This is a genomic window from Pseudoalteromonas sp. AS71 (assembly GCF_038900275.1).
Lineage (GTDB): Bacteria > Pseudomonadota > Gammaproteobacteria > Enterobacterales > Alteromonadaceae > Pseudoalteromonas.
The window spans coordinates 1-57,671 of the sequence record NZ_JBBMQZ010000017.1 but is presented as its reverse complement, the minus strand read 5'-3'; the positions used below and the strand labels follow the sequence as shown (position 1 = coordinate 57,671).

Here is a 57,671-nt window from a genome sequence, read left to right as displayed (position 1 = left end):
CAATTTGTTTATCAGGTTTCAATTCCTAACTGTGAGAGCATGGCACAAGTTTTTGTAGGACAGCGTAAAGACCCGTTTGTAGTTAACCTAGGTAAAACATTTGATTTAGTTAACTATGTACCTGTAGAAGGTGATAGCGCCCCTGGTGCTGGTGACGGCGGTGGTTTTCCAGGTGGTATAACGCAATCAGCTGATAATGACGACCTTGCAGATAAAAACGTAACATCAATCGCTATCGAAATACCTAAAAGCTGTATTGTCGGTGAAGGTAACGGCGTAATAGGTTCGTGGACAACAGCAAGCTTACCGCAAGCACGTGTATTAAACCCCAATGCTAAATTTGCTAATAATGCGGTAAACGGTGGTGCATTAACTCAGGTTTCACGCCTAGGTAGCCCGCTTGTAAATGAGCTTGTAATTGGCATTAAAGACAAGGACACATTTTCTACTGCGCACCCTAAAGACGATGCACAATTTTTAGATTATGTATCTCACCCAGCACTACCAGAGTTATTAAATATTTTGTTTAAAGATGCTGTTAATACCACTCTTGGCGCAAACTTAGAAACTTTGGCACCCACTAACTTCCCGCGTACTGATTTAATCACTGCATTTTTAACGGGTTTTGCAGGCGTTAATCAACAAGCAACGGTCACACCTTCAGAAATGCTGCGTTTAAACACAGCCATTGCAGCAACAGCACAAGCTGATCAATCTGCATTTGGTGTAGCTGGCAATGACTTAGCTGGTTTCCCAAATGGTCGTCGCCCGGGTGATGATGTAGTTGATATTGCACTGCGCGTTGTGATGGGTCGCTTATGTCACCCTATTCCTGTAAATGGCGAAGACACTGACTTAGGTCTTTGTACACCAGAGGATGCTAATACGGGTACAGTTCCATTTACTGATGGCGCACCTATTGATGCAACAATGATGGACTCAACATTCCCATACCTTGCAACACCTATTGCAGGATCTAAATAAGGAGTTAACTGATGCGTAATTTAAAAACTACCCATATTTGTGTTCTCCTCAGTGCATTAACATTGTGTGCATGTAGTAGCGATGACGATAAAAAACAACCTACACCGGTTGTAAACACCGCACCTACAGCAAGCGATGCAATGCTAACAACACAAACTGAAATAAGCATTACCGATATGCTTAACGCAAGCGATAATGATGGCGACTCACTTACTTACTCGTTAACAAGCGAGCCAATGCTCGGTACTGTTAATGTTGACAGTGATGGTAACTTTACTTATACACCTAATAAAGAAGCAACAGGTTCAGATAGCTTTATGTTTGGTGTAAGTGATGGCGTTAATTCGCAAGTTACTGCAACAGTAAGTATTACAATTGAGGCGCTGCAAGTTGACTTTGCTCAATTTGCAACCGATGCATTTAATCAAGCGCCAAATGCAGAGCCGTTAACTGTTAATGGTCGGGTGTTTACAAACACTGATACCGATGTTGATGGATTAATTTCTACAAGCGGTAACTAACCAAGTCATTAAGCTGACAGGCCACGGATGGCTTTTTTCAAAGGATATTTATAATGCATTTATCAGTACTTAAACCCCTCACTATTATTGCTATTTGCTTAACCTCTTTCGCGGTGAGTGCGGCTCCTTATACTCCAAAAGATGACGCAGTTATTGCCTCAAGCAATTCAACATTTAGTGCCTCTCTCTCTGTTGACGAAATAAATACTTTAGTGACTAATAGCCAATATGCAGGCCAAACAGAGCGCTTACAAGGGCTACTTAAAACCCGCTTAGCTCAGTTATATAACCAAACACCCACGTCTCAAATTGGTTACTTATATGCTCGTGTTTTACAAAAAGAGCACCTTTTTGACGAAGCAATTAACGTTGCCAACAACGTTTTGATTACCGAACCAAAGCACAGTAATAGCCATTTGTTGCTGGCCAATATATTGATGACCCAAGGTGAATTTACAAAAGCAAAACAACACTGTGTTGCCTTGATTGGTCAAGTAAGCACCATTACTGCTAGCACTTGTGTGCTAGACGTACAAAGCCAGCATGAAAGTGTTTTAGACAGCTACCAAACATTAGTTAAAATTATAAACAATAACCAAACTAGTTTAGCTACAAACCATGTTTTAAGTGAAATGAGCTACCGTCTAAGTAACTACAAGCAAGCTTTGTCTCACTTACAAAGCGTAGATTTAGTTCAAGCTCCTGTGAGCCTCATTGTGTTATGGGCCGATATTCAAATTGCGCTAAATCAACCTCAACAAGTATTAAATACATTAAGCGTACTGCTTCCAGATAAAAGTAATTTAGAAGATGCTATTTTGCTAAGGCTTTCAATCGCAGAAAAAAAACTAAATAAACGCGATAAAAAATGGCAAAATACAATGGCGAAAAGAGTTACACTTAGAGAGCTTCGTAAAGATTCTTTTCATGCGAGTGACTTAGCTAAATATTACCTTGATGTACAACCAAATCGTGAAAAAGCACTTTACTGGGCTCATATTAATTGGCAACAGGCTAAAATGAGCACCGATGAGCAATTACTTATTAAAGCAAAAGCGATGCAACGAGATACACTATGAAAACGCCTTATCTATTTATACTCACTTTAATGCTGTGTATTTTCTCAACTTACAGCTTTTCCCATCAACTAAGTACAAGTTATATAACCCTAAATAGCAAGAACGATAACGACACCAACAAAAGCCAATACACGGGTACCTGGCAAGTTAACATCGCCGACTTAGAGCACGCAGTGCCTCTAGATTTAGATAAAGACGGGCAAATTTCGTGGGCAGAAATAAAAGCAAAACGCAGCTCAATTAATAACTTCGTTACAGAAAGTTTAAATATCACGCAAAACGCGCAAGCATGCCCATTAAAAAGTGAAGGTATCTATCAGCTAGATAACCATTTTAACCAGCCTTATTTGGTTATTCCGCTGCTGTTTAACTGCAATGATAGTGAAACAATCTCTCTTTCGTATTCTGCTTTTTTTAAAACCGATGCTAATCATAAATCTATCGTAAATATAAACGGTGTATCTCGTGTATTTAATATCAACGAGGCTCAGCAAACATTTAGCTTTGAAAAATCCAGTTATTTAAGCACGTTCAATCAATACGTTTATCAAGGTGTTTTACATATTTGGATAGGTATTGATCATATTTTATTTTTAATCGCCCTATTACTTACCTGTGTTTTAAAACGTAGTAACAAAACATGGCAAGGTATTAGCTCTAAAAAACACATTATTAAACACACAGCATGGATAGTAACCGCGTTTACGCTTGCGCACTCTATTACGCTTACAGCAACAGCTATGAACTTAGTCTCGCCAAATAGTCGCTGGGTAGAGCTTGGAATTGCTATATCGGTTTTATTTGCAGCATTAAATAATGTTTGGCCGTTGGTACTTCGTTTAGGGTGGCTTACTTTTGCTTTTGGTTTACTGCACGGCATGGGATTTGCGAGCGTACTTGGTGAGCTTGGCTTGTCGAGTGACTATCAGTTATTGAGCATTTTAGCATTTAATTTAGGGGTCGAAATTGGTCAGCTCAGTATATTACTGGTTGCGCTGCCAATACTCATTTATGTACGAAACTACACCTGGTATAAAAAGTGGTTAATGCCAATGGGCTCCGTTGCCATCGCAATCATTGCACTTCAGTGGTCAATCGAGCGCTTTTAAATAGCCCAAATAAAAAAGCTAGCCAAAATATTGGCTAGCTTACTTTTTAGTTTATCTATTTTGCGCTTTACTATGCTTTATCAAATGGCATTAGTAATGTTTTCATCGCAGGGCGAAGCGCTATTAACACTGTTTTTTCGGTTAGCTCAGGGTAGAGTAACTTTCTAAGTAATAACCCTGCCATCATCGAAAAAATAACATTAATTCGGCTTTCAAGTTCAAGCTCATCAATGTCTTTGAGCGCACTTCGCTCGCTTGTTAAAAGCTGTCTCATGCGCCCGCGTGCTTGAGTATCCATATCACGTAGCAATGAAGCTACTTTAACATTTCGACCTGCTTCAGCCATCATATCTAAGTCAACTACACATGCCCCTGTGTCCATGTGCCTTTGCACACCAATGTTTAAGCCATCTAAAAGAGCTGCTAAAACATCACCAGGGTGATCTTCAAACTGTTGGAAGATAGAAAACATTTCTTCCATGTCTTTTTCAATAATGCTTTCTATAATTGCTTCTTTACTTTCAAAGTAATTATAAATATGGCCTGCACTCATCCCTGCCGTTTTAGATATTTCAGCCATGCCTGCACCGTGGTAACCTTTTCGGCGAAAACACTCTGCAGCAGCTGTTAGTATTTGTTCGCGCCTAGCTTGCGCTATAGCGGGATCTGTTTGCCTTTTTGCTTTAGGCTTCATGTTCAACTCCACTACCAAGTCATAAACTCAGTAAAGCAAGAGCTATAAATAGTCTCGCTATATAAATATGTAATGCGGCTTTAAAAGCCGCAAATATTATTTCTCATCCTGAGCTGTTTCACTGGTTACGTTCCATCCGCCACCAAGCGCTTTGTACAAATTAATTTGGCTTGCAAGATATGCTTGCTGACCTGAAATTAACTGTTGCTGCGCGCCGTACCACGTACGCTGAGCATCAAGTACTTGCAAGTAGCTATCTGCGCCTTTTTCGTAACGCATTTTTGATAAATCAAACGTGATTTGTCGGCTACTTATAAGCATATCAAGCGCACTTAATTGCTCTTGGTAACCTTCTCTATCAGCAAGTGCATCGGCAACTTCGCGAAACGCATTTTGAATTTTTTGCTGGTACGTTGCCACCGCAATTGCTTGATCGGCTTTTGCCACATCAAGATTTGCTTGGTTACGTCCCATATTAAAAATAGGTAAGCTAATTGTCGGCACAAAACTCCATGTCCCTGAGCCTGAATCAAATAAGCCACTTAAGTCACTTGAAGCAGTGCCGGCATTGGCCGTTAAGCTAATGCTTGGATAAAACGCCGCACGTGCAATGCCAATATTGGCATTTGCAGCAAGCATTAAATGCTCAGCGGCTTTAATATCAGGGCGTTGCGATAGCAGATCAGACGGTAAACCAACTGGCACTTCTGGCATGCTGATCAAATTAGTTAGGTCTTTGTTAGGCAGCAAATCGGCTGAAACAGATTTCCCTACTAATAAATCTAGGGCACTTTTATCACGCTTTAACAAACGCTTATATGTTGCTATATCTACTTTTGCTGTAGCTACTGTGCTTTTAAGCTGCTCAAGGGTAATTGAAGACGTAGCCCCCAAATCAAAGCTTTTTTGCGTAAGCGATAATGACTCTTGCTGAGAGGTGAGCGTTTCTTTTGCCAGCTCTAGCAGTTGTAAGTCCGTCGCGTAACTAAGCCACGCATTTGCAAGCTCAGAAATTAAAGACACCTGCGTACTGTATTGACTAAGCTCTGTAGAGTATAAATTTTGGAGTGCTTGCGCTGATTGGTTGCGCACTTTGCCCCAAATATCTAACTCGTAAGAGGTAATACCTACTGTTGCACTGTACTGCGAGCTAATAGCTTCATCGCCAGTACCCGACAAATCAGCCGGTAAACGCTGGCGCGTACCAGAAGCATTTAAATCAAGTGACGGATACAAAGCAGAATCTTCGATTTGATACAAACCACGAACGCGCTGCACATTAAGCACTGCAATTTGCATATCTTTATTATGCTCAAGGCTTTGCGTAATTAACGTTTGTAATTTTTCGTCATTAAAAAAAAGCTGCCAATTTAATTGCTGCGCAGCGCTTTGCTCAGTACCTGATGCATAAGCATCAGATACTGGTAGAGCAAGGTCTTTTTGCTCTGGTGCAAGTTGGCAACCACTTAGTACAAATAAAGCAATGGCACTTAGGCTGAATGTTTTAATGCTCATTCTGCACTCTCCTTCGTTGTCTCGTTAGTTTTGCCTGGGAATACACGGCGAACTAACACAAAGAATAACGGTACAAACACAACAACTAATATTGATGATGCAAGTGTGCCACCAATAATCGAAATACCTAGCGCATTTTGGGCGCCAGATCCCGCACTTGAGGCAATCGCCAGTGGAATTACACCACAAATAAATGCCATTGAAGTCATGAGTATTGGTCGTAAACGTAAACGAACAGCAGCAACTGCTGCATCAACTAATCCCAGCCCTTCATCCATTTTATGAATAGCAAACTCTACAATTAATATCGCATTTTTAGACGCTAAACCTATGGTGGTCAACAAGCCCACCTGTAAGTAAATATCGTTAGATAAGCCACCGCCAAGTGCCGCCATAATTGCACCAAATATACCCAATGGCACAATCATCATTACCGCAAACGGTACCGACCAACTTTCATAAAGTGCGGCTAAACATAAAAATACAAATAATAATGACAACCCATATAGTAATGGAGCTTGACCACTACTAGAGCGCTCTTGGAATGAAATTCCGGTCCATTCAGACGAAATACCATTAGGTAATTGTTTTACTAAGCGTTCCATTTCATCCATTGCTTGGCCGGTACTGTAACCTGGTGCTGCACTACCTTGAATTTCCATTGCAGAAAAACCATTGTAACGCTCTAAGCGTGGCGAGCCGTATGTCCAATAAGCGCTAGCGAACGCTGAAAATGGCACCATATCGCCACTATCATTGCGCACATACCACTTATTTAGATCCTCTGGCACCATGCGCGATTGTGCATCACCTTGCATATACACTTTTTTAACTCGACCACGGTCAATAAAGTCATTCACATAACTACTACCCCACGCAGTGGCAAGCGTACTGTTTATATCACCTTGTGAAACACCAAGCGCTTCAGCTTTTGCCAAATCTGTATCAAGTTGTAGTTCTGGCATATCTTCTTGTCCATTTGGACGTACGCCCGCTAAAATTGGACTTTGGCTTGCTAAACCTAACAACTGATTTCGTGCAGCTAACAGTGCGTCGTGACCTAAGCCTACACGGTCTTGTAAAAATATATTAAAACCATTTGCAGTACCAAGCTCAACAATTGCAGGCGGCGGAAACGCAAACACAAACGCCTCTTTTATCGTTGAGAAGTATCCCATTGCTTTACCAGCCACACCTTGGACAGATAACTCATCACGCTGACGTTCATCCCAATGTTTGAGGTTAACAAAACCAATTGCAGCATTTTGACCTGAACCTGCAAAACTAAACCCTGTTACAGTAAAAATACCGTTAACAGCCTCAGATTGCTCATTTAGGTAATGGTTCTCCATTTTTTTAACAACTTCTAAAGTTTGTTGTGTTGTAGAACCTGCTGGCAATGAAACTTGGTTAAACAAAATACCTTGGTCTTCGTCTGGTAAGAATGCTGTTGGTAAGTGCGAAAACACATAAACCATACCACCCACTATCACAGCGTATATAAGTAAGTAACGCTTAGAGTGATTGATCATACGGCTTACAAAGCCTTGTGCCCCGCGATTCGTTTTATCAAAGCCTCGGTTAAATCCAGAGAAAAACTTGCCAATAAACGAGCTATCGTCGTGAACATGACTTGGTTTTAATAACGTAGCACACAGTGCTGGTGTCAAAATAAGTGCAACCAATACCGAAAGACCCATCGCCGATACCAGTGTAATAGAGAACTGACGATAAATAATACCGGTAGAGCCACTAAAGAATGCCATTGGGATAAATACCGCAGAAAGCACCATGGCAATGCCTACCAGTGCACCTTTAATTTCATCCATAGATTTACGCGTAGCTTCGAGCGCGGAGAGTTTTTCCTCGGTCATTAAGCGCTCTACGTTTTCTACAACAACGATTGCGTCATCTACCAATAAGCCTATCGCAAGTACCATCGCAAACATTGTTAGCGTATTTATTGAATAGCCAAAGGTATATAAAATACCAAACGTACCAAGTAAAACCACAGGTACCGCAATGGTTGGAATAAGTGTTGCCCTAAAGTTTTGTAGGAACAAATACATAACTACAAAAACAAGTACAACCGCTTCAATTAAGGTGTGAATAACCTTTTCAATAGATAACGATACAAATGGTGTTGTGTCGTAAGGTACAACCGCATCTAACCCTTCAGGAAAAAACGGTTTTAGCTCTTCAATTGCTTTTTTAACGCCTTCAGCTGTATCAAGTGCATTAGCGCCACTGGCTAATTTAATACCTAAGCCTGATGCCGGTTGTCCATCGTAACGAGCAACAACGCGGTAGCTTTCGCCGCCAAGCTCTACTCTAGCAACGTCCTCTAGACGTACAAAGGAGCCATCTGGATTGGTTTTAACTAATATTTGTTCAAATTGCTCTGGCGTTTGTAATCGACTTTGCGCCGTTACTGTTGCATTAAGTTGCTGACCATCAACGGCTGGCATACCACCGAGTTGGCCTGCAGATACTTGTGCATTTTGCGCACTAATTGATGCACTAATATCAGCGGGTGTAAGCTTATAGTTTTGTAACTTTGCAGGGTCTAACCAAATACGCATCGCGTACTGAGAACCAAACAGCTGCACTTCACCTACGCCTTCTACGCGCGATACAATATCTTGCACATTTGATGAAACGTAATCACCAATATCAATATTGGTCATGCTGCCATCTTTAGACACAAAAGCATAAACCATTAAAAAGTTACGCGCTGATTTTGCAACTACAACACCCTGCCTTTGTACGGGCTCTGGTAAAAGTGGAGTCGCTGTTGCTAGTTTATTTTGCACTTGAACCTGAGCAATATCAGGGTCTGTTTCAGCACTAAACGAAAGTGTAAGCGTAGCAGAGCCACTCGACTCAGACGTAGATGACATATAAAGCAAGCCATCAAGGCCTTTCATTTTTTGCTCAATAACTTGCGTTACCGTATCTTCAAGTGTACGTGCAGATGCACCAGGGTACGTTGCAGTAATACTCACTGCAGGTGGTGCAATTGAAGGATACTGCGAAATAGGTAAACTCCTAATCGCCAAAATACCTGCAAGCATCACTACAATAGCGAGTACCCAAGCAAATATCGGTCTATCGATAAAAAATCGTGACATTAAAACTCTCCGTTATTGCGCTTGATCGGCTTTAGCAGACGATTGAATTTCAGATGGATTCACTGGTGCACCAGGGCGGATTTTTTGTAAACCTTCAACTATTAACTTGTCGCCATCACTTAGGCCATCGGTAACAAGCCAGTCAGAACCTATTGTGCGGTCTACCTTTAATACGCGGCTTTCAACTGTATTGTCTTTGCTCACAACCATTGCTGTTGGTTCGCCTTTTGAATTACGGCTAACGCCACGTTGCGGAACTAAAATAGCACCCGCCTTAACACCTTCTACTATAGAGGCACGGGCATACATGCCTGGTAGTAATAATTTTTCTGGGTTCGAAAATTTAGCACGTAACGTTACTGAGCCAGTACTTGGATCAACCGTCACTTCAGAGAACTGCAACGTACCTTTATGAGGATAAACAGAGCCATCTTCCATAATAAGTTCAACATCAGTTTGACTCGTTGAGTCAACCGTTAGTGCACCTGATGATATTGCTTTTTTAAGTTGGGTAAGCTCATTACTTGATTGTGTTAAATCGATATAAATTGGATCTAACTGAGTCACAGTAGCAAGTGCAGTACTTTGGTTAGCACTCACTAGTGCACCTACAGTTACGCTTGATTTACTAATTTGACCACTAATTGGTGACGACACATGGCTGTAATTAAGGTTAATTTGCGCTGACTTTAATTGTGCTTTAGCTGTTAATAATTCAGCGTTTGCTTGCTTGTAAGCAGCATCGGCTTCGTCAAAATCTTGTTGGCTCACGGCTTTGATTTTTAATAATTCACTATAACGCGATGCTTTTGATTTAGAGCTAGCAATGCTTGCCTCTGCACGTGCTACGCTTGCTTCACTTGCTGCTAAGTCGGCTTCAAATGTCGCAGGATCTATTTGATACAGAGCCTGGCCTTGTTTAACCTCTTTACCTTCTACAAATAAACGAGATTGAACAATACCACTTACTTGTGGGCGAATTTCAGCAATTTGAAATGCGCTGATACGACCAGGAAGTTCTTTTTTGAGAGTAAGCGCTTGGCTTTTTACTGTAAGTACACCCACTGGTACAGCTTTAGGAGCTGAAGCTTGTGATTGCTCAGTTGCTTGGTCACAACCAGTTAAAGCAACAGAACCGACGAGGGCTGACAATACAAATAAAGCGATGCGGGAACGCTGCATGTTAAATACCTTTTAGTTTAGAGTGAACGATCATTCTAAATTAAAATGCGCTGATAATGAATCTTAATTAGGAGAAATTTACACAAACTTACACTCCCCAGTACAATATACGTCTTAGGTTGCATTTAATGTTAATTAGATGAAAATAGAATCAAGACTGTATGAAAATAAAACAACTTAACATCTTGAAATAATATCTCATTTTAGAAACTAAGTTTTTAATAGGCAGAAAAAAGCCAAGCAAATACAGCCTGGCTATTTATATAAAGGACTAGTGTCCTATCTAGTTTTTTAAAGGGTATTAGCGCTCTGTGGGTTAATAACCCTTGAAACTAACAACTGCTCTACCCTAATCCCTTCTACGTCAACTACTTCAAACTTAAAGCCTGAAAAAGTAAAATGTTCCGCACGTTTAGGTATACGCTTCATATTATAAATTAAAAAGCCAGCGACCGTTTCATAGTGCATCTGGTCAGGAAATTCTTCTATATCAAGTACTTTTGCTAAATCGGTAATTGGGGTTAAACCATCTACAAGCCATGAATTTTTATCGCGTTCTATGATTAGTTCGTCGCCTTGGTGAGTGATTAAATCACCCATAAACCCTTTCATTAAGTCTTTAACGGTAACAATACCCACCGAAAGTGCATATTCGTTTACTACAACAGCAAACGGCTTCGCTGCACTTTTAAACGCGTTTAAAGCTTCAGATAAACTTAATGTTTCGGGTAAGTAAAAAACATCTTTATCAATCAGATCATCGTTTATATTGGCGGCTTCGCCTTTTAGTACTTGTCGTAAAATATCTTTAGATTCAACAGAGCCATGCAACTTATCTAAATTTCCTGACACCACTAAAAAATGATTATGAGGATGGTCAATAATTTTAGTCGCAATATCATGGCTAGATTCATTTAAATCAAAATAGACAATTTGGTCGCGTGGAGTCATAACGCTTGATAAAAATCGCGCTTCTAGGTCAAACACATTGCCAATGAGTTCATACTCTTGCTTTTGCAAACTACCATAAGCAGCACCTGCTTCCATCATGGCAACAATGTCTTCTGTTGTTACATTGTCTTCTCGCTCAGCGGGCACTTTAAACAAACGCAGCACAAAGTTAGTGACGCCATTAAAAAACATCACCAGTGGAGTTAATGCAAAGGTAACCCAGCGCATTATTGTAACCACTCTAACAGCGACCGCTTCTGGCATGATCATCGCTAACCGCTTTGGCATTAAATCGGCGAACAATATAAACAAAGATGTAATAGTAAAAAACGAGAATAAAAAGCTAATTTTTTCTAAATGCGCACCTTGGTAAAATAATACCAACACACTTTCAACATAAGGCGATAAAGCCTGCTCACCCACAATACCACCCAATATAGCTATCGCATTGAGCGCTATTTGGATCATGGCAAAAAAAGCCCCTGGATTTTCTTGTAGCTTTAGTACCGCTGCTGCCTTTATATTCCCTTCATCTGCCATTACTCGCAGTTTTATTTTACGCGACGCTGCAATTGCTATTTCTGACATAGCAAACAACGCACTGATCAAGATCAATAAGCTAATCCCGATTAAATCACCCATTTAATGCTCCAAAAGTTAGGCTTTTTTAAACAAAAAGCAGCTGGATTATAATCTGTTTTTTAAACGCAGCAATTTAAATTTACTAAATATATTTAAACCATTAATTTTCAATTGGTTGAGAGGTAAAAAAGGAGATTTAAAGTACTGAAAATTTGCTGAAGGCGACTTTTAATTGAGTAATTAAGGCAGGATCCATATTTATATTACAAGCAAAAAATAATGGAGACTGAGCTGTATTTAGACTAAGTACAGGCTCAAGTAGTTCTAGCTTAGTTTCTGTTTTAACTCGGTAGTTAAATTGCTTTTTATTAAGGACAACAAAATCAAGAATATTGTGACGGGTACTGATAAGTTTGTCTATTTTATCTAGGCTATCGATGAGTAACAAGTTTCTGCTTTCGCTAAATCCTCGCTCAAGCAAATAGTGATGACTAAAATTATCACGCAGTACCGCTATTTTATATTTTTTAGCATCATTGAGAGTATTTAACTTTATACTTCTAGACTTAAGAGCATAAATCGCTGAGTCAAAGCTTTCAAGTTCCCCTACCCACTTAAACTTACTTTCTCTATTAGGTAATCGAACAATCGAAAATATACAGGTGTTTTTATCGCGTAGCGCCGCGTTGTAGGATATGGCCCAACTATGGGCAAACATAGTGTAATTTATACCTGTACCTTCTAGCGCTTTATGAACTTTATCAACAGAACGACCAACGAGTTTATTATCTTCATTGAGATACTGAAAGTCCGGAAATACTTCCGTTACTATTGTGATTTCAGTTGCATCAACTTTTATACAGCTAATGAACAACAAAAAGATCAATAATTTCATTCAGCAAGGCCTCAACTAACTCATTATAAGTATTTAATAAATATAGCTGAGGCTTTATGAACTGCTAGTTTTTAGTAGTGTAATGCACATTTATAAGCTGATAGTACTAGTCTTTATAGCTTCTACAGCTTACTTGTTCATTGCACTAATTAAGAATGCTGAAATTTTAGCGCCTTCTCTAAGCGTTGTTTCCGAGCTTGATTGTCCAACTAAAGAGCTGTCGGTAAATGGCGCTATTTCCATCATATCAGCACCCGTAATCGGGAACTCATCCGCAATGGCTGATAAAATATCAAGCGCATGCTGAGGCGTTAAACCATTATGCTCTGGCGTACCGGTGGCAGATGCAAACTCTGCATCAAGCGCATCAATATCAAAGCTTACGTATACTTCATCAACGTTATCGGCTTTTAGCTGTGCGATAGCGTCGGCAGCAACCGCTGCTGCGCCACGCTCAATGATTTCATGTGCCCAATGTTGCTTAACGCCAAAGGTACTTTCCCAGTGCGCTTTAGGCTTGCCACTTGAGCGTATACCAAATTGTATTAAATGATGCGGCGCCGGTAAAAACTCTAATATATGTGTACACCACGAGCCAAAACATAAATCAATACCTAAGCGCTCAACAAGTAAATCGGTATGCGCGTCAAAATGAATAATAGCAGTACGCCTACCTTGCTCACGTTTCGCTTTTAAGTACGCTTTGGTGAGTGGGTAACTAATTGAGTGATCGCCACCAATACCAAATATCCCTTTATCTTTAAACGTTGCGTAAAAACTGTCGCATACATCCTCTGTGATTGATAACGGACTAACGTAATAGTCATTATCTTCATTACCGTATAGGGCTTTTTGGCAATTAGAAATGGTTGCATCATTTAGGTATTTATCATGAAGTAAATGAGGGATTACACGTACATCACCTAAATCAAACGAATGACACTGCGGTTGCTGGTCAATTAATGCTGAGCGCACAAACAGTGGCCCCCAGTTTGCACCGCGTAAAATACCACCGCCACAGTCTGAGCTAATACCTAACATAACCGCTTTATGTGGAGAATTTGGTAATTCATCTAAAGACTCACGCCATAAGTTATCAACGTTTTCAGTTTGCCCGTATAGCTTATTACGCAGCGCAGCTTTACGCTCTTTTGCAGTATTTACTGTATATACGCCATCACCCGGTGCGCACAAACAGTGCTCAACTTTGTTTTTAAATGCTTCAAATTGTGTGCTCATAATAAACTCCTTCGATTTTTATTCTGTACGTAGCTAATTACTTTTGATTAGTTATGCAAAATCACCAAAAGTGCCTAAACTTCAAATAAATCCCACTTTGCTAAATAACTCTGTGCCTAATATAAATAAACACGTTAGCTTTTACGTGCTTAACAAAAACCTAAGACATTGAATTTATTTAATATTAATGAATATTTACCATGAACTATTTAATTGTAGTTACGCGCTTGTGTGATACTTATTATGTCTGCTTGAACATGTCAACAGCACAATAAGCCTACGTATATAAGCACTTGATTGAATATTCATAGTTGATGAATAAATCAAATTAATCCTTAAAATTATTAAGACTTAATTGGAGAAGTTAAGGTAAAACGGACAATCGTCCTGTACTTGATAAACGTTTCTAGCAATGATGCTAGATTGACAACAAATTATTATAAAAGGCTTAGTTATGGAAAAGGTATTTCACTTAGGACTATGTATTGACGATCTTAAAGGTGCAAAACTTGCGATTGTACCGGGTGACCCAGATCGTGCTGCACGTATTTCACAATTCCTAGACAACCCAACCTGCCTTGCTCAAACTCGCGAGTTTCATGTTTACTTAGGTCAATTAAACGGCCATTCTGTGGTTGTTTGTTCTACGGGTATTGGTGGCCCATCTACGTCGATTGCAGTAGAAGAATTAGCACAACTTGGCGTGCGTAAGTTTTTACGTATTGGTACAACAGGTGCGATTCAGCCACATATTAACGAAGGCGAAATTTTAATTAGCCAAGCGTCTGTACGTTTAGACGGTGCAAGCCAGCATTTTGCTCCGCTTAGCTACCCTGCGGTGTCAGACTTTTATGCAACACAAGCTATGGTACAAGCATGTAAAAACTTAAATATCGATTTCCATATTGGTATTACTGCATCAAGCGATACATTTTACCCAGGACAAGAGCGTTACGATACGCATTCTGGTTACGTTCCTAAATCACTACAAGGTAGCTGCGAAGAATGGCAAAAACTGGGCGTGATGAACTACGAAATGGAATCAGCTACGTTATTTACTATGTGTGCTGCCCTTGGTTTACAAGCTGCCTGTGTAGCAGGCGTACTTGTTAATCGTACTCGCCAAGAAATACCAAATGTTGACCATGGTGAAATTGAACGTAAATCTGTGGCGGTTGTATTAGAAGCGGCTAAAGTATTGCTTGATTAATATAAGTTCTATTAATTAATGGGCTATTATAACGATAAGAAAATGGCTCAGTAACAAGGCAAAAATTATGAAGTATAGTTGTCTTATATGAATAATTTTTAACGCAGTTAGTGAGTTATTTAATTCGATAGAATGGCACATTTTAATAAAGCACAGCTCTGGCTGTGCTTTATTGTTTTTGAAAGGTTATTTTAGCTGTGCACTAATTACTTCTATTGCCGGCAGGTTGTTAAAACTTGCAAGTACAGCACGTGCTACACCCGCTTGGTTTTCATGGCCTGCGGTTTCTAAAAGTGTAATTGATTTTACCGTACTTTCGTTAAAGCTAAGCCCTGCGATAAATAATTGACTAAGTGCACTTTGCAGTGGCGACAAGCTTGGGCTGTACGCTGCGTTTTCTGCGTAACTTCCGTAAAAATCACCATTTTCAAATGTACTAATTTTTACTGCACTAAAGTTTTTACTATAGGGTACGTATGCTTTTAATGCTGTACTTGCTAGCTTCTCATCTAGTTGAGCATTTACGAATACTTGCTGGTGAGGCTCTGGATTGAACAAGCTAAACGCATTGCCTAAATCAGTCGGCCCGAACGAATGAGGCAATAACTCTGCTAATTTAAAGTGTTGCTCTGGCAATAAAATATCAAACTCTTTAGCATCAGCGAGTTCGTTCATAAACTGGCGACAATACCCACACGGTGCATCGCTAATCGCTATTTTAACTATTTTTTTAGCACCGTTTAACCAGGCGTTATTTATAGCCGATTGCTCTGCATGAACCACTAAACTCAACGCTTGATGATCAAACTCTACATTTGCACCAAAGTAAAAGTTTACCTCATCGTTTTCATCAAGTGCTTTAACTATTGCACCTACATGAAAATCTGATATCGGCGCAACCGCATACTCCGAAGCTAAAGGCACTAAACCTTGTAATAATGCATCATCAGACACATTTAGCTGTGCACATAACTGTTTAATATTATTAGAATTTAATATGCCGCGCTGTGATTTTAATTGACTACGTAATGACGCTGTTTGCGCTACGCTTAATGTGATGTGCGAATTTGTAAGTGCTGTATCTTGCTGTACAGTAAAAGTTGCTGAAGCCATAACATTTTTTAATTATTCAATGGCTAAGTAGTTTAAAAGTTTAGGATGCGAAATACCAGCCTATTCAACGCAAAAAAAGGGAGCACATCGCGTGCTCCCTTTAATTTTAATTGGTATACCTAACAAAATATTAGCCGGTATTACGCATACCAGCTGCAATACCTGTCATTGTGATCATTAATGCATTATCAATGTCACCTTCGCTGTGTTTTTCCTGTGAGCGAGCACGGCGTAAAAGCTCAACTTGCAATAAGTTAAGTGGATCGGTGTACGGGTTACGTAAACTAATCGACTCTTTAATCCAAGGCTGTTCGGCTAATAAGCTTTTTTGTGGGCTAAGTGATTGCACTAAGCTAATGGCTTCTTGAAGCTCTTTACGAAGTGTTACACCCAGTGGTTTGTACATATCTTCCACCAGCGCATTATCATAATGCTCACTCAACCAACAATCGGCTTTACTAAATACCATTTCTAGCATTTCTAGGCGAGATCTAAAGAACGGCCACTGTAAGCTCATTTCGTTTAGAGTTTCTGCGCCGTATTTATTAAGCGCAGCTTTTAAGCCAGTTAACGCACCTAACCATGCTGGAAGCATTAAACGGTTTTGGCTCCAAGCAAAAATCCATGGAATAGCACGCAGGCTTTCAACACCGCCATTAGGATTACGTTTTGCAGGGCGAGAGCCAAGCGGTAGCTTAGACAGTTCAAGCTCAGGTGTTGCCATTCTAAAGTAAGGTACAAAGTTTTCATCATGGCGAACTACATTACGGTAGTGCTCACACGACTCCTCACTTATTAGCTTCATTACTTCGCGCCATTCTGGCTTTGGCTCCGGTGGCGGTAGTAAGTTACTTTGTAGAACTGCGCCTGCGTAAATATTTAAGCTTTGCAGTGCTACATCGGGTAAACCAAATTTAAAGCGAATCATCTCGCCTTGCTCGGTTACACGTAAACCACCTTTTAAAGAGCCTGGCGGTTGTGAATGCAGCGCTTGTGCAGCGGGTGCACCACCACGACCTACTGTACCACCACGTCCGTGGAATAAAACAAGCTCAATACCACGTGCATCAGCAAGTTGTACTAGTTTATCCATTGCTTCGTACTGCGCCCAACCTGCTGCCATCATGCCGGCATCTTTAGCTGAATCAGAGTAACCAATCATTACGTTTTGGGTGTTTTTAATGTGCCCGCGATACCAAACATTATCAAGCAATGTGGTAATTACATCACTGCCTGCGTTTAAATCGTCAAGTGTTTCAAAAAGCGGTGCTACTGGTAAATCAAAGCTGCAGCCGCTTTCTTTTAGCAATAGTTGTACCGCTAAAATATCTGACGCTGTGCGCGCCATCGAAATAATATACAAACCAAATGTAGCTTCGTCTTGCTTGGCAATCACATCAAAGGTATCAAGTACTTCTTGTACATCAGGACTTGGTTGCCAATGTTTTGGAATTAGCGGTCTGCGCGAGTTAAGCTCTGCAAGTAAAAATGCTTGTTTGTCTTGCTCTTGCCATTGGTTATAGTCGCCTAAACCTAAGTAACGCGTTAGCTCAGAAAACACATCGCCGTGGCGAGACGAATCTTGGCGCACATCAAGTTTAGCTAAACGCAAACCAAAGCTATTTATACGATGCAGTAAATCAAGTAATAAGCCATCCGCAACTACTTTCATATTACACTTTAATAACGATCGATAGCACACTTCAACCGGGTGTTTAAGCTGATTAATATCAGTAATTAAGTCTTGTGAATCGCTGCGCTTATTTTTAATTTTAGCACCTAAGTGCGCCACTGTTTCAGCAACTTGATTTTTAAGCTTTTTGATTACCGCTCTGTATGGTTCAAACTCTTGCCCTGCAAGCTCAATAAGCTCATCACTGGCATCTGACATAGATAATTCAGCGCACAACGTTTTTAAATCTTGAATGTATAAGTTAAGTGCCATCCAACGACCATGATCGAGCACCTCTTTTGTTACCTGCGATGTTACAAATGGATTACCATCACGGTCTCCACCCATCCACGATGTAAACTCAATTGGGCAGTAATCTATCGGTAACTCTAAACTGAGTTGGTCTTTAACATTGGCTGAAAATTCACGTAAAAAACGCGGTACCGCATGCCAAAGGCTATTTTCTATTACGGCATAGCCCCATTTAGCTTCATCAACAGGTGTTGGACGAGAGCGACGAATATCGTCGGTATGCCACGCTTGGCTAATCAGCTGTTCAATACGATTTAAAATATTGTCACGCTCTTGCACTAAGTTATCTTTTCGCTCTAATGATGCAAGGCAGTCACTTAGTTCAACGTGTTTGTTAATAATAGTACGGCGCGTAACCTCGGTTGGGTGAGCGGTCAATACTAAATTTATGTGGAGTTTTGAGAGTGTTTCGGCCAAATGATTACTGTCTAGCTGGCCTTGTTCTGCTTTTGTAGCTAACGTTTTTAATGTTTGAGTGAGAGGGTTTTGTTGACCAAGGCCAACGTCATTAAAACGCGAAACGGTATGAAATTGCTCTGCTACATTAGCAAGGTTTAAAAAATGATTAAATGAACGGGCAACCGGCAAAAGCTCTTCATCACTAAGCGCATGTAAAACGTCTATTAGCGCTTGTCTGTCGTCTTCATTACCACTGCGAGATGATTTAGATAAAGCCCGAATTTCTTCTACTTTATCTAAAATAGCTTGGCCTTGAGCATCCTTAATAGTTTGTCCTAGTAATTGCCCAAGTAAATTTACATTACCTCGCAAGGCGGCATATTGTTCACTCATTTCTCATTCTCCTTTGTTTCGTAGGACACTATTAATATCATCATGAAGAGAAATTTAATAGATCCATTTGCAATGTCTTGTCGTAAAAAAGTATATATAAAATAATCACAAAGCGATTACATGATCATTTTTTACGATGGAAACTGCCCTCTTTGCAGCACCGAAATGCAGCAACTAAAACACGCAGACTCTAAAAATCTAATTACGCTTGAAGATCTTAACGCGAGCGACTTTAGTGAACGCTACCCGTATATTGATAAAGACAAAGCAATGAACTACCTGCAAGCCCAAAAGCAATCAGGTGAAATGATTTACGGGCTTGATGTAACGTACGAGGCATGGAAAATAGTGGGTAAACACGGCTGGTTGAAAATTTTTCGCTTGCCAATTATTCGCTTTTTCGCTGACTGTGGATATGTGTTATTTGCAAAATACAGACATTCCCTTAGTAAAATTTTAATGCCAAACACAACGTGTTCTAATGGGCAATGCAGTTTAAAAAATAAGGGTAGCAAATGAAAACCATTGTTTTATTTGGCGCTAGTAGTGCGATTGCAAAAGCGTATGTTGAGCACTTAGATAACCATGCATCACAATTTAAAGTTCTGTGTGTCAGCTCAAGTGAATGCAGCAGCGCCCCTACAAACACTGAACACTTTAGCACCGACTACAGCGCTCAAAGCTTGGCTATTTTTACCCAGCACTTAAAAGACACTCAAGCTGAGTTACATCAAGTTATAATATTCAATGGTAAACTTCATAACACTCAGCACATGCCCGAAAAAAAGTTAGAAGATTTAAACGCTGATTATTTTAACGAGTTACTAAATTCTAATACACTCACGCCGTTACTTTGTTTACAGAGCATATTGCCTCTATTAACCCACAAAACGCAGTGTACTATTACAGCATTAAGTGCGCGCGTAGGTAGCATAAACGACAATGAATTAGGTGGCTGGTATACTTATCGCGCATCTAAAGCGGCGCTTAACATGCTATTTAAAACGGCGGCTATTGAACTTGCTCGTCGTGCTAAAAACACCAAACTCATTTTGTTTCATCCAGGCACTACCGATACCGAACTCTCAAAGCCTTTTCAAAAAAACGTACCTGCAGGTAAGTTATTTACGCCTGAATTTGTAGCTGGGCAACTTTTTGAATTAACAAACAACAACCCTGATTTAAAACTAAACGGTGAACCTGCTTATTTAGACTGGCAAGGTTCAACCATACCGTGGTAAGGATTTTTAATGCATTTTACTAAAGCGCGAATAGACGCACTTGAAAAACATACCCGTACTCACTTAATCAACTCTCTTTCGGGTTTTAAAAGCGCTAACTTAATTGGTACACAAGACTTACTTGGCAATACTAACTTGTCGATTGTCAGCTCCGTTATTCACCTTGGGGCTAACCCACCGTTAGTCGCAATGATAATGCGTCCTCATAGTGTGCCGCGTCATACGTTTGAAAATATTTTACAAACGGGCACTTACACCATTAATCAAGTGAATAAGTCGATTTATAAACAAGCTCATCAAACCTCAGCCCGTTACGATAAAGACGAATCTGAGTTTGATGCTACAGGCTTAACGCCTGAATACTTAAACGACTTTGCAGCCCCTTTTGTAAAAGAAAGCCGCTTAAAGTACTCGGTTAAATTTGTAGAAAACCAACATTTAGCCATCAATGGAACTGAGCTCGTTATTGGCGAAATTATGGATGTTTTTGTTGATAAAGCCGCGCTGCAAAGCGACGGTTTCCTAGATTTACAAGCAATAGAAACAGTGGCAGTAACTGGGCTTGATAGCTACCACACAAGTAATAAACTCACGCGTTTACCTTACGCTAAAAAATAATATGACCTTTTAAGAGGCTATAAACTACTAGCCTCTTATCGCATAACATTGAATTTTACCTTGGTATTAATCACACTAGTTAAAAATCCAAGGAGAAAAACATGACTACCATCGGTATTGGTACACAATCTAGCGAGCAAGCGTTGGCAAGCTTAAGCAATATGACGCACACGCTAACCCCTATTGCAGCTGACGAACATTTAGAGCGCATAGCCAAGGCGCAAGCGTATATGCTAGCTAACAACATAGATGCAATTTATTTAAACGCTGGCACCAACCTAACCTACTTTACAGGTATGAAATGGTACGCGAGCGAGCGCATGGTTGGCGCGATATTACCCGCCCTTGGTGAAGTACAATACATTGCGCCTTATTTCGAAATTGGTTCACTAAACGGGTTTAAAGTAATAGAGGGACCTATTCATGGGTGGCAAGAGCACGAAAATCCTTATGCACTTTTTGTTGAAGTACTAAAAAAGTTAAACATTAATGAAAACGCAACCATTGGCATTGATGAAAGCGCACAGTTTTTTATATTCGACGGCATTAATAAAGCGCAAACGGGTTTAACCCTCATAAACGCCCAACCTGTAACGGCGCATTGTCGTATGCATAAGTCAGTTCATGAGCTTAGCTTAATGCAGCGCGCGATGGACATGACCTTAGCGGTACATCAAGCCACAGCAAGCATGCTTTATGAGGGAATAACCACCACCGAAGTAGAAGCCTTTATCAAGCAAGCACACCAAAAAGTAGGTGCACCGGGTAACTATTTTTGTATTGTTTTATTTGGTGTTGCAACGTCTTTCCCGCACGGTGTCAAAGACGCCCAAGTACTTAAAAAAGGCGATATGGTATTAATTGATACCGGCTGTAAAGTACACGATTACCTATCGGATATAACCCGTACCTATGTATTTGGTGAACCAACAATGCGCCAACGCATGTTTTGGGATCATGAAAAAGCAGCGCAAATGGCGGCGTTTAATGCAGCTAAAATTGGCGCTACCTGCGAAAACGTAGATGAGGGCGCACGTACTTATTTAGCGGCGCAAGGGTTAGGCCCGCAGTACCAAACACCGGGTTGCCCGCATCGAACGGGCCACGGTATTGGGCTAGACATTCACGAATGGCCATACTTAGTTGGCGGTGATAAAACCCAACTTGCCCCAGGCATGTGCTTTAGTAACGAGCCAATGTTAGTTATACCCAATGAATTTGGCGTGCGCCTAGAAGATCATTTTTACATGACCGACAACGGCCCTCATTGGTTTACTGAGCCTAGCCATAGTATTGACGACCCATTTGGGCTTAACGCCTAAAGATTAGTACCTTCTAAAAGAGCAGCTGTATAGCTGCTCTTTTTAGTTTATACCAACCTGCTTAACTAAGTGATCTATTTTGAGGAAGGAAAACCTTGTCGATAGTAAGGCAAAAATTTCGTTATTTAGTTGTTCTAAATGAGAAATTTTTAACGCAGCTAGCGTCAGGTTTGGCCACTCAAAATGATTAAGTGTTACTGCACGTTGGTATTTAGGATTGATAAAGCTAAATTAATCCCAATATCCTTTTTTATACTTAGTTATAAGCAATCCTCAAAAGGATAAATATGAAAAACTTTAAAATTGATATCGTTTCAGACGTAATGTGCCCTTGGTGTGTAGTGGGTTATAAAAACCTAGAAACTGCACTAGAGCAACTCAAAGACGAAATGAGCGCAGATATTACGTGGCATCCTTTTGAACTAAATCCAGATATGCCAATTGAAGGTCAAGACTTAAACGAACATTTAATGCAAAAGTACAACCTAAGTGAAGAGCAAGGCGACGAAAATCGTAAAAACATGTTCGAAGCGGGACAACGTGCTGGGTTTACGTTTAATTTTGATGGCAAACGCATCATGATCAACAGCTTTGATTTGCATCGTTTATTAATGTGGGCACGTGAAGAAGGTAAGCAAACACAGTTAAAACTCGCCTTTTTTGAAGCGCACTTCACTGATTTAAAATACTTAAATCAAGAAGAAGCACTGCTCGACGTTGTTGAAAAAGTAGGTCTTGATAAAGAAACTGCGCGCGGCATTCTACATTCAGACAAATACGTTCAAGACGTACGCCAAGAGCAAGACAACTTTAAACAGATGGGTATTACTTCTGTCCCTACATTTATCATAAACGATAAATATGCACTTACTGGCGGACAACCAAGCGACTCGTTTATTCAGGCACTAAAACAAATTAGTGAAGAAGAGGCTAAGCAAGACGCTTAGTTAGCTAGCAAAATTAAAGGCTGCAATATGCAGCCTCGTAGCCAAACAATGCTAATTTAAGCATTTTCAAACTCTTTATAAATTAGCCACTTTGGCAGGTAAGGGGTGTCGGGCACTTGCCAACCATGTTTATCATAGGCAAGGCTAGCCACTGCGCTTATCAGCAAGGCTACATCACCTTTCCACGTAACCGCCCCCTCCGGTGGGTCGTTATAGAATGTGTAATGTAATTCAATAGCTTTATGGATTGCCTGTTGGTAATGAGCGGCATCGTTTGATAACACCGCTACCCACACATCCAAATAAGGTAAGAATAGCTGGTTCACGTAAGGCGCTCTAAATTCATCAACATGCTCAGGGCCTGATTTTTCCATTACCTCGCGTAATAACACTGTTTGGTCTGCGTCTTGTACAAATATATTTCGCACAAACTTGAGGAGTGCGAAGTCAAAGGCATCAGGGTACTCAAGCCAATCTTCTTCGCACCGGCAGATTAACTCAACCGCATCAGCATCTCTTAAGCAAAGCGCTAAACTCAATTGCAATAACCAATTATCAACCATTATAGAGCGATGCTCAGCACGACCCTCTAAGCGAAACACGTGCTCTTTTAAGGTAAAAATATGGCGCTGCCCGGGGTTTGACACTAAATTATAGTGCGCATGTAATAAATCTAGGCCAAAGCGCATAATAGGCACGCCCTCAAGCCCTTTCTCTGCATTTTGTGCATGAAAGCTTAGACTTATACAATCCATTGCGTCAGAGTTTAACCGTGCCTGCGGCTCCTCATAAATCGCGGGCTCTAGCTCGAGATAACGCTGCCACCTATTGTTATAAGTATCTAAATGAATTTGATAGGCATTTTGCAAATTCACTAATTTATAGTGGTCATTGTGGTACTTTAAATGGCTCATAACCTGATATTTCCAATGGTGTAATTTGTCACGTCAAACGTTGGCTTTAAGCTACTGCCAGTTTGAAACTTCTGTTGTACTTTACGAAATTCAATGTTACCAGAATAACTATCAAATGCTTGCAAAGTGTTGCCCAAGGCTTGTGTAAATAGGGTGGTCAGGTCTTTCTTTTTGACACTATTTTACTTACACGAGAATAGTGCAATTGAAAATAGTCACCAATCTCTTTCAAAGTGTCTTGTCCTGAAATCTGTTTACACATTTCAGGACAAGACAAGTTTAAAACTAAATAAGACTGCACATTTTAGCCCTATTGGTTCTCAACTGTAATATGCACATATTCGCCGCTGTAGTTGATTAAGCAATCCTTACTAGCGCAGTAATAGAGCGCCCCTGACTTGAGTATTTCCTCCTCAGTATTTTTAATTATTAACGCGCAGCGATGCGTATTTTCGAAAGTCTTAATCGATATTTCTAAAAAGCCTATGAGGGATTTATTATTTATTGTTACCTGCTCTGTTATTAAGTTTATTTTAATAACCCTAGCCAATCGAAAATATTTATAAACTATATACAAACTGGCTAAGCAGCTAATTGGCAGTATTATCTCCCCTAACGCTAAAACGAGCCCTGCTAATATAGCGATAGCTCCTATCCCTACACCTTTAGATTTTATTAACGTGACTGTATTTTTCATAATAATAGGTAGTTGATATTGCTTATGGTTAATTTCTAATATAGGAACATATCTACTATTTGTTCCTTTGCCACAATTAACATTACACGAATAGATTTTTACACTGGCATTATAAGTGCATTATTAGCAAAGAAAATTATTACATGCTCTGTGAGATAATTTTGTGCGAATGATAGGTAAAAATTACATTTATTTAGACCCTTTTTTCAAAGCGACCAACAATGTTGAAACCTACATTTGTACTGTCTGCACAAATAAATTAACTATTTAAAGTAAGGAGTACACATGGCTAAGTCAGCAACATTATATAGAATGGCAACCGATGAACATATATGTCCGTTTGGACTCAAATCAAAAGATTTACTTAAGCGAAAGGGCTATAAGGTAGATGATAAGCCGCTGACTTCGCGCGAAGAAACCGATGCATTTCAACAAAAGCACAATGTTGATACCACACCACAAACATTTATCGATAACGAACGCATTGGCGGGTATGACGACCTGCGCACTTACTTTAATAAATCGGAGCCTGGCCAACAAGGTACTACTTATACTCCCGTAACGGCCATTTTTGCTGTTACCTTATTGCTTGCCTTTGCATTTAGCTACTCGACTGGCTTTGCACTTTTTTCTATGCATACAGTTATGCTGTTTGTCGCGTTAACAATGGGCGTACTGGCTATTCAAAAATTACGCGACTTATACAGCTTTAGTAATTCTTTTATAACCTATGATTTATTTGCGATGAAAGTAGTGAGATATGCTTATGTGTATCCATTTTTAGAAGCATTTGTAAGTATTGGCATGATTGCAGGGCTTTCAGCTTATATTGTTGCACCAATTTCTTTATTTATTGGGGGTGTTGGCGCCGTGTCGGTGATTAAGGCTGTCTACATAGACAGACGAGAGCTTAAGTGTGCCTGCGTTGGCGGTGATAGTAATGTACCACTGGGGTTTGTCTCTCTGACCGAAAACCTGTTTATGATTGCTGCGGGTATCTGGATGTTGATAAAATAAAAAGGCTTAATACTTAAAAGGTTGCATAGTGCAGCCTTTTTCTATACAGCGAAGGTTACTTCTTTACTTAAAAGTAAACTAAGTACGATAAAGCACTTTAATTACATGCCAGCCAAATTTGGTTTTAACTAAATGTGGCTCTAAAATTGCGCCTTTAAATGCAATTTTGTCAAACTGTGGAACCATTTGTCCGCGTCTAAATTCACCTAAGTCACCGCCTTTTTTACCCGATGGGCATGACGAATACTTTTTAGCTAAGGTCTGAAACTTTGCACCTTTACCTAATTGCTTAATAATATCTTCTGCAATTTCTTTGTGCTTAACCAAAATGTGAAGTGCATGTGCTGTGTTTGCCATGAAAAAAGCCTTTTATACCGTTAGCTAAAATTAAACGCGGCGATTTTAACACAACCCCATAAACCTGGCATCTACTTATACTGCAGTGTATTAACGCCTAATTTATAAATAATGTTTAGCATCATCTGGGTTGGGTATTCTGCAATACTGATATTTTCCAAATAAGGTATAGCGGTTTAAAGCAACCCTATCGTATAACCAATTATTAAACCTATTTGGCAAAATACTAAATACGTTTGCTAGTTTGTATGGGTAACCTAGCTGCTTAACAACATTAAAAAAAGCATGGCTTTGCATATACGCTTTACTGTTTTCTAGGTAAACCATTGAGGCATATTCAGTTGTTGAAAAACCAAAATGCGTTAACAGCAATTCCCCTTTTAGAGATTGCACGCTGCATAATTTAAAAATGGTATTAGTGTCGTGAGCAATAATAAAGTTACACCACGCGCTGCAAAGCTTACACTGCGCATCAAATAATATAATTTTTTGATTTTGCATTATTGTCACTGCATCATCGCTCATAACACTTTCCTTAAATTAAGTACTAAATTACTGCTGCACCGGCTTTTTTTGTAACTTGCGCTGCAAAGTACGTCTATGCATATTAAGTTGCCTTGCGGTAACCGACACGTTGCCATTATTGCTGTGCAGTACTTGTTGAATATGCTCCCACTCTAAGCGCTCCGGCGACATAACCGCATCATCAATAACATTCGATGCCGATGCCACAGGCTCGGTGTTAAGCGCTTTTAATAATGTTGCCATATCAACCGGTTTAGTAAGGTAGTCGTTTGCACCTAACCGCATTGCCTCTACTGCGGTTGCTATACTTGCAAACCCAGTTAGTAAAACAATATGTGTTTGGGGGAGCAAACTACGTAATGGCTTTATTAATGCCAAGCCATTGTCATCGCCTAGTTTCATATCTAGCAATACAAAGTCAGGTAAGTGCTGGCGTGCTATAAGTAATGCATCACTTTGATTATGCGCCACCTCGCAGGTAAAGCCCTGTTTAGTTAAGCGCCTTGCTAGTGTGCTGGCTAAATTTATATCGTCTTCAATTATAAGTAACTTCATGAGGCGTTATTCTCAGTGTTTACAATAGCGAGTTTAACTTTGGCAACAGCGCCGCCATCTGCATGGTTAAACAAGGTAAGTGAGCCATTTAAACGCTCAAAAGTAACGTTTGATAAAAGCACAGCAAGCCCCATACCTTGATCGCTTGGCATAAGTTGCCCGCCCAGATCAGCTAATTGCGATGACGAAAAGCCACAGCCAAAATCACGAATTAACAAGTAAACGCATTCGCTATGTAAGTTATCTTGCTGCCAACTCAGCTCTAACTGGGTTTTATCTTGTTTTTGATTAGCGAGCGCGGCGTTTTGCAATAAATTTAAAACAGCGGGCAATAACATGGCATCACTCAATAGCGTTGCAGCAATAGGTGGCGTAATCCATTGAATGTGCTGATCAGGGTATTGTAGTAAAAGTGTGTCGGTAATTTGTGTTTGCAGTTGCTTTACTGTTGTATGCTCTTGTGAATTTTTAAGGCGTAACTGCTCTGAGAGGTTTCTAAAGTCGTTAAGCTGTGTACTGCACTGAGTAAGCGGCGCTTGCATGTGCTTAACAATAGGATTGTTTGGTTGCTCTTCTAATAACTCTTCAAACAGTAACTGTAAATTTGCAATTGGGGTCGCTAGTTGATGAGTTATTTGTGCTGCGGCCCCATCAAGGGTAACAAGCTGTTCATTACGTAATTGCTTTTCTCGCACATTTGCAATAATTCGCTCTCGCTCTTTAAGTGCTCTGCTCATTGCGCCAATAACAAGTGCAATTACACTGGCACTTAAAACAAAATTAACCCACATGCCAATAAAGTGACCACTCATATTCATTTGATGCATACTGTGATCGGGCATCTTTATCAATAAAAAACTGTATGCGGCAATGGCTAACACTGCAATATAAGCTAATCCTTTTTCTCGCAGCGTAACAGCAGCTATCATTATTGGGAGTAATAACAACGATACAAATGCATTAGTTGCACCGCCACTTAGTGAGAGCAATACCGTTAAAAATAACACATCAGCAGTTAACTGCATTAACATACCCAAGGGCTTAGCTTGGCTTACGTTACGATAAGCAAACAGGCTAATAAGCTGAAACACAGCCTCAACGGCAATGACAATCAGCAAAGGCAGTAATGCAATCTGATGTTCTAGTAAAAAATAAACGCTAAGCACAGCAATTAATTGCACGGCAATTGCGCCGCTACGCAGCATTAATAGTCGACTAATGGTGGGGTCTGTACGCATTAACAAGAGGTAATTGCCCAATCAAATGTTTAATAAGGTTATTTTAACGGTTATATGATTTTTAATCATCATCCATCGAAATTGAAAACGGTGCACAAGGCGTTCCTTGATGAAACACCATTTGCCATTGTTCACCTTGTTTACGCCAAAGCGACATACGCAATGAATAATTAAATTCACTGCGAGCAGAGCGCCTATAAGCAGCTTGATAACTAAGTTGCACTACATCATCGCTCAGCATTCGGCCCTTAAAATGCTGATTATAAAACTGTGGCACAACCTCGGTAGGTAAGCGGGTAAGTACTTGGTATTTATTAAATGTAGTGCCGTTGGCTGCAATTTCGATAAATTCATCATCGAGTAAAGCATCTAATGCGCGCTCAGATTGGCGAATCTCTGGGTCTAGTAACTGGCGCTCAGCGTCAATCAAATGATTAAACAACGACACTTTTATTTTGCTGCTCATAACCTTCCCTATTGTTTATAAACTTGCCCGGCTTTCATAACAAATTGCACGTTTTTAAGTACGTCGATATTTTTAAGCGGTGAGCCATTCACACTGATAATATCTGCTTGCTTACCAACACTCAAGTCGCCAATGAGTGCGCTTTGCCCCAGTAGTTTAGCTGCATGTATGGTTGCTGACTTAATAGCTTGGGCTTCGCTCATACCATTGTTTACCATTAAACTAAATTCGTTAGCATTAAGCCCATGACGCGACACACCTGAGTCTGTTCCAAAGGCTATATTAACCTTGTTTTTCAGTGCAAGTTTAAACGAAGCCTGCATTTTTGGAGTCACTTCACGCACTTTGTCGGCTATTGCCGGTGGCATATTTGGATTTGTAAGCACCTCTTCGCTTACCGTTGCACCCGCTAAAAGCGTCGGTACTAAATAAGCTCCCGTTTTTTTAAATAACTTTATTGCCTCTTTATCTAAATAAGAGCCATGCTCAATAGAATCCACACCGGCTTTTAAGGCCGCTTTTATACCTTGTGTACCGTGTGCATGGGCTGTAACTTTACGTCCTAAGTGGTGAGCCGTATCAACAATTGCAATCAGCTCTGCATCTGTAAGTTGTTGGTTAACCCCAGCAGCGGTATTACTTAGTACTCCACCCGTGGCAGTAATTTTAATTACATCAGCGCCACTTTTTATTACCTCGCGTACCGCACGGCTACAATCATCCGCGCCATTACAAATGCCAATCCCACCTGTAACCGCATCTGTAATGTCTTTTCGATAACCGTGCATATCTGCGTGTCCACCGGTAGGCGATATTGTATTACCCGCTGCAAAAATGCGAGGGCCGTTAATATCATTTCGCTCAATAGCGCGTTTTAGCGGAAATATTACTTTGTGATCGCTACCTAAATCTCGCACTGATGTAAAACCCGCATCGAGCGTACGTTGTAAATATTTAATTGAGCGCAAAGCATAATCGGCATCATATTCTGTTGCCCAGCGGTGAGGATTTGCTTTAGCATCTCGCTCAAACGTAACGTGAACATGCATATCGATAAGACCTGGCATTACAAATTGATTTTTAAGATTGATAATATCGGCATCAGGTAGGTTGAGTTCTGCTTTTGTGAGGTAGCCGTTTTTAATGGCTGTTATTGTATTATCTGTGATGACTAACGTTTGCTCTGTTTTTACTTTTTGATCCTCGGATGCAAGTAAACTGCCCGCATAAATAACTTTATGCTGTTGAGCAAAAGCCTCATTTGTTATTAATGCCAGCGTTATTGAAGTGAATGTTGCTATTAGTGTTGTTTTCATACTTGCTCCTTTTTTATACTAGCATTACCTTAAATAACCCGTAATTGCGAATATTTACGATACAAAGCATGCTATAAACTAGTCTTGAAAGCCGTTTTTTGGTATAACTCACCCATTAGAAATACATGTCAGACCACCTTAAGAGAACATACTATGCCTTACGCACATATCACTGGTTGGGGTAAATGCATTCCACCAGCAAGCATTAGCAACGATGAAATTAGTGAAATAGTTGATACCACCGACGAGTGGATAACCACGCGTACAGGCATTAAATCTCGCCGAGTGAGCCATGTAAGTACCGCCGAGCTGGCAACCGTTGCTGCTAAGCATGCTATTGCGTGCGCGGGCGTTGATCCTAAAGATATTGATTTAGTAATATTAGCCACTTGTACACCTTCTACTGTTGTGGCAAATACCGCCTCACAAGTGCAAAAAAATATTGGTGCAACTGGCGCTGCCGCAATGGATACAAACGCGGCATGTTCGGGCTTTTTATATGCATTGCAAGCTGCTACAGCACAAATTCAAGCGGGTATGATCAAAAAAGCAGTGGTCATTGCCGCTGAGCGTATGACCTGGTACGTAAACTGGGCACGCCGTGACAGCGCTGTATTATTTGGCGATGGTGCAGGTGCTGTCGTACTTGAAGCAGCAGATACACCAGCGGGTCTACTTGGTACTAAAACCGGTTGTGACAGTGAAGACCGCGATATTTTACACATCACTAACTTTGGTAGCGATTTAAATAAATATGAGCCAATTGGTCCATCTGATTTATTATTTGAAGGTCGTGAAATTTTCAAACGTGCTGTAAAAGGCATGAGTGAAGCGTGCGACGACGTACTTAAACAAGCCGATTTGAGCCTTGATGATATTAATGTACTCGTTCCACACCAAGCTAACTTACGTATTATTCAGGCTATTCAACATCGTTTAAAAGTACCTGACGAAAAAGTAATGGTTAACATTGGTGAGTATGGTAATACCTCTGCTGCCACTATTGCTATTGCGTTATGTGAAGCCGTTGAGCAAGGGTTAATTAAACCGCATTCAAACATTATGTCTGCTGCATTTGGTGCAGGCCTAACATGGGCTGCAAGTTACATAAAATGGGGCGAACGTGTAACGCCTATTAGTGTAAGCGATGCCGCGTTACCGCCATGTGATAAAACTGGTTTAGAGCTTGTAGCACCAGCTGTTAAAGCATGTAAAGAAGCGCAGCAAAGCTAACAAAAGATGTAATAACCCACATTTAAAACGCACTTATTTAAGTGCGTTTTTGCTTTTTAAGGAATTAAATTTGAAACTTTTAGGTATTCATCACGCTGCCATTATTTGCAGTGACTATGCACGTTCTAAACACTTTTATAACAATGTACTTAAACTTAACGTTATTAATGAGCACTTTAGAGCCGATCGTAACTCTTATAAATTAGATTTAGCCATGCCCGATGGTAGTCAAATAGAGTTATTTTCGTTTGATGGCGCACCTACGAGACCAAGCTATCCCGAAGCACAAGGCTTAAGACATTTAGCTTTTAAGGTAGCTGATATACAGATTTCAAAAACGTATTTAGAATCGTGCGACGTAAAAGTTGAGGATATTAGAGTGGATGAAATAACCGGCAAAAAGTTTACCTTTTTTGCCGATCCAGATAATTTACCACTTGAACTATACGAGGTTTAACCCCGTATAGTCATATAAGATTAGTTAAAACGGTTTTGTAAGTAAGTAAACACCGCGCGAATACCTAACGCTTCACCACCTGTTGGACGACCTGGTAATGCACGTAAGTTCCATGCCATTACATCAAAGTGCACCCATGGTGTTGTTGGTTCAACAAATTCTTTTAAGTAAAGCGCTGCGGTAATAGCACCACCAAACGGTGTGCTTGCACAGTTTGCCATATCGGCTACATCACTTTTTAGTAAGTTTTTGTATTGTTCAAACAACGGAAGCTGCCAAACAGGATCATGGACGATTAAACCTGCATCAATAATACCATTTGCTACATCGCGCTGCGTTGAGAAAAAGCCCGGAAGCTCCGTGCCCAGTGCAACACGACATGCGCCCGTGAGAGTAGCAAAATCAATAATTAGCTCAGGGTTGTCGTTTTGTGCTTCGCTTAATGCATCACACAATACTAATCGCCCTTCTGCGTCGGTATTATCAATTTCGACCATAATGCCTTTGCGTGTTTTAATTACATCGCCTGGGCGAAATGCATTTCGCGATACTGCATTTTCAACAGCGGGTACAAGCACTCGTAATCTAATTGGTAAGTTAGCTGCCATAATAAGCTGCGCTAGTGCAATTACGTGCGCCGCGCCGCCCATGTCTTTTTTCATGTTACGCATGCCAGAGCTTGGTTTTAAATCAAGTCCACCAGAGTCAAAACATACGCCCTTACCTACTAGCGTAATTAATGGAGCATCTGTTGCACCCCATTTTAAATCGAGTAAACGCGGTTTATTTTCGCTTGCACGACCCACCATATGAATAGTCGGGTAGTTTTGCTCTAGTAACTCATCGCCAATCCACTGTGAAAATTCGCCATTGTAAGTTGCAGCTAAATCTTCCATTACTTGCGATAAATGTTGCGGCATCATATCTACCGCTGGAGTATTAACTAAATCACGTGCAAGTGTAATGGCATCAGCTTGTTGGCTAATACGGTCAAACAACGCTTTATCGCTAATGGCTAATTGCGCTTTTGCTGTTGGTTTTTCTTTATATTCACTAAATTCGTAACCACCAAGCACAAACCCTAAAGCAACTTGCTCTACAAAAGCGCTCTCGCCTTGAATTTGATAAGTACCAGTAGGAAGTGTATTTGCTAAATTACCCGCAGCCCAAAAGTCATCGCTACTTTGCATTAAACAAAATACCTGGCTTAACTCGCCCGTTTTAGCATCAGGGATTAAAGCAACACCTTGCTTTTCAAAACCTGTATTAGTTAACCAATTTTGTATAAATGCAGGCTGCTGTGCTTGCCAGTCAGATAATTCGTTTTTAAGAATAAAAGATAAAGGAATACCAGAAGATGTATGACGTAGTAATGCACTCATTAAAAAGCTCATATAATATAAAAAATGGTACTTAAGAGCATATCAATAAGCGCACCTAAAAGGTATCGCTAATTTGAAGGGATTTTAGTTACTTTTTTAAGCTGTTTTTGGATTCTTGCTTTTGATTTTCTTGATCTATTTTAGCATCAAGTTCTTTAATAGATTTGTTTATATTAAACGAGCTTGGCAGTACATCAACTCCCACTAAACTCCCTAATTTAACAACTAAAGGAATTGTAAGCGGGGCAAAAGGTAATACAGCAAACACACCGAGCCCTAGCCCTTTTAGAATATCAACAAACTGTTCATTAGCGCGTTTTAACTCCTCTTTACTTGTTTGGCCTTGGGTATAGCGCCTATAAATAGAGAGCATTTCTTTGGTTTCTTTTTTTTCTTGCGCGAGTGCGATTTTAAGCGCCACCATAGCACGACGAAAACGCAGCTGTTGGCGTTTCTTACTAATTTTAACTACCCGCCAAGGCGCACGGTGAATAACTTTATATAATCGCATAGCTTTTATTTTCACACAGCGGCGCAGGTTAACAAAGAATAATTTACTTGCTACGGCCTTTCACTTACTCTTATTGCACCAAATTAGTATTAAATACATACAATAATGCAAAATTTATCAAGTCAAATACCGCAAAAGCCTGAAAAACCGAAGCCTGATGAATGCTGTGGCGGCGGTAGTTGCTGCCCCTGTGTGTGGGATGAATATAAAGAAAAATTAGTGGCTTGGCGCTGCATACAAAACATTAAAAAACACAAGGAAGAAACAAATAAATAACATTTTAATATTTCCAACGCATTAAAATTCCTCTTAACAACCCTATTTGCACTTATTTAGTTCATTTCCACTTCACTTTGCACCACTGTTGCATTTTTTATTAAATTGAACCTTTTTGTTATCAAACGGTTAATTAACAATTGCTCTCCTCGTTTTTTACCTATAGTCTGTAGATAGGACTTCACAAAAAGTAAGCTTAATTGATTAGGCTTTTGAGGTAAGACCTCAAACTTATGTGAAACAAAAATTATGTAAAAAATAAATGATGTGAAATTAGCATCAAAAATAAGAATTATTCTAACTGGGGAAAATTAGAATGAAATTAAAAAATAATGCGCTAAACCAAGCAATCAAATTTGCTTTAGCTACAACCACTGCAGGGTTGTTTTTTTCAGGTACTGCTGTTGCAGCAGACGAGCAACAACAAACTAAAGTAAACAAAAACGTAGAGAAAATTGCCGTAGTAGGTACGCGTTCAGCTCCACGTTCAATCGGTGATTCACCGGTGCCAATCGATATCATTGGTGGCGAAGAGCTTGAAAAGTCGGGCAACACTGACATGCTTGAACTTTTAAAAGGTGCCGTGCCATCTTTTAACGTACATCAAAACCCTATTAGCGATGCAGCCTCTCTTGTTCGCCCAGCTAACTTACGTGGTTTACCATCAGACAGCACATTAGTTCTTTTAAACGGCAAACGTCGTCATCGTGCTTCTGTAATTGCGTTTTTAGGCGGTGGTATTAATGATGGTGCCCAAGGTGCAGATATTTCAGTTATTCCAAGCATTGCTATTAAACAAGTAGAAGTACTTCGTGATGGCGCAGCCGCACAGTATGGTTCTGATGCAATTGCCGGTGTAATGAACTTCCAGTTAAAAGACGCTTCAGAAGGCGGTAAATTAGAAATTCGCCATGGTCAATTTTATGAAGGCGATGGGGATACAACACAAGTGTCGGGTAACGTGGGCTTACCTTTTACCGACAATGGCTTTGCTAATTTAAGTTTTCAATACAAAACAGCAGATGCAACAAGCCGCTCAGTTCAGCGTGCCGATGCTGCAGCTCTTTCAGCTGCCGGTGTTCCTGATGTATCTTCGCTCGCACAAGTATGGGGCGCACCTGAAGTTGATGACGATATTACAATTTTTGGTAACGTGGGTTTAGAGCTCACTAACGATTCTGAATTTTACATGTTTGGTAACTACTCTGAACGTGATGTACGTGGTGGCTTTTACTACCGTAACCCACAAACGCGTTCTGGTGTTTATTCAAATGATGGTGGCGAAACTCTGCTTGTTGCAGATTTAACACCTGATATGAGCGCTAACTGTCCTACTATTGCAATAACAGATGGCAACGTACTAGATGATCCAGCTTACATAAATGGTGTAGCGAACAACCCAGATTGTTTTGCATTTAACGAATCGCTTCCAGGTGGTTTTACACCTAACTTTGGCGGCAACATTACTGATACTTCTTTAACTATCGGTACTAAAGGGCGATTCACTGGTGGTTTCTTAAAAGATACTTACTATGACTTAAGCGGTACTGTGGGCTTAAATGAATCACGTTACTTTATTTACGATACAGTTAATGCCTCTTTAGGTGCAGATACACCACGTGATTTCAGCCCAGGTAAATATGAGCAACTAGAGAAAAACTTTAACTTTGATTTATCAAAGGGTGTCGACTTTGGTTTAGCTTATGATGTAAATATTGCCGGTGGTTTTGAATGGCACGAAGAAACATTCACTATCATTTCTGGTGATGAAGCATCTTACACTGCAGGCCCTTTAACAGAACAAGGTTTTGGTATTGGCTCTAACGGCTTCCCTGGTTTTAAACCATCACAAGCAGGTGAGTTTTCTCGTCGTAACTATGCAGCATACGTTGATGTTGAAGCACCGTTTACTGAAGATTTCCTAATGGGTGTGGCGCTTCGCTTTGAAGACTACGACAGCTTTGGTACTACAACTAACTACAAAGTAATGGCTCAATACCATTTAACTGAAGATTTAAATATTCGTGGCTCTGTAAGTAGCGGTTTCCGTGCACCTACAGTTGGTCAAGCTAACGTAAGTAACGTACAAACAAGCTTAGACAGCGGCGTATTACAAGATTCAGCGCTTCTTCCACCAACAAACCCAATTGCAGTGCAATTAGGTGGTACAGAGCTTGAGCCGGAAGAATCACAAAGCTATACGCTTGGTGCCGTATACACAATCGGCGAGTTATTTTTAACGCTTGATTACTACAACATTCAAGTAGATGACCGTATTAGCCAATCAGATAAAATCAACTTAAGCCAAGCAGATAAAGATACACTTACAGCGGCTGGAGTTCCTAATGTACAAGGTCTTGCTCAAGTAAGCTTTTTTACAAATGACTTTGATACAACAACACAAGGTATCGATTTAGTTGCAAACTATACAGCTGAACTAATGGGCGGTAGCTCTACATTTAGCCTTGCTTATAACTGGAATGATACTGAAGTAACTCAATTTAGTGAGATTACAGGTGCGTTTAAAGTTAAGCGCTTAGAAGAAGACTTACCGAATCATCGTGCAACGTTCACATTATCTCAGCAGTGGGAATCAGTTTCTGCATTTGCTCGTGCAAACTACTACGGCGAATACCAAGGTGTTCACGTTGATTATGATGCAACAGCTAAAACAGCTGATGCTGCCGTCACTATTGATGCTGAAGTAACTTACTTCTTAAATGAATCAGTTAGCTTCTCTGTAGGCGCTCAAAACTTGTTTGACCAAGATGCTGAAAAACTTGATTTTGCAGATGCAACGGGAATTCCTAATAACAACTGGGGTGGTCAATACTATGAAACATCTCCGTTTGGTATTAACGGTGGCTTTTACTACGCGAAAGCAACATATACTTTCTAAACTATTTTCATGAAGAACCAAAGGCGAAATGTTAAAGACATTTCGCCTTTTTAATTTTATAGTTAATAAAAATAATAATGAACAATACCAATTGCATTGAATAAGTGTTCTATTATAGCGCTCAGAAAATAGCGTAATAACAAGGCAAAATTATGATATATAGTTGCTCTATATGAATAATTTTTAACGCAGTGAGTACGCTATTTAATGCGATAGAATGATTGTTTTTTTAATAAAATTGGTATAACTATGCTACTTAATAAAGCTAACCAACTACTGCAACAAAATAAACTCAAAGAAGCTGAGTTTCATTTTAAAACGCTATTAAATAGTAACCCTGAAAATGGTGAAGCTTTATTTGGCTTAGGCAGAATTGCCTTACGACTAGAACGCTATGACTCTGCTGTATACTTACTCCAAAAAGCATGTGAGCGAATGCCTCATATGCTTGAACCATTACATGCACTAGCAGATGCGTTCAACGGTGTTAATTCGCCAAACGATGCGTTAACTGTTCTCGAATATGCAAAAAAGTTAGCGAGTCATAACCCAGAACCCCACTACTACTTAGCCCAACACTACTTAACATATGGCGAATTAGATAAAGCCCACACAACGTTTGCCCAAGCTCTCAGTATTGGCACCTACCCAGTAACAGCCTATATTTTATTTGAACTTGTACAGTTAGGCCGCTTTAATAAAGAGCATAATTATGTAAGTAATTTACACCACTTATTAACTCAAACGAGCAATTTACGTTTAAAAATGGTGTGTTACTACGCATTAGCAAACAGTTACGATGCACTTGAAGATACCGAGCAAGCATTTAATTACTTTATATTGGCGAATAAATTACAAAAAAAATTAAGTGAATTTAACACTAAAGATTTAATCCCTTTTTACGATGAAATAATAAAATACAACACCGAGGAATTTATTGCCTCTGCCGATGAAAAGTTTACAGGTAATATTACGCCTGTTTTTATCATTGGCATGCCTCGTAGTGGCTCTACCCTCCTGAAGCAAATGTTGGCAAGCCATAGTCAGTTTTCGAGCCTCGGAGAGAGTACAAGTATTAGTAATAACGCAGTTGCTTTTATTGAACAAAAAACGGGAGTTGCTTACCCGCAATGTTTGGCGCATTTAACACCTGACCTAATAAAAAAAGCCCGCGAACTGTATATCACAACTTTAAAAACAGCATCGCCCATCAGACCTTTTATAATAAATAAACTGCCTAGTAATTATCAATCGCTAGGACTTATATATAGGCTGTTTCCTAATGCTAAATTTATAAACTTAAGTCGTGATTTTAATGCCACCGCATTTTCTATCTTCACTAATTACTTTGCTGAAAACGAGCCTTATTTTTGCTCACTATCTGAGTTTAAGCTTTATCATAAGTTGTATGAAAAAATGATGAGGCATTGGCACTCCTTTAAAGATATGCCAATTTATGATGTCAGTTACGAAGATTTAGTGAGTAACCCAAAAGAGCAGCTAACGCAGTTACTTGGTTTTTTAAACTGTCATTTTGAAGAGCGCTGCTTAGCGTTTTATAAACAAAAAACACCGGTAACCACGTTGAGTAAACATGCTATTCGCCAACCTATTAATAACGCCGCAATCGCTAAGTGGGAGCGTTACAAAACACCGCTTTTAAAGTTACTTGATGAGAATTAATCGGATGTGCTTTAAACCAATTAAGTAAATCTTTAAATTGATCATCACGCGCACTTGGGTGGGTAAGCATATTAATATGATCGTAATCAAAATTATGCCCGTGTTTACGACCGTAAATTCGCATTTGTTGAATGCCAGGCCCAGATTCGTCCATAAATTTTTGAATATCGATTGGTTGAGCTAGTGCTTTATCTTTTACCGCAGCAATATGAAGCGTTGGCGGTAAATGCAGGCTGTTTAGCGCTTTTGCATAATCAAAATTATCATCAGAATCTATCCATGGCTTCTTTTTAGCCCATTGCATACTTTGATAATGCGACTTTTGAGTTTCGTTATCGCTTCCCCACTTATAGCCCTTAGCATTTAAATAGCCATGTTTTTTAGCAAGTAAAGGCGCCATAAAATACCAAATTAAATTGGCTTGTAATAGTTTTTGAGGATGATTATTAAATAAAGAACGCTTAGAGCCAAAATATACACACGCTTTTACATCATTAGTATATTGAGGGAAACGTGCAAACGCGCTGTTCATTAATACTCCGCCCCAAGAGTGAGCAACCCAGTAGTCAGGCTTCTTGCCTTCAATCAACTCTATTTGCTTAATAAACGCTGGAATATCTTCTAAAATGGCTTCAGTTTGCCCGTACTTAGCGTCACTCGAAATAACCGGTTTACTATCACCTCGGCCACGTAAATCGGCCACATAACATCTATATCCATGCTCAGCCAAAAAAGGGGCAAGTCCTTTATTCGAATGGGTATAAAAAATTTTACCGTTTTCTACAGCTCCATGCATAAAAAATACGACAGGCCCTTGCTGATTTTCATCGCTAATACGGCGTAAATGAAGTGTTTGTTGATCAGCTAAATTAATAATTATTGATTGCTGAGAAATCGCCACAGTTATTCCTTTTTATTATTTTCAACTCATCCTACCAGCAATATTAAATATACCAAAGGAAATGTCTGCACTTTACTCATCAGCATTTGTTACAATCATCACATCATATCTGTTGTTAAAATGAAGCCATGAAAGAAAATAAAGCACGTTCAAAATTACACCCTCGTAACCTACATAAAAATGGGTACGACTTCGATTTATTAACAACAGAGCACCCTGCTCTACTGCCCTTTGTTATAACAACACCTGCAGGTACTAAAAGCATTGATTTTAGTGATAACAAAGCCGTTAAAACATTAAATCAAGCTCTTTTAAAAGCACATTATAATATTGATTTTTGGGATATTCCTGAGCACAATTTATGTCCACCTATACCTGGGCGTGTTGACTACATTCATTACTTAGCCGACTTATTAAGTGATGATAATCAACAACAAATACCTTTAGGTAAGCAAATTAAAGTGCTTGATATTGGCACTGGCGCTAACTTAGTTTATCCGCTTACTGGTACAAGTGAATATAAGTGGCATTTTACAGGGACTGATATTGATGCAGCCTCGGTAAAAATAGCAAAGCAAATTGCTCAGTTTAATAGTTTAAAAATAACCCTAAAACAACAAAAAAACGCATCACATATTTTTAAAGGCGTTGTAAATCAAAAAGATCTATATCATTTGACGCTCTGTAACCCTCCGTTTCATGCAAGCGAAGAAGAGGCAAGTAAAGGCAGTGAACGTAAGTGGAAAAACCTAGGAAAAACACCCAGTAGCGCACTTAATTTTGGTGGTCATAATAATGAATTATGGTGTGAAGGCGGTGAAGTACAGTTTATCTCTAACATGATTAAAGAGAGCGAATACTTTGCAGAGCAAGTACTGTGGTTTACGTCGTTAGTCTCTAAAAAAGATAATATTGCAGCCCTTGAAGAAGTATTAAAAGCCCACCCAATAGCACAATATAAAATAGTTGATATGGCACAAGGTCAAAAAATTAGCCGCTTTATTGCATGGAGCTACTTTGATAAAGAAACTCGTGAACAAATTTGTAGCGAGCTGGCTTAGTACCAATTTTATTAAAAACAATAAAAAGGATAAGGCAATCATGATAGATTTTCGCTCTGATACAGTTACAAAACCAACAAAAGAAATGCGCGATATTATGTACAACGCACCGGTTGGTGACGATGTATATGGCGATGATGAAAGCGTTAACCAGCTAGAAGCTTATGCGTGTAAGCGTTTTAACTTTGAAGCTGCTCTTTATTGTAGCTCAGGTACACAAGCCAATTTACTTGCAATAATGGCGCATTGTGAACGAGGTGACGAATACATTTGTGGCCAAAATGCTCACAACTATAAGTTTGAGGGCGGCGGAGCAGCTGTTTTAGGGTCTGTGCAACCACAGCCTATTGAAAACGATGCTGATGGCAGTATACCTTTTAGTAAAATAGCTGCAGCAATAAAACCAGACGATTGTCATTTTGCAAAAACGCGATTACTTAGCTTAGAAAATACCATAGGCGGAAAAGTACTCCCGCTTGAGTACTTAGCCCAAGCTCGTGACTTTGTTAACACGCATAATTTAGCGCTGCACTTAGACGGCGCACGTGCTTTTAATGCCGCTGTTGAGCTAAATGTTGATATCACTGAAATTACAAAACACTTTGATTCAGTTTCTATTTGTTTATCTAAAGGCTTGGGAGCGCCCGTAGGCTCTTTATTATTAGGCTCACCAGCACTTATTAATAAAGCAAGACGATGGAGAAAAGTACTTGGTGGCGGTATGCGCCAAGCCGGAATGCTTGCAGCCGCTGGGCAGTTTGCACTTGAGCACAATATAGAGCGCTTAAAAGACGATCATGCAAATGCACGTTATTTGGCTCAACAATTAAGTGAAATCAGTGGCTTTACTGTCGATATGAGTAACACCACTAATATGGTTTACGCAACATACACTAACAGTATAAACATTGAAGAGATTGCTGAGGCACTTAAACAACAAGGTATATTATTTAGCCCAAGCAAGCAGCTTAGGCTAGTAACGCATTTAGATATTACGCGCGAAGATATTGATACATTTTTAAATGCTTTGTCGGCCCATATTTAACGCGGCTTTATAATGTTTGCGGCATACCGAAACATATCGGTCATTGCCGCCAATTTCTACTTGATTACCATCGGCTATTGCTTCACCATTTTCATCGGTACGAAGTACATGGTTAGCTTTACGCCCGCAGTGGCATACAGTTTTAAGCTCAACTAACTTATCAGCCCACGCAAGTAAGTATTGCGACCCTATAAATAGCTCGCCTCTAAAGTCATTACGCAGGCCATAACACAATACCGGTATACCAAGTTCATCAACCACATCGGTTAATTGCATTACTTGTTCTTTTGATAAAAATTGACACTCGTCAACTAATACACAATGGCGTTTTTTATCATTGTTGAGTGATTGAATAAGATCAAAAACATCTTTGCTAGCATCAAATACATGCGCATCAGCTTGCAAGCCAATACGAGACGATACTTTACCCACGCCTTGTCTATCATCAATGGCCGCAGTAAGGATGACAGGTTCCATGCCACGTTCTTTATAGTTAAATGCAGATTGTAATAACGTGGTTGATTTACCTGCGTTCATTGCAGAGTAGTAAAAGTATAATTGAGCCATTGCGGTGCCATTTTATAAAAAGTGCGCTTATGCTACCTTAATATTAAATTAATACCAATTTACAAACGCGAATTTAATTTTGTCAGGGCCTGTGACCTTTCAGGATTGTAATTTGTTCTATCTAGGGGCAGCGCGTGTTTGGCATTTATAATGCGTTATCGCCTATTTATGGGGACTAACCACACTACATAGGCTCCGCCTAGCCTAAAAAACAAACACGCTGCTGTAAATTTAACCTCGAAAGATAAACAGGCCCTTTTATTTAAGTGTTTTTAAGTATTTAATATACACAGGTGCACTTTCAAATTTTGATAACCATTGCCACATTGCCAAGCTTAGAGTGCTATTTTCTTCGTAGAATTTTTTAGAAAAAACAAGGTAATCATGGCTGGTTTCGTAAGGGGGATAAATAGGTTTAACATTATTACCCTCATACGGATAACTCGACACTTTTAAGCCATCAACTTGGCACAGATCAACGCTCGCCTGCACCACGCCCTTATCTAGCAACTCAAAAGCTTTGCTTTTAGAAAACGTATTATGAATAAAAAATGGTTCTTCTTTCAACGCGCTATTTAGTCCATAGCCATTAGGAATAGCTATCGTAAATGCTTTATTTTGAAATACTTCGCGAATCTCCCATTCTTTATGAAATTTATAACGCCCTATAAGGCAGCTACCAAATTCACTTACTGCATACTCTTCTTGTAACTTACCTTGTTCATCAACAGGGTAAACAGCAACATTTTCTCGTCCTGTGCGGTAACTTGCAATAACAGCATTCACTCGATTAAATTCTAAATCGTTTAAGCATCTACGCCATGGCTTTCTAACAAATGATATTGCTACATTGGGCAATGCTAGATCAAGTTGTTGGAGTATTTCGATTGATGCTCCGGGTTTATCTATTGGTATATTTTGGCCATCACCTAAAAACATGGGTTCTATGTTTTTGTCTTCGTAACAAAACACAAGATTCTGTGCCTTGCCAAACGCAGTCGCAGTAAACATTAAACTCACAATAAAAAAGCAAACTAAGCTATTAATACGCATAAGAATTTTTATTAGTTAATTATAATTCAATTGTAGCCTGAGTTAAGCAGACTGACTATATTTTATCAATTAATTTACATTAATCCTTCGTGTTTCAGCAACCATAGTTTTCTATCAAGCCCACCTGCATAACCCGTTAACTTTGCATTTGCGCCAATAATTCGGTGACAAGGCACTATAATACTAATCGGGTTTTTACCATTAGCAGCACCTACCGCCCTCACTGCTTTTGGGTTATTCAGTTGGCTTGCAATATAACCGTATGTTTGCGACTGTCCAAAAGGTACCGTTAATAATGCTTGCCATACACTGTGCTGAAATACCGTACCGCTTGTATCAAGTGGTACATCAAAAGTAGTGCGACTTTTTGCAAAGTACTCATTTAACTGCGCAGCGCAAATAAGCACCGCCTTGTTAGTGACTTGCTCAAATGGCGTATAAGAGTGTTCAACTGGTGGATAAAACCCAACATAACTCACGCCTTTTTCGGTCGCTTGAATAATTATGTCGTCTATTGGGCTCGAAATTGATGTTTGAATTATCATTATAATTGCTGCCAAAGTTGAAAAGTTAAGTAAGATCGAAAAGGAGCGCAATTAGCAGGCTCAAACGGGTTTGCCGCTGCTTGTGCTTTTTTAACACCTAAATCACCATCAAGTAATATATCGGGTTGGCTTTGTCCTCGCAGCTTTGCATAATTTACTGTCCAAGGGCCAATTCCTTTTAAGCTAAGCCATTCATCTAAATCGTCATTTTCAGGATTTAGTGCACAAAAATGGGCTAAATTGTGCAGTGCATTTTTGCGGGCTTGTGGCATTTTAAAAAAAGCAAAATCACTATCAGCAACAATTTTAGCTGTGGGGAAGTAAACAGCATCACCCTCTTTTTCGCCTAATTCATCAACTAACTTTGTTACTAAATTATGCGCCGCAGTAACACTGACTTGTTGTCCAAGTACTGCCCTTATCCCTGCTTCAAAACTTGACCAAATCCCCGGAAGCCTGAGCCCTTCACACACTGTAAATGCATTATTTATATTAGCGCTTAAATGCATTTGAATTAAATTAATATCAGCGTCTAAATCAAGCACACGGCGTATATTATTTATAACAGTTTGTAAGTACAACGTATTATCTATATTGATAGACACACTAAAGTGGTTTTTACTCGCTATAAATTCAGCGGTAAAACTTCCTTTATATTGCTCACTTGCAAAAGTACGTCCGTAGCTCGTTTGCGTTATCCACTCCATTGGCTTTATCAAACGCCTTTGCAAAAAGCCCTGCAAAGCGGGCCAATTATAAGGCGGCCTAAATGGTAACGTTAATGTGAGTGTTGACGTTGGTTTTTTATCGCTACTACGTAGCTTCGAGGGAGCTATATTTAACTGCTGTAAAAATGCATCATTAAAGCGCCTAATGCTTTTAAAGCCTGCGGAAAACGCTATTTCGGTAAGGGGTAAATGTGTTTCTTGAATCAGCTTTTTAGCAAAGTGACATTGGTTAAACAATCGATATTGCGTAATCGACACACCAAAATACAGCTTAAACAACTGTCTTAAATAACGACTACTTACACCTAAACGAGCTGCTAAATTTTCGCAGTCGTGCTCATCATTTTGATCTATTAACTGTTTTGCTCTAAGTGCAGTCGTTTTTGTACCCTGCCATGCTGCGCTGCCTGGGGCACTATCGGGTCTGCATCGTATACAGGGTCTAAAACCATCTTGCGCCGCGTTATGGGCAAACTGATAATAAACAACGTTTTTTTCGTGAGCCGTTGGTGCAGGGCAAATAGGTCTGCAATAAATACCGGTACTTTTTACCGCTACGTAAAAAAGCCCGTCAAAACGAGGATCGCGGCTCTGACGTGCTTTTTGCCAATGTGAATTGTCCATAAGCGGCTCTGTAAAATTATCTAATAGAGCCTAGCTTATAGAAAATAAACTGTATTACTAGCCATATTCGGCACTCAACCGATAGCCAATAAATAACGCCTTTGTACTTCTTGCCAATTAACTACATTATAAAAAGCGGCAATATAGTCAGGGCGCTTATTTTGATACTTCAAATAATAGGCATGCTCCCATACATCAAGTCCCAAAATAGGTGTATTCCCGTGCATTAAAGGGCTATCTTGATTAGCGCTATTTTGTATAATCAGCTTTTTATCTGGCGTGACACATAACCATGCCCAGCCACTACCAAATTGGCTAATTGCCGCGGCTGTAAATTCCTCTTTAAACTTATCAAAACCGCCTAGTTGCTCATTTATAGCCTGAGCCACAATACCTTCAGGTTTACCACCTCCTTGTGGGCTCATTACTTGCCAAAATAAGCTGTGATTAAAATGCCCTCCTACATGCTCTTGTACTGCTTTTTGCAGATTACTAGGCAGGCTGTTTATTCCCTTAAGTAATTTTTCAACATTTACGTTTTCATACTCAGTATCTGCTAAAGCAGCATTGGCTTTATTGATATACGTTTGATGATGCAGTGTGTGGTGAATATGCATCGTTTTACTGTCAATATGAGGTTCTAATGCATCGTATTCATAATCTAGTTTAGGTAAAGTAAACGTCATAAATAGTCCTTTTTAGTGCAATTGTTTGTTTGAAGGTGTGTTTGAGCTTAAACAAAAATTAACTTGCTCAATCAGTTCTGGAAGAGAAGGGTACCGGCGTGCAAATGACACAAGTTCAGAGGAAGTTTTAATGTAATGATGCTTACTCACTTTTTGTATATCGTAATGAGTATGCTTTGTTAAAGAACAAAGCGTTAGGTGTATTTCGCATAGCCATTTACATGCATTTTCTGGCTGCTGCATAGCTATATAGGTATCAGCTAAATTATGCGACGCAACAACAAGTGCGGGTATACAATGCTCAATAGCATAAATGGCATTGTTATTAATCTGAGCATATAAAAACTGCTGAAGGAGATGATCCGCAAGCGTTTTGGCTAATAAGTATTTATCGCGTGCTTCGAGTAAAGCACCCTGCTCAAATGCATAATTACCTTGCATTATGTTCGACTGCCAAGGGCTTAATGCTTGCTCAAGATAGAGTAGATCTGGGTGGGGCTGTTTTTGACCTGAGATCATATAATCATCTGCACATTTAATTATTGAGTGTGTATTTAACTTACACACCCAACAACCCAAATGCAAATGATTTTCATTAACTATTTGGCGAAATCTAATAATTCCTGCCCTGTTAAGCGATATATAATCCATTCGTTTTGAGGCTTTGCGCCAATACTGTTGTAAAAATCGATAGCGGGTTTATTCCAATCAAGCACCACCCATTCAAAACGACCACAGTTATTACTAATCGCCTTATTAGCTAAGTGCTTCATAATGGCTTTGCCTGCACCATTGCCACGACTATCTGGGCTTACGTATAAATCCTCAAGGTATAGGCCATTTTTACCTAACCAAGTAGAGTAATTATAAAAATATACTGCAAAACCAATTGGCTCATCGCCCTCTAAACAAATTATGCTGTGCGCGGTTGCCCCTTCGCTAAACAAAGTATCTAAAATTGCTTGTTCATCGGTTTTTACCGCATCCGGTTCTTTTTCGTATATGGCAAGTTCGGTAATAAAGTGCAAAATTGTTTTTGCGTCACTTGGTTTTGCATCACGTATTATAACGGGTTGGCTCATTGTATTTTTACCTTAAATATACTGCTCTAATTTATCTTTTAAAATATCTAATTGAATAGGTTTACTCAAATAATCATCCATTCCAGCTGTAATACAACGCTCTTTATCGGAGTCCATTGCATTAGCGGTGATAGCAATAATTCTAATATTTTTGTGCTGTTCACCCGCTAATCCTTTGCGAATAGCCGCGGTTGAAGCAAAACCATCCATAACAGGCATTTGGCAATCCATAAGCACGAGCTTAAAGAACCCTGAATCGTGAGCTTTTAATATATCAATTGCCAGTTGACCATTCCCGGCAATCGTAACATCACAATTAAGCTTTTTGAGCATTAATTTAGCCACCTGTTGGTTAATGGGATTATCTTCTACCAATAATATTTGGGAAGACTCCTGTACCTTTTCTTTTTTGAGTGACGAAATATAACCTGACGTAACGAGTGGAAGCACTTCTCCTGCTCCATTACTCGTAATAACGGACAGTGCAGAAATTAAATCAGCGGTGGTTACTGGTTTAGGGAAATATGCCTGAAAACCAGCATCAGAATAGCGCTGCGCGCCTTCCATACCAGCAATACTAGTCATCATTACAAGTGGCATTGATTTATAATGTTCATGTGCTTTTAATGCTTTACAAAGCTCTATGCCATCCATTCCTGGCATCTGCATATCAAGCACTGCAATATCATACATGCAATTGTTACTTTTATACTGCTGCGCGCACATATCAAGAGCTTCGCCTGCGTCACATGCAAGCGCAACTTTAGCACCCCAGTGCTCAAGCTGCTGTGAAATTACAATTCGATTTGTCTCGTTATCATCAACAACCAAAACGGTTAGCTCTTCCATATTAATATTAGGAATATAGCGCTCTTTTTGATCTCCCGGAGTCAGCATTATAGAGGCAGTAAAGGTGCTTCCTTTACCTGCTTCGCTAGTGACAGAAATAGCCCCCCCCATTAGCTCACAAAGTTGTTTACAGATGGCAAGCCCTAAGCCACTGCCCCCGTATTCACGCGTTGTTGATGCATCGACCTGAGAAAAAGGGGTAAATAATTGCTGTTGCTTTTCTTTACTTATTCCTATGCCTGAGTCTTTTACACTTACAACAAACTCTAAACCTTGAGCTACTTTATTAATTTTCGCGCTTACAACAACCTCGCCTTGACTCGTAAACTTAACAGCGTTGCTTAATAAATTAGTAATAACTTGGCGAATGCGCCCAGGATCGCCGCATAACTGCGAAGGCTCTAGCGCCACCAGATCCAAAATAATTTCAATACCCTTATCTTGAGCTGTAAATGCTTGTGCGGCAGCAACTTCACCAATTAAATCACGTCCATTAAAGTTAATCTCTTCAAGCTCGATTTTACCTGCTTCAGCTTTAGAGAAATCTAGAATATCATTAATTACACCCAATAAAGAATGTGCACTTTTTTTGGCGATGTCTACTTTTGTCTCTATTGGCTTAGGTAATGATTCTAATTGAACAAGCTCTAGCATACCGAGCACACCATTCATTGGCGTTCTTATTTCGTGACTCATAGTTGCTAAGAATTGACTCTTAGCAAGCGCTGCATCTTCAGCTTTAACAAGCGCTACTTTTAACTCCTCACTAATTACTTTACGCTGCTGAGAAACTAAAGAGCTTCCCACTAAAGTAGCTAATGATCGAAGATACGTTTCTTCGCTTTGCGTCCAATTGTGGTGCTCGCCTACCGTTTCAGCACACAAAATACCTAAATTACCATCGCCAGTTGCTATCACTGCATCAAGCATCGATTTAATATTTAGTGGTTTTGCATACGCTTCTATAAAATCGGCCGTTGCTGGGTGCGTATAAACATCATCAATAGCTACTAAGTTTTGCTTATAAATGGCGTTATAATATTCAGGGTAGTCTTTAGCAGTTAAAACAGCATTTGTATCTACAAAACCTTGCCCTTTAATGTATAAACTATGACATGTCATCACATCTCGTTTATCGTTAAAAATCCATACCGAAGCGCGAGCAATATCTAGCACTTCACACATAGATTTAACTGCTAACTTTTTAACTTGTTCTACATTACTGTTTTGTACTTCAGGGGCAACAGTAAGTGCGGCTAAATTTTTGTTATACCTGTTTGTTTTTTCGCTTTCGAGTTCAAGTCGCTTATGCGCATCAATACTTTGAAACGAGCCAAAAACACGTACGCATTTTCCATCTCTAAGCTCTGCTTGGCCCATTGATTTAACCCAACGCTCCTGCCCCGAATAAGTTAAAATAATAAGCTCAACACTCCAACTTTCACCTAAAGTCACAGCGCATTCAAACAAGGTACTTATAGTGTCTCGGTGTATTCCTGGTTTATAAAAATCAATTGCGGTATCTATGCTAGGCTCATAACCCTCTGGTACCTCATGAATAACTTTAACTTCATCAGACCAATAAAGCGTATGCGCCTCTAAGTCAATTTCCCATGCGCCAATCTGACCTTGCTTACTCATTGATTCGAGTAAATTTTGCTGACGATTTATTTCTAATTGAGTATTGTAACGATCCGTAATATCTAAAATAAACCCATCTAAATACAATATGTTGCCATCATCTGCGTAAATCGCTTGGCCTTTTTCGTTTACCCAATGCAAGGAACCATCGCGGGCTGTAATTCTATACTCAACAGACCATGGTTGCTTGGCGCCGACACAGCTTAATATTTCAGCTTTTATTTTTGTAGAATCGTCATCGCATATTAAATCAAAAAAGTTAATGGCTTCGCTATGTATCAACTCATCAGGCGAATAGCCTGTTATTTCACTCGCTTGGTCGCTCATATAAAGCATGCTTAATTTGTCATCAAATTTACATCGATAAATAATGCCCGGTATATTTGATACTAAAGATGCAAACCTATCTCGACTTCCTTGCAATTCATGCTGTGTAGATTTTTGATCAGATATGTCTAAATGCGTACCTATCATGCGCTTTGGAGAGCCATCGGTATTCCACTCAACTATTTTTGCAGTATCGAGAACCCAGATCCAATGTCCGCTTTTATGTTTCATGCGGGCTTCACTAACATAATAGTCAGTCTCACCGGCAAAGTGCTCTTGAAGTTTTTTATTCGATATCACTAAGTCGTCTGGGTGAGCATATGTATACCAAGTATCTATAGTGCATGGTTCAAGCTCGCTGAGTTTGTAACCTATAATCTCGGCCCAGCGTTTATTAAACGTCACCTTATTAGTATCAATATACCAATCCCAAATACCCACGGCTGTTGAGTCAATCACTAGCTGTAACTGTGTTTTGTGTTGCTCAAGCTCTAGCTCTTGTACTTTAAGGGCTGTAATGTCATTACGAATAGCAATATAGTTTTGCGGTTTTCCATTTTCATCTAAAAATGGTGCAATCGTCGTATCTACCCAATATATTCCACCATGCTTAGCTTTATTGCATATTTGCCCGTTCCATATATCACCACGTTTAAGCGTTTTATACATATTTTTAAAAAATGCTTTTTCGTGTTTTCCTGAATTTAAAAGGCGATGGTTTTGACCTATTAATTCGTGTTCATCGTAACCACTAATCTCACAAAATTTCTTATTTACAAAAGTGATAGTGCCATGCAAATCAGTTACAGCAACTATAGCGTGTTCATCTAATGCACTTTTTTGCTCGGCTAATTGTTTTAATGCAATTTGAAGTGCAGAGCGTTGTTTTTGTAATATACTTTGTTGCTCTTCTTTTACGGCTACTAAATTACGTAAACCCAATGAAAGTTGGTTAAACTCAATACTGTCGTTTATTACAGGGACTTTTACCTTGTCTCCTTTTGTAATACTTTCAACAATTTTAGCTAAGTTAATTAAAGGTCTAGAAAGTCGACGCCCAAACCACCACGATGACGTTAATATAAGCAGTAATGCCCCAGCATTTGTTAATAAAGCAAGCTGTTTATAAAAATTAGCGCCTTGTAGTGCAACTTCTTTTGGTTTTGTTACAAGTAACTGCCATCCAGATCCATTTAAAAACTCTAAAGAATCAATATACCCGTATAAAGTATCTTCATTTTGATTACTGTAAGAAAAAACACGTTGCGTTGGGGAGCCGCTTTGAGAGAAAAATAATGGTTGGGAATCGTCTGAATTATTATTTTTTTGAATTTTATTATTATGCATAACATAAAATGTTATGTCTTTATTTGCAGCGTGTATTTTACTTAAATTATTTAATAAGCCGTTTAAATTTATATCTGCGAACAATATGGCTTGTAACTTATTTTCGGTATTTACTAACGGTAAGCCAATAATATGATATTCACGCCCTGAGGCAGTCGTTGACTGGAATTGGATTTTTCCTGTATTTTTAATACCCGTGCGTATGTCGTCAAAGCGTTGATCTTTAATAACATTAAAAAAGGGTGATGAAGGTAGTGATTTAACGAGGTTTACATCAATAAGCTCTACATGATTAACGAAGTCGTACTGCTCAATAAACTGATTAATTAATTTTTGTTTTTTAGCAGAGCTAATATCAAGTTGTGACCTAAGCAAATATAAATCTTTAACATGGTCTGCAAACCAAATATCAGCAAATTGCTTGCCTATATTATTGAGCTCGTTAAGTTCGGTGTCTGCATTTTGTTTAAGCGTGCTATTTACGTGTTCAAGACTAAACCACGTAAGTATACAAAGTGGCCCTAAAGCTATAATTATAAAGGTTATAATTAACTTACTTCGAACAGATTGTCCTTTACCTGTTAATTCACCAAAGTTTAAACCTTTGTCCATGCTTAATACCCAGCAGCTTTTAATCATTTAATATTACTTACATTAATGCACTAAATATATAAAGACGCAAGTTTTGAGCCGTAAACTCGTTAAAAACTCGACATTTAGCGTGACAATATTAAATTCACGCATTTAAGAAAATACGCCTTTATCATTAACTTATAATTACGTTTATGTACGCTACAACTTCTGTAGCTGTTTTAAACAGCCCATGATATAAGGAATATTCAGTCAATGTATTTGAGGGGGATTATGGCGATGGCGCACGATCATTCACATAGTCATGTAGACGAAAACCAAAGTAATAAGCAGCTCACCGTTGCAGTTTTTATTAATGTATTACTAACCATTGCCCAAGTTATTGGTGGGTTATTTTCGGGCAGTTTGTCACTTATAGCAGATGCACTTCATAACTTAAGTGATGCCGCCGCTATCTTTATAGCCTTGATTGCACGAAAAATCGGTAATAAACCAGCTGATGACACTCATCACTTTGGCTATAAACGCGCTGAAATACTCGCCACTTTTTTTAATAGCAGTACACTAATAATAATCGGTGTGTATTTAATTTTTGAATCAATTTCGAGTTATTTAAACCCTCAACCAATTAATGGTTGGATAGTTGTGTGGGTGGCCGCAATAGCGTTAGTGATTGATTTAGCAACAGCGTATTTAACCTATCGAGCTGGTGCAAATCACAGTATAAATATAAAAGCAGCCTTCATTCATAACGTATCAGATGCAATGGCATCTATTGTGGTTATCATTGCTGGCACCTTAATTATTTTATATCAATGGTATATTGTTGATTTAATCGCCACTGTACTTATTTCTATGTATGTAATTTATCTTGGCATTTTACTTTTAAAACAAAGCTGCAAAGTTTTAATGCAAGCAGCGCCTGACAATATCGACACACACGCAATATCGGATGCTATTAGTAGTAAATTTAATATCGAATCGGTAACCAGTATTAAGCTTTGGCAATTAGACGATAAAGAAAACTACTGCGAGCTTATTATTAGCACTCAGCAAGCAATTAATTTGCAAGCCATAAAAATATTTTTACACGATAATTATAATATCGAAAATTGCATAATAGAAATCCAACCAAATACACAACTATTTAATTGAAAACAGCTCGTATTATCATTTACAATATTAGCATTAACTCATAATGAGATACCGTTTTTGAAAATTTGGTTACGTAAAATTCATTTAGGCCTCGCCCTTATTAGCGGACTATTTTTATTAATAGTGAGCTTAACCGGTGCTGTTATGATTTATGCAAAAGACATTCAGCACTTAATAGAACCCGCAAAATGGCAAGTAACACCACAAGCTACTTTTATGTATTACGATGAGTTGATACAAAACGTACAAACTCAAACTAAGCAAAAAATCACTTTTTTTATGCCAGAGCAAGCACCGGAAGCCGCATGGCAGTTTAGGTTAGCTAATGAACACTACGCTAGTGTTAATCCCTATTCAGGGAGTGTACTAAACGTCTATGAATCAACCGATACTATTTATGGGTTTGCCCAAGGCTTACATCGCTGGCTGTTGTTTGAAAACAGTAAGGGTGAAAAAACCTTTCGAAATTGGATGTCCGTGTGTGCATTGCTGCTGCTAGTAAATGTATTACTTGGTTTTTACTTATGGGTAAAACCAAAAAACAGAGTTAAACGTTTAGCTATAAAACCAAAAGCCAAATTTAGAGTGCTCATGTATCAATTACATACAGTACTTGGTGTTTACTTTTTTATACCCCTTATGCTTATTGCTTTTACTGGCATGGCATTTAACTGGAAAACACAAACTCAATCTGTATTAGAATTTGTAACGTTTAACAAAGTAGAGCAAAGACCTAAAGCGCCAAAAATAATCCCCCTTTCTCAAGCTGTTTTAAATTATAACGAAGCAATAAAAAATGCCGAGAGCGTATTCCCTGATGGCAAAACATATAGAATTTACTTGCCTAAGAAAGATGACGAAGCAATTGCACTGAGAATGCAAAACCCTGGCGAAAGCCATGCTCACAGCTGGGTTTGGACTAACCCATTTACTGGTAAAGTATTAAACTCATTTGACGCCAGTAAAACCAACTTCACAACACAAGCATGGAACTTTAAGTATAAATTTCACATTGGTGATTTTGCAGGTCCTATAGTGCAGTTTTTATGGTTATTAATAGCCCTTTCACTCGCATTTTTTATTGTAAGCGGTGTGTATTTTTGGTTAAAACGCCACAAATGGAAATAAATCTCATTAACACTTGCGTCATTAGTTGATAATAATTACCATTACGCAACTTATTATCAACTAAGACCCTCCCATGTTAAAAACTTCGCTTTGCCTTATTGCTGTTGCAATAAGTGCTAACACGTTAGCAAATGAAAATAATAATGAATACACTTCTGATCAGTTAGAGCATGTGATTGTATCTGGCAGCCGAATATCAGAAAGCATTGACGAAGTACCAGCCTCAATTACCGTTATTAATCAGCAACAAATACAGCAGCATTTAAAAGTAAGCTCAGAGCTGGGGAGTTTACTCGCGCAAATGGTTCCAGGCCTTGCACCTAACACTGGCAGCTCAAGTAATTCAGGACAAACACTGCGTGGTCGCGCGCCATTAATAATGATTGATGGCGTACCGCAATCAACCCCTCTTCGTAATGGTTCATTAGGTGTAAAAACGTTAGACGCAAGCGCAATAGCGCGCATTGAAGTCATAAAAGGAGCAACCTCTATTTATGGTAATGGTGCCTCAGGTGGCATTATTAACTACATAACAAAACAAGCGCGTAGTGATGGTAAACCGGAAGGCGAAATAAGTATTTCAAGTCGCTTTAGCACTGTTAAGTTAGCAGAAAGTGGCGGCGGTAGAATATCAGCAGCAGTAAACGGTAAACTTGATAAATTAAGCTATCTACTAACAGCAAGCTATGAAGAAAACGGCGTACAACGCGATGCTGAGGGCGATATTTTAGGCTTGCAATATGGTTTATCTGATTCTGAAACTCAAAACTACTTTACAAAGTTAAGTTACGATTTTGACGACGAAAAACAACTTCAGTTTAGCTACAACTTTTACAGCTCACAACAAAAAACAGACTTAGGCGATGTGACTGGCGATGGCAATATAGGGGGAAAAACATACGCTATACACGTCCCTTTAGAGCTTCAAAAACAAGGTAAACCGCAAGGCCCTGAAGGCAACGAGAATATAACCCTAAAATATGTTGATTACGCGCTGTTTGAAAACACACAAATGACCCTCGATCTATATAAACAAAATATAGAAAACGTGTTCTTTTTCTCAACCGCTTTAGCCAATCTTGATGAAGGTTACAGCGGTGGTCAATCGGTTATTAAATCAGATAAACAAGGTGCACGAGCCACGTTTAATAGCCAGTTTGATTTTGAAAATGTAACAGCCACCCTAATCTACGGCATTGATGCCTTAAACGATAAAACATCGCAACCTTTAGTAGATGGCCGAGTGTGGGTGCCAGAAATGGACATGGAAAGTATTGCCGGCTTTTTACAAACAAAATGGGTAATAAACGATGATATTATCCTAAAAGCAGGCGTAAGAAACGAAAGCATCGATTTGAGCGTAAGTGATTATCAAACATTAAAGCTGTGCAGAACCGAATCACAATGCTCAGTGCCATTGAGTGTGCGTGGCGACAGTATTAATTACGACGCGACAACCTATAACGCTGGTATAAAATACAATTTAACAGAGGCGTTTAGTCCATTTTTTAGTTACTCACAGGGCTCTGACATTTCTGATATTGGTCGCCTACTTCGCTCTGCGACCGTTGAAGATATTGCGCTTATTCAAACCCAAGCTTCAATAATCGATAATTACGAAGTTGGTTTTACCTCACAGTTTGAAAACGTGCGTTTTGAATTTGCACTTTACAGAAGTACCTCAGAGCTTGGTACAAGTAGTGAATATAATGAAGTAACGGGTGTTTACGAACCCGTACGTGCACCACAAGAAATATGGGGTTACGAAGGGCTAGTTAACTACACTATTACCCAAGACCTTAAATTAAGTGCTACTTACAGCTATGTTGAAGGTAAAAACACCGAGACAGATGACTATTTAGGCGCAAGCCAAATTAGCCCACCTAAAGCAACAGCTAATGTAACATGGCAAACAAATGACGAACTATCACTTGCAATGAGCTTTTTATACGTAGGCGACAGAAAGCGCTTTGATAAAAACGCACAAGGCCAATACTCCGGCGATCAGGGCCCTGTTAGTAGCTACAACACATTTAACTTAAGTGGCCAATATAATGTTAACGCCAAGTGGAGTGGCTATTTTGGAATAGAAAACCTGTTTAATAGCGATTACTACCCAGCCCGCGCACAAGCTTATACTTACGGTGGGTACAACATTAAAGGATTAGGCACAACTGCAACGTTGGGCGCTACATACCAATTTTAACAAATAAACACACACTATAGGCATGCCCTGCATGCCTATATGCTTAACCTGAGCTCTGGTTAAGAGATTTACTGACGTATTGAATCATGGAGATATTTAAATTGATTTTCTCTAGCCAGAGATTCTCAGTGAAAACAAGGCGACTCTACGCGTCAATAGCTAGCCTATTGCAAGTAAATTCAACGCAGTTAGCGCTGAAAATAGCTGCTCGAGATAGATTTATTATCCAGAGTTCAGGTTAATTAACAAATCCCACATAAATAGACGTCTCACTTTTTTATTTAAGGCGTCTATTAGATGCTAATGCAAATAAAAAACTGTCCATAAACCAAGCAGTAACGCAAACTTAAATAAGAATCAAAACCAATAGTAACGCAATGATTTTTATAGAGAAAACTTGCAATATAGGCTATTTGTACTACACTGCATACAATTGAAATAGTTAAGGCGATTTATCATGAAAGGTAATCAAAAAGTAATTGATGCGTTTAATACATTGTTAGCTAACGAATTAGCAGCAATCGACCAGTATTTTATACACTCGCGCATGTATGACGACTGGGGTTTAAACAAACTATACGAGCGCCTTAACCACGAAATGGAAGAAGAAAAAGATCACGCAGACTGGCTTATTAAGCGCATCTTGTTTTTAGAAGGTGTGCCAAATATGACTAAACGCCGTGATTTACTTATCGGTAACGACGTAAAAAGCATGATGCAAAACGATTTAACACTAGAACTTGAAGTAGTTGCGTGTGTTAAAGACGTTATCGCAATATGTGAAGAACAACAAGATTATCAATCTCGTAGCATTTTAGAAAAACTGTTATTTGATACCGAAGAAGATCATGTTTACTGGTTAGAGCAACAACTTGGCTTAATTGATAAGATTGGTTCTGAAAATTATCATCAAGCACAAATGGCTTAGTAGGAGCATATTATGAAAGGCGATAAAGACGTTATTGCAGCGCTTAATAAAGTACTCGCTAATGAGCTTGTTGGTATTAACCAATACTTTCTACATGCACGCATGTTTAAAGATTTTGGCTTCACTCAACTAGACAAAGCAGATTACAAAGTATCTATTCAAAAAATGAAAAACGCCGATCGTTTAATCGAACGTATTTTGTTTTTAGAAGGTTTACCAAATCTTCAAGACCTAGGCCGACTGCGTATTGGTGAAAACAGCGAAGAAATGATTGCAGCTAACATGAGTTTTGAACTTGATACTATTGGTGAGTTACAAAGCGCAGTTAAACTGGCTGAAAGCAAAAAAGATTATATTACCCGTGAAGCCCTTGACCATATTTTAAATGAGCAAGAAGAGCAAATTGATTGGTTAGAAACCCAACAATTACTTATTAAAAATACGGGCATTAAAAACTACTTGCAGTCTCAACTGTAAATAGTATGTCCCATCCTTAAATAGGTTGACGGTTTTAATGAAAGACTTGGTGCGAAAGCGCCAGGTCTTTTTTATGCACTTGATTTGGTGTTTTC

The 57,671-nt window shown here is 39.3% G+C and carries 50 protein-coding genes (1 of these 50 running past the window's edge); 23 read left to right on the top strand and 27 right to left on the bottom strand.

Going from position 1 to position 57,671, the window contains the following annotated elements; genetic code table 11:
• The 4 genes in view from WNY98_RS13720 to WNY98_RS13705 are tightly spaced (at most 53 nt apart) and all read left to right on the top strand, a layout consistent with a single transcriptional unit that may run on beyond the window.
• Nucleotides 1–984 carry the 3' portion of a DUF4331 domain-containing protein gene (locus WNY98_RS13720; RefSeq protein WP_024600512.1) on the top strand. Its footprint begins 609 nt before the window's first position, so the window shows 984 of its 1,593 coding nt (coding positions 610–1,593); its start codon lies off the left edge, out of view; the stop codon is at nt 982–984.
• Between the two features lie 11 nt (nt 985–995).
• Nucleotides 996–1,505: an Ig-like domain-containing protein gene (locus tag WNY98_RS13715; protein WP_342878156.1), complete on the top strand. Its 510-nt coding sequence runs from the start codon at nt 996–998 to the stop codon at nt 1,503–1,505.
• 53 nt (nt 1,506–1,558) lie between these two features.
• Nucleotides 1,559–2,584: a hypothetical protein gene (locus WNY98_RS13710; RefSeq protein WP_024600514.1), complete on the top strand. Its 1,026-nt coding sequence runs from the start codon at nt 1,559–1,561 to the stop codon at nt 2,582–2,584.
• Entirely contained in the window at nt 2,581–3,693 is a 1,113-nt protein-coding gene (locus WNY98_RS13705) for a HupE/UreJ family protein (protein ID WP_342878155.1), read from the top strand. Before WNY98_RS13710 ends, WNY98_RS13705 begins: the two co-directional genes overlap by 4 nt.
• Nucleotides 3,694–3,763: 70 nt before the next feature.
• Here the strand turns inward: WNY98_RS13705 and WNY98_RS13700 are convergent, their stop codons facing one another.
• From WNY98_RS13700 to WNY98_RS13670, 7 genes are all read right to left on the bottom strand, one after another.
• Entirely contained in the window at nt 3,764–4,387 is a 624-nt protein-coding gene (locus WNY98_RS13700; RefSeq protein WP_024600516.1) for a TetR/AcrR family transcriptional regulator, read from the bottom strand.
• Between the two features lie 96 nt (nt 4,388–4,483).
• Nucleotides 4,484–5,902, bottom strand: coding sequence for an efflux transporter outer membrane subunit (locus WNY98_RS13695; RefSeq protein ID WP_342878154.1), 1,419 nt, complete (start codon nt 5,900–5,902; stop codon nt 4,484–4,486).
• Nucleotides 5,899–9,033, bottom strand: coding sequence for an efflux RND transporter permease subunit (locus WNY98_RS13690; protein ID WP_342878153.1), 3,135 nt, complete (start codon nt 9,031–9,033; stop codon nt 5,899–5,901). Before WNY98_RS13690 ends, WNY98_RS13695 begins: the two co-directional genes overlap by 4 nt.
• Nucleotides 9,034–9,045: 12 nt before the next feature.
• Nucleotides 9,046–10,215, bottom strand: coding sequence for an efflux RND transporter periplasmic adaptor subunit (locus tag WNY98_RS13685; RefSeq protein ID WP_342878152.1), 1,170 nt, complete (start codon nt 10,213–10,215; stop codon nt 9,046–9,048).
• A gap of 291 nt (nt 10,216–10,506) precedes the next feature.
• The gene (locus tag WNY98_RS13680) at nt 10,507–11,808 is read right to left on the bottom strand and encodes a hemolysin family protein (protein ID WP_342878151.1); all 1,302 of its coding nucleotides are present in this window, start codon (nt 11,806–11,808) and stop codon (nt 10,507–10,509) included.
• A gap of 136 nt (nt 11,809–11,944) precedes the next feature.
• Complete coding sequence (locus tag WNY98_RS13675; RefSeq protein WP_342878150.1) at nt 11,945–12,643, bottom strand: amino acid ABC transporter substrate-binding protein; 699 nt, start codon at nt 12,641–12,643, stop codon at nt 11,945–11,947.
• A gap of 129 nt (nt 12,644–12,772) precedes the next feature.
• Entirely contained in the window at nt 12,773–13,882 is a 1,110-nt protein-coding gene (locus tag WNY98_RS13670) for an arginase family protein (RefSeq protein WP_076925676.1), read from the bottom strand.
• Between the two features lie 454 nt (nt 13,883–14,336).
• Here WNY98_RS13670 and udp point away from each other — a divergent pair, with 454 nt between their 5' ends.
• On the top strand, nt 14,337–15,092 hold the full coding sequence (udp, locus tag WNY98_RS13665) for a uridine phosphorylase (RefSeq protein WP_007582384.1): 756 nt from the start codon (nt 14,337–14,339) through the stop codon (nt 15,090–15,092).
• A gap of 186 nt (nt 15,093–15,278) precedes the next feature.
• Here the strand turns inward: udp and cdd are convergent, their stop codons facing one another.
• Complete coding sequence (gene cdd, locus WNY98_RS13660; RefSeq protein ID WP_342878149.1) at nt 15,279–16,205, bottom strand: cytidine deaminase; 927 nt, start codon at nt 16,203–16,205, stop codon at nt 15,279–15,281.
• A 130-nt stretch (nt 16,206–16,335) separates the two neighbouring features.
• Nucleotides 16,336–18,981: a phosphoenolpyruvate carboxylase gene (ppc, locus tag WNY98_RS13655; RefSeq protein ID WP_342878148.1), complete on the bottom strand. Its 2,646-nt coding sequence runs from the start codon at nt 18,979–18,981 to the stop codon at nt 16,336–16,338.
• Nucleotides 18,982–19,101: 120 nt separating this feature from the next.
• Here ppc and WNY98_RS13650 point away from each other — a divergent pair, with 120 nt between their 5' ends.
• The 5 genes from WNY98_RS13650 (at nt 19,102) to WNY98_RS13630 (ending at nt 23,109) form a co-directional block, all read left to right on the top strand.
• Nucleotides 19,102–19,500: a DUF393 domain-containing protein gene (locus tag WNY98_RS13650; RefSeq protein WP_342878147.1), complete on the top strand. Its 399-nt coding sequence runs from the start codon at nt 19,102–19,104 to the stop codon at nt 19,498–19,500.
• The gene (locus tag WNY98_RS13645; protein ID WP_342878146.1) at nt 19,497–20,222 is read left to right on the top strand and encodes an SDR family oxidoreductase; all 726 of its coding nucleotides are present in this window, start codon (nt 19,497–19,499) and stop codon (nt 20,220–20,222) included. The genes WNY98_RS13650 and WNY98_RS13645 overlap by 4 nt, the downstream gene beginning before the upstream one ends.
• A 9-nt stretch (nt 20,223–20,231) precedes the next feature.
• Nucleotides 20,232–20,840, top strand: coding sequence for a flavin reductase (locus tag WNY98_RS13640; protein ID WP_024605704.1), 609 nt, complete (start codon nt 20,232–20,234; stop codon nt 20,838–20,840).
• Nucleotides 20,841–20,941: 101 nt separating this feature from the next.
• The gene (locus tag WNY98_RS13635; protein WP_342878145.1) at nt 20,942–22,162 is read left to right on the top strand and encodes a Xaa-Pro peptidase family protein; all 1,221 of its coding nucleotides are present in this window, start codon (nt 20,942–20,944) and stop codon (nt 22,160–22,162) included.
• A gap of 287 nt (nt 22,163–22,449) precedes the next feature.
• On the top strand, nt 22,450–23,109 hold the full coding sequence (locus WNY98_RS13630) for a DsbA family oxidoreductase (RefSeq protein WP_165724950.1): 660 nt from the start codon (nt 22,450–22,452) through the stop codon (nt 23,107–23,109).
• Between the two features lie 56 nt (nt 23,110–23,165).
• Here WNY98_RS13630 and WNY98_RS13625 read toward each other — a convergent pair whose 3' ends face one another.
• Nucleotides 23,166–24,023, bottom strand: coding sequence for an immunity 49 family protein (locus WNY98_RS13625; protein WP_290192759.1), 858 nt, complete (start codon nt 24,021–24,023; stop codon nt 23,166–23,168).
• Nucleotides 24,024–25,005: 982 nt separating this feature from the next.
• Here WNY98_RS13625 and WNY98_RS13620 point away from each other — a divergent pair.
• Nucleotides 25,006–25,737 carry a MauE/DoxX family redox-associated membrane protein gene (locus WNY98_RS13620; protein WP_342878144.1) on the top strand — a complete coding sequence of 244 codons (732 nt, stop codon included), beginning with the start codon at nt 25,006–25,008 and terminating at the stop codon, nt 25,735–25,737.
• Nucleotides 25,738–25,815: 78 nt separating this feature from the next.
• Here WNY98_RS13620 and WNY98_RS13615 read toward each other — a convergent pair whose 3' ends face one another.
• The 6 genes from WNY98_RS13615 to WNY98_RS13590 form a co-directional block, all read right to left on the bottom strand.
• On the bottom strand, nt 25,816–26,094 hold the full coding sequence (locus WNY98_RS13615; RefSeq protein ID WP_002959014.1) for a peptidylprolyl isomerase: 279 nt from the start codon (nt 26,092–26,094) through the stop codon (nt 25,816–25,818).
• A gap of 102 nt (nt 26,095–26,196) precedes the next feature.
• Nucleotides 26,197–26,619 carry a DCC1-like thiol-disulfide oxidoreductase family protein gene (locus tag WNY98_RS13610; RefSeq protein ID WP_342878143.1) on the bottom strand — a complete coding sequence of 141 codons (423 nt, stop codon included), beginning with the start codon at nt 26,617–26,619 and terminating at the stop codon, nt 26,197–26,199.
• 27 nt (nt 26,620–26,646) lie between these two features.
• Complete coding sequence (locus WNY98_RS13605; RefSeq protein ID WP_342878142.1) at nt 26,647–27,174, bottom strand: response regulator; 528 nt, start codon at nt 27,172–27,174, stop codon at nt 26,647–26,649.
• Nucleotides 27,171–28,412, bottom strand: a complete 1,242-nt coding sequence (locus tag WNY98_RS13600) for an ATP-binding protein (RefSeq protein ID WP_342878141.1) — start codon at nt 28,410–28,412, stop codon at nt 27,171–27,173. The genes WNY98_RS13605 and WNY98_RS13600 overlap by 4 nt, the downstream gene beginning before the upstream one ends.
• Nucleotides 28,413–28,473: 61 nt before the next feature.
• A complete protein-coding gene (locus tag WNY98_RS13595; protein WP_342878140.1) occupies nt 28,474–28,878 on the bottom strand; it encodes a DUF4440 domain-containing protein in 405 nt (134 codons plus the stop codon).
• A gap of 8 nt (nt 28,879–28,886) precedes the next feature.
• A complete protein-coding gene (locus WNY98_RS13590) occupies nt 28,887–30,194 on the bottom strand; it encodes an amidohydrolase family protein (protein ID WP_342878139.1) in 1,308 nt (435 codons plus the stop codon).
• 153 nt (nt 30,195–30,347) lie between these two features.
• On the opposite strand from WNY98_RS13590, the gene WNY98_RS13585 reads away from it, so the two are divergent.
• Complete coding sequence (locus WNY98_RS13585) at nt 30,348–31,427, top strand: ketoacyl-ACP synthase III (RefSeq protein ID WP_076925733.1); 1,080 nt, start codon at nt 30,348–30,350, stop codon at nt 31,425–31,427.
• A gap of 70 nt (nt 31,428–31,497) precedes the next feature.
• The gene (locus WNY98_RS13580; protein WP_342878138.1) at nt 31,498–31,884 is read left to right on the top strand and encodes a VOC family protein; all 387 of its coding nucleotides are present in this window, start codon (nt 31,498–31,500) and stop codon (nt 31,882–31,884) included.
• 20 nt (nt 31,885–31,904) lie between these two features.
• Here WNY98_RS13580 and WNY98_RS13575 read toward each other — a convergent pair whose 3' ends face one another.
• Both WNY98_RS13575 and WNY98_RS13570 read right to left on the bottom strand, forming a co-directional pair.
• On the bottom strand, nt 31,905–33,266 hold the full coding sequence (locus WNY98_RS13575) for a leucyl aminopeptidase family protein (protein WP_342878137.1): 1,362 nt from the start codon (nt 33,264–33,266) through the stop codon (nt 31,905–31,907).
• Nucleotides 33,267–33,354: 88 nt separating this feature from the next.
• The gene (locus tag WNY98_RS13570) at nt 33,355–33,777 is read right to left on the bottom strand and encodes a hypothetical protein (RefSeq protein WP_342878136.1); all 423 of its coding nucleotides are present in this window, start codon (nt 33,775–33,777) and stop codon (nt 33,355–33,357) included.
• A gap of 105 nt (nt 33,778–33,882) precedes the next feature.
• Between WNY98_RS13570 and WNY98_RS13565 the strand changes: the two genes are divergently transcribed.
• The 3 genes from WNY98_RS13565 (at nt 33,883) to WNY98_RS13555 (ending at nt 38,635) form a co-directional block, all read left to right on the top strand.
• Complete coding sequence (locus WNY98_RS13565) at nt 33,883–34,053, top strand: oxidoreductase-like domain-containing protein (protein ID WP_342878135.1); 171 nt, start codon at nt 33,883–33,885, stop codon at nt 34,051–34,053.
• A gap of 316 nt (nt 34,054–34,369) precedes the next feature.
• A complete protein-coding gene (locus WNY98_RS13560; protein ID WP_076925741.1) occupies nt 34,370–36,952 on the top strand; it encodes a TonB-dependent receptor in 2,583 nt (860 codons plus the stop codon).
• Nucleotides 36,953–37,201: 249 nt separating this feature from the next.
• A complete protein-coding gene (locus WNY98_RS13555; protein ID WP_342878134.1) occupies nt 37,202–38,635 on the top strand; it encodes a sulfotransferase in 1,434 nt (477 codons plus the stop codon).
• Here WNY98_RS13555 and WNY98_RS13550 read toward each other — a convergent pair.
• Nucleotides 38,583–39,536: an alpha/beta fold hydrolase gene (locus tag WNY98_RS13550; RefSeq protein WP_342878133.1), complete on the bottom strand. Its 954-nt coding sequence runs from the start codon at nt 39,534–39,536 to the stop codon at nt 38,583–38,585. The genes WNY98_RS13555 and WNY98_RS13550 overlap by 53 nt on opposite strands.
• Before the next feature lie 128 nt (nt 39,537–39,664).
• Between WNY98_RS13550 and rlmF the strand changes: the two genes are divergently transcribed.
• Complete coding sequence (gene rlmF / locus WNY98_RS13545) at nt 39,665–40,597, top strand: 23S rRNA (adenine(1618)-N(6))-methyltransferase RlmF (RefSeq protein ID WP_342878132.1); 933 nt, start codon at nt 39,665–39,667, stop codon at nt 40,595–40,597.
• A 40-nt stretch (nt 40,598–40,637) separates the two neighbouring features.
• On the top strand, nt 40,638–41,642 hold the full coding sequence (gene ltaE, locus WNY98_RS13540; RefSeq protein ID WP_342878131.1) for a low-specificity L-threonine aldolase: 1,005 nt from the start codon (nt 40,638–40,640) through the stop codon (nt 41,640–41,642).
• On the opposite strand, the gene WNY98_RS13535 is transcribed toward ltaE, so the two are convergent.
• From WNY98_RS13535 to WNY98_RS13500, 8 genes are all read right to left on the bottom strand, one after another.
• The gene (locus tag WNY98_RS13535; protein WP_007582344.1) at nt 41,616–42,209 is read right to left on the bottom strand and encodes a thymidine kinase; all 594 of its coding nucleotides are present in this window, start codon (nt 42,207–42,209) and stop codon (nt 41,616–41,618) included. The genes ltaE and WNY98_RS13535 overlap by 27 nt on opposite strands.
• Before the next feature lie 258 nt (nt 42,210–42,467).
• Nucleotides 42,468–43,220, bottom strand: coding sequence for an amino acid ABC transporter substrate-binding protein (locus WNY98_RS13530; RefSeq protein ID WP_342878130.1), 753 nt, complete (start codon nt 43,218–43,220; stop codon nt 42,468–42,470).
• A gap of 116 nt (nt 43,221–43,336) precedes the next feature.
• Nucleotides 43,337–43,807 carry a methylated-DNA--[protein]-cysteine S-methyltransferase gene (locus WNY98_RS13525; RefSeq protein WP_342878129.1) on the bottom strand — a complete coding sequence of 157 codons (471 nt, stop codon included), beginning with the start codon at nt 43,805–43,807 and terminating at the stop codon, nt 43,337–43,339.
• Nucleotides 43,807–45,159, bottom strand: coding sequence for an AlkA N-terminal domain-containing protein (locus WNY98_RS13520; RefSeq protein WP_342878128.1), 1,353 nt, complete (start codon nt 45,157–45,159; stop codon nt 43,807–43,809). The genes WNY98_RS13525 and WNY98_RS13520 overlap by 1 nt, the downstream gene beginning before the upstream one ends.
• A 74-nt stretch (nt 45,160–45,233) precedes the next feature.
• Nucleotides 45,234–45,845 carry a superoxide dismutase gene (locus WNY98_RS13515; protein WP_342878127.1) on the bottom strand — a complete coding sequence of 204 codons (612 nt, stop codon included), beginning with the start codon at nt 45,843–45,845 and terminating at the stop codon, nt 45,234–45,236.
• A gap of 12 nt (nt 45,846–45,857) precedes the next feature.
• Complete coding sequence (locus WNY98_RS13510; protein WP_076924366.1) at nt 45,858–46,364, bottom strand: hypothetical protein; 507 nt, start codon at nt 46,362–46,364, stop codon at nt 45,858–45,860.
• Between the two features lie 80 nt (nt 46,365–46,444).
• Nucleotides 46,445–46,927, bottom strand: coding sequence for a GNAT family N-acetyltransferase (locus tag WNY98_RS13505; protein WP_024593105.1), 483 nt, complete (start codon nt 46,925–46,927; stop codon nt 46,445–46,447).
• 12 nt (nt 46,928–46,939) lie between these two features.
• Nucleotides 46,940–51,703 (bottom strand): PAS domain-containing protein, encoded by a 4,764-nt coding sequence (locus WNY98_RS13500; protein ID WP_342878126.1) that lies wholly within the window; start codon nt 51,701–51,703, stop codon nt 46,940–46,942.
• 258 nt (nt 51,704–51,961) lie between these two features.
• Here WNY98_RS13500 and WNY98_RS13495 point away from each other — a divergent pair, with 258 nt between their 5' ends.
• From WNY98_RS13495 to bfr (WNY98_RS13475), 5 genes are all read left to right on the top strand, one after another.
• Nucleotides 51,962–52,837 (top strand): cation diffusion facilitator family transporter, encoded by an 876-nt coding sequence (locus WNY98_RS13495; RefSeq protein ID WP_342878187.1) that lies wholly within the window; start codon nt 51,962–51,964, stop codon nt 52,835–52,837.
• Between the two features lie 57 nt (nt 52,838–52,894).
• On the top strand, nt 52,895–53,965 hold the full coding sequence (locus tag WNY98_RS13490; RefSeq protein ID WP_342878125.1) for a PepSY-associated TM helix domain-containing protein: 1,071 nt from the start codon (nt 52,895–52,897) through the stop codon (nt 53,963–53,965).
• Between the two features lie 73 nt (nt 53,966–54,038).
• Nucleotides 54,039–56,171, top strand: a complete 2,133-nt coding sequence (locus WNY98_RS13485) for a TonB-dependent receptor (RefSeq protein ID WP_342878124.1) — start codon at nt 54,039–54,041, stop codon at nt 56,169–56,171.
• Nucleotides 56,172–56,628: 457 nt separating this feature from the next.
• Nucleotides 56,629–57,099: a bacterioferritin gene (gene bfr, locus WNY98_RS13480; protein WP_002958985.1), complete on the top strand. Its 471-nt coding sequence runs from the start codon at nt 56,629–56,631 to the stop codon at nt 57,097–57,099.
• Between the two features lie 12 nt (nt 57,100–57,111).
• Nucleotides 57,112–57,576, top strand: coding sequence for a bacterioferritin (gene bfr, locus WNY98_RS13475; RefSeq protein ID WP_024593101.1), 465 nt, complete (start codon nt 57,112–57,114; stop codon nt 57,574–57,576).
• Nucleotides 57,577–57,671: the final 95 nt, after the last annotated feature.

What these genes read in the sequence shown, in the direction of transcription:
- WNY98_RS13555 (WP_342878134.1), top strand. Translation starts at nt 37,202, where the DNA reads ATGCTACTTAATAAAGCTAACCAACTACTGCAACAAAATAAACTCAAA.
- WNY98_RS13605 (WP_342878142.1), bottom strand. Translation starts at nt 27,174, where the DNA reads ATGAAGTTACTTATAATTGAAGACGATATAAATTTAGCCAGCACACTA.
- WNY98_RS13510 (WP_076924366.1), bottom strand. Translation starts at nt 46,364, where the DNA reads ATGATCTCAGGTCAAAAACAGCCCCACCCAGATCTACTCTATCTTGAG.
- rlmF (WP_342878132.1), top strand. Translation starts at nt 39,665, where the DNA reads ATGAAAGAAAATAAAGCACGTTCAAAATTACACCCTCGTAACCTACAT.
- WNY98_RS13595 (WP_342878140.1), bottom strand. Translation starts at nt 28,878, where the DNA reads ATGAGCAGCAAAATAAAAGTGTCGTTGTTTAATCATTTGATTGACGCT.
- WNY98_RS13640 (WP_024605704.1), top strand. Translation starts at nt 20,232, where the DNA reads ATGCATTTTACTAAAGCGCGAATAGACGCACTTGAAAAACATACCCGT.
- WNY98_RS13620 (WP_342878144.1), top strand. Translation starts at nt 25,006, where the DNA reads ATGGCTAAGTCAGCAACATTATATAGAATGGCAACCGATGAACATATA.
- WNY98_RS13650 (WP_342878147.1), top strand. Translation starts at nt 19,102, where the DNA reads ATGATCATTTTTTACGATGGAAACTGCCCTCTTTGCAGCACCGAAATG.
- WNY98_RS13680 (WP_342878151.1), bottom strand. Translation starts at nt 11,808, where the DNA reads ATGGGTGATTTAATCGGGATTAGCTTATTGATCTTGATCAGTGCGTTG.
- WNY98_RS13690 (WP_342878153.1), bottom strand. Translation starts at nt 9,033, where the DNA reads ATGTCACGATTTTTTATCGATAGACCGATATTTGCTTGGGTACTCGCT.
- WNY98_RS13700 (WP_024600516.1), bottom strand. Translation starts at nt 4,387, where the DNA reads ATGAAGCCTAAAGCAAAAAGGCAAACAGATCCCGCTATAGCGCAAGCT.
- WNY98_RS13590 (WP_342878139.1), bottom strand. Translation starts at nt 30,194, where the DNA reads ATGAAAACAACACTAATAGCAACATTCACTTCAATAACGCTGGCATTA.
- WNY98_RS13500 (WP_342878126.1), bottom strand. Translation starts at nt 51,703, where the DNA reads ATGGACAAAGGTTTAAACTTTGGTGAATTAACAGGTAAAGGACAATCT.
- WNY98_RS13495 (WP_342878187.1), top strand. Translation starts at nt 51,962, where the DNA reads ATGGCGCACGATCATTCACATAGTCATGTAGACGAAAACCAAAGTAAT.
- WNY98_RS13715 (WP_342878156.1), top strand. Translation starts at nt 996, where the DNA reads ATGCGTAATTTAAAAACTACCCATATTTGTGTTCTCCTCAGTGCATTA.
- udp (WP_007582384.1), top strand. Translation starts at nt 14,337, where the DNA reads ATGGAAAAGGTATTTCACTTAGGACTATGTATTGACGATCTTAAAGGT.
- WNY98_RS13520 (WP_342878128.1), bottom strand. Translation starts at nt 45,159, where the DNA reads ATGGACAATTCACATTGGCAAAAAGCACGTCAGAGCCGCGATCCTCGT.
- WNY98_RS13515 (WP_342878127.1), bottom strand. Translation starts at nt 45,845, where the DNA reads ATGACGTTTACTTTACCTAAACTAGATTATGAATACGATGCATTAGAA.
- WNY98_RS13630 (WP_165724950.1), top strand. Translation starts at nt 22,450, where the DNA reads ATGAAAAACTTTAAAATTGATATCGTTTCAGACGTAATGTGCCCTTGG.
- WNY98_RS13505 (WP_024593105.1), bottom strand. Translation starts at nt 46,927, where the DNA reads ATGAGCCAACCCGTTATAATACGTGATGCAAAACCAAGTGACGCAAAA.
- WNY98_RS13625 (WP_290192759.1), bottom strand. Translation starts at nt 24,023, where the DNA reads ATGAGCCATTTAAAGTACCACAATGACCACTATAAATTAGTGAATTTG.
- cdd (WP_342878149.1), bottom strand. Translation starts at nt 16,205, where the DNA reads ATGGCTTCAGCAACTTTTACTGTACAGCAAGATACAGCACTTACAAAT.
- WNY98_RS13675 (WP_342878150.1), bottom strand. Translation starts at nt 12,643, where the DNA reads ATGAAATTATTGATCTTTTTGTTGTTCATTAGCTGTATAAAAGTTGAT.
- ppc (WP_342878148.1), bottom strand. Translation starts at nt 18,981, where the DNA reads ATGAGTGAACAATATGCCGCCTTGCGAGGTAATGTAAATTTACTTGGG.
- ltaE (WP_342878131.1), top strand. Translation starts at nt 40,638, where the DNA reads ATGATAGATTTTCGCTCTGATACAGTTACAAAACCAACAAAAGAAATG.
- WNY98_RS13635 (WP_342878145.1), top strand. Translation starts at nt 20,942, where the DNA reads ATGACTACCATCGGTATTGGTACACAATCTAGCGAGCAAGCGTTGGCA.
- WNY98_RS13695 (WP_342878154.1), bottom strand. Translation starts at nt 5,902, where the DNA reads ATGAGCATTAAAACATTCAGCCTAAGTGCCATTGCTTTATTTGTACTA.
- WNY98_RS13575 (WP_342878137.1), bottom strand. Translation starts at nt 33,266, where the DNA reads ATGAGTGCATTACTACGTCATACATCTTCTGGTATTCCTTTATCTTTT.
- WNY98_RS13600 (WP_342878141.1), bottom strand. Translation starts at nt 28,412, where the DNA reads ATGCGTACAGACCCCACCATTAGTCGACTATTAATGCTGCGTAGCGGC.
- WNY98_RS13525 (WP_342878129.1), bottom strand. Translation starts at nt 43,807, where the DNA reads ATGATAATTCAAACATCAATTTCGAGCCCAATAGACGACATAATTATT.
- WNY98_RS13585 (WP_076925733.1), top strand. Translation starts at nt 30,348, where the DNA reads ATGCCTTACGCACATATCACTGGTTGGGGTAAATGCATTCCACCAGCA.
- WNY98_RS13565 (WP_342878135.1), top strand. Translation starts at nt 33,883, where the DNA reads ATGCAAAATTTATCAAGTCAAATACCGCAAAAGCCTGAAAAACCGAAG.
- WNY98_RS13570 (WP_342878136.1), bottom strand. Translation starts at nt 33,777, where the DNA reads ATGCGATTATATAAAGTTATTCACCGTGCGCCTTGGCGGGTAGTTAAA.
- WNY98_RS13530 (WP_342878130.1), bottom strand. Translation starts at nt 43,220, where the DNA reads ATGTTTACTGCGACTGCGTTTGGCAAGGCACAGAATCTTGTGTTTTGT.
- WNY98_RS13710 (WP_024600514.1), top strand. Translation starts at nt 1,559, where the DNA reads ATGCATTTATCAGTACTTAAACCCCTCACTATTATTGCTATTTGCTTA.
- WNY98_RS13670 (WP_076925676.1), bottom strand. Translation starts at nt 13,882, where the DNA reads ATGAGCACACAATTTGAAGCATTTAAAAACAAAGTTGAGCACTGTTTG.
- WNY98_RS13685 (WP_342878152.1), bottom strand. Translation starts at nt 10,215, where the DNA reads ATGCAGCGTTCCCGCATCGCTTTATTTGTATTGTCAGCCCTCGTCGGT.
- WNY98_RS13560 (WP_076925741.1), top strand. Translation starts at nt 34,370, where the DNA reads ATGAAATTAAAAAATAATGCGCTAAACCAAGCAATCAAATTTGCTTTA.
- WNY98_RS13535 (WP_007582344.1), bottom strand. Translation starts at nt 42,209, where the DNA reads ATGGCTCAATTATACTTTTACTACTCTGCAATGAACGCAGGTAAATCA.
- WNY98_RS13645 (WP_342878146.1), top strand. Translation starts at nt 19,497, where the DNA reads ATGAAAACCATTGTTTTATTTGGCGCTAGTAGTGCGATTGCAAAAGCG.
- WNY98_RS13705 (WP_342878155.1), top strand. Translation starts at nt 2,581, where the DNA reads ATGAAAACGCCTTATCTATTTATACTCACTTTAATGCTGTGTATTTTC.
- bfr (WP_024593101.1), top strand. Translation starts at nt 57,112, where the DNA reads ATGAAAGGCGATAAAGACGTTATTGCAGCGCTTAATAAAGTACTCGCT.
- WNY98_RS13485 (WP_342878124.1), top strand. Translation starts at nt 54,039, where the DNA reads ATGTTAAAAACTTCGCTTTGCCTTATTGCTGTTGCAATAAGTGCTAAC.
- WNY98_RS13615 (WP_002959014.1), bottom strand. Translation starts at nt 26,094, where the DNA reads ATGGCAAACACAGCACATGCACTTCACATTTTGGTTAAGCACAAAGAA.
- bfr (WP_002958985.1), top strand. Translation starts at nt 56,629, where the DNA reads ATGAAAGGTAATCAAAAAGTAATTGATGCGTTTAATACATTGTTAGCT.
- WNY98_RS13610 (WP_342878143.1), bottom strand. Translation starts at nt 26,619, where the DNA reads ATGAGCGATGATGCAGTGACAATAATGCAAAATCAAAAAATTATATTA.